Raw genomic sequence first — 55989 nt, forward strand, 5'->3', positions numbered from 1 at the left:
CGATCTATGGGAGAAAATGCCCGGCCTTGAGCATCTGTTCGTGGTGACGCGCGGCGACGGCAAGACGTTTCCCGCCGGCCCGGTCGACAAGGCCTTCCTGCGCGATCATGCCGGCGACTTCGGTCAGCATTTCTATGTCTGCGGACCGGACAAGATGGTCGCCGACATCAACGCCGCGCTGACCGAGCTCGGCGCCGCCGCCACCAATCTGGTGTTCGAGCGGTAAGGCTCAATAGTAGCGGCGGATATCCCTGAACGCCTTCGGCTCGATGCCGAGATTGGTCAGGTCGCGCGCCTTCGGACGATGGCCGGCTTCGGCCGCATAGGCGGCTGCCACGGCGCTGCCGAGGACGTTGATCGCGTCCGCAATCGTTGCAAAAGTGCCGCGCTTGCTCATGACAATTCCTTTCGTACGCAGTGCGGCACCATCTGTGCTGCATTGCATCATAAATAGGAGTTGCCCCGCCGTGCGGGTAGGGCGCCTGGCGCATGGCCGTCTTGCGCCCGGCGCGTGGCTTGCCCGCCGGCCTTTCGGACTTGAAACGCCGGCATGGATCGTCTATATCGGCATCAAATTCTTGGTCGGTATGACGAAGAGTGGGTCCACCCGGTCCCGCTCTTTTTTGTTACCGGCCGCCCGAAAGGCGACCGACTGGAACCGATGGCAGAGAGCGTGACCGACGGCGACGACCGCATCATCCGCGAGAGCGGCATCGATGCGCGCATCGCCATGATCGTCGAGCCGGTGCTGCGCGGCATGGGCTTCCGCCTCGTGCGCGTGCGCCTGTCCGGCCAGAACGGCCTGACCCTCCAGATCATGGCCGAGCGCAACGACGGCACCATGACCGTCGAGGATTGCGAAGAGGTCAGCCGCGCGGTGTCGCCGGCGCTCGATGTCGACGATCCCATCGAGAAGGCTTATCACCTCGAAGTGTCGTCGCCGGGCATCGACCGTCCGTTGGTGCGCAAGTCGGATTTCTCGACCTGGGCCGGTCATCTGGTGAAGATGGAGACCGCGACGCTGGTTGCCGAGCGCAAGCGCTTCAAGGGGCGCATCGCCGAGGCCGGCGAGGATGCGGTGGTGATCGAGCGCGAAGCCGCCTACGGCGAGGAGCCCCGCGTCGCCGTTCCCTACGACGCCATCGCCGAGGCGAGGCTGATCCTCACCGACGACCTGATCCGCGACGCGCTGTCGAAGGACAACCGCGCACGCAAGGAAGCGAAGAAGCATCGCGGCGAGACGGACGAAAGCGCCGAAGCGGCCGGCGAAACCGAAATTGAAAGCTGATTGAGCGGTCGCCCGCGAAAGGCGGCCTTGTCAGGGAGAAAGAAATGGCTGTCAGTGCCAACAGGCTCGAACTTTTGCAGATCGCCGACGCCGTCGCGCGGGAAAAGTCGATCGACAAGGGAATCGTCATCGCCGCCATGGCCGACGCGATCCAGAAGGCGGCGCGCTCGCGCTATGGCCAGGAAACCAACATCCGCGCCGACATCAACCCGAATACGGGCGAGATGAAGCTGCAGCGGCTCATGGAAGTGGTCGAGACGGTCGAGGACTACGCCACCCAGATCGCGCTGTCGTCGGCGCGTGAGCGCAATCCGGACGCCCAGATCGGCGACTTCATCGCCGAGCAGCTCCCGCCGATGGATTTCGGCCGCATCGCCGCCCAGTCGGCCAAGCAGGTCATCGTCCAGAAGGTGCGCGAGGCCGAGCGCGACCGCCAGTACGACGAATACAAGGACCGCATCGGCGAGATCGTCAACGGCACGGTCAAGCGCGTCGAATATGGCAACGTCATCGTTGATCTCGGCCGCGGCGAGGCGATTATTCGCCGCGACGAACTGATCCCGCGCGAGAACTACAAGTACGGCGACCGCGTTCGCGCCTATGTCTACGACGTGCGCCGCGAGCAGCGCGGCCCGCAGATTTTCCTGTCGCGCACCCATCCGCAGTTCATGGCCAAGCTGTTCACCATGGAAGTGCCGGAGATCTACGACGGCATCATCGAGATCAAGTCGGTGGCCCGCGATCCGGGCTCGCGCGCCAAGATCGCCGTCATCTCCCGCGATTCGTCGATCGATCCGGTCGGCGCCTGCGTCGGCATGCGCGGCTCGCGCGTGCAGGCCGTGGTCGGCGAGTTGCAGGGCGAGAAGATCGACATCATTCCGTGGTCGCCGAACGCCGCCTCCTTCATCGTCAACGCGCTGCAGCCGGCCGAGGTCGCCAAGGTGGTGCTCGACGAGGATGCCGAGCGCATCGAGGTCGTCGTGCCTGACGACCAGCTGTCGCTCGCCATCGGTCGTCGCGGCCAGAACGTGCGTCTGGCTTCCCAGCTCACCGGCTGGGACATCGACATCCTGACCGAGCAGGAAGAAAGCGAGCGCCGCCAGAAGGAGTTCACCGAGCGTTCGAACCTGTTCATGGAAGCGCTCGACGTCGATGAGATGGTCGGCCAGGTGCTGGCTTCCGAGGGCTTCACCTCCGTCGAGGAAGTCGCCTATGTCGAGCCGGATGAAATCTCCTCCATCGACGGCTTCGACGAGGATACCGCGACCGAGATCCAGACGCGCGCCCGCGAATATCTGGAGAAGATCGAGGCCGAGCAGGACGCCGCCCGCAAGAAGCTCGGCGTCAAGGACGAGCTGCGCGAGATTCCCGGCGTCACCACCGCCATGATGGTGGCGCTCGGCGAGGACGGCGTGAAGACCATCGAGGACTTCGCCGGCTACGCCGCCGACGACCTCGTCGGCTGGAAGGAACGCAAGGACGGCGAGACCAAGGTTTATCCGGGTGTGCTCGCCGACCATGGCGTCTCCAGGGCCGAGGCCGAGCAGATGGTGTTGGCGGCTCGCCTCAAGGCCGGCTGGATTTCCGAGGAGGAAGCCCAGGCCGAGGCCGCCGACGCTGAAGCCGCCGAAGCGGCCGAAGCGTGAGATGAGACGCATCGGGGCAGCCCTTGGACGAGATGAACGATCGCACCTGCATCGTCACCAGGAAACACGCCGAGCCGGATGACCTCATCCGGTTCGTCGTCGGCCCGGATTCGGCCGTCGTCCCCGATCTGAAGCGAACCTTGCCCGGCCGCGGTTGCTGGGTCAGCGCCGAGCGCCTATATGTCGACAAGGCGGCGGCCAAGGGCCATTTTGCCCGCGCCTTCAAGCGGCAGGTCGTCGTGCCCCCCGATCTCGGCGCCATGGTCGACGCTTTGCTGGCGAAGGCGGTGCTGGGGTCGCTGGGCCTTGCCCGCAAGGCAGGCATGGTGGCGCTGGGAGCGGCCAAGGTCGACGGCGCCGTCCGCTCCGGCAAGGCGATCGCCGTGCTGCATGCGGCCGAGGCTTCCGAGGACGGCGTGCGCAAGATCAGCCAGGCCCGGCGCGCCACCGTCCATCTTGGCGGGCCTGCCATCCCTGCCTACAAACTTTTCGCCGAGGCGGAATTGGGTTTGGCATTGGGGGGGGCAAATGTGATACATGCTGCCGTTCTCGCGTCGGACGCGGGTCGCGCGGTCCTGAAGCGCATGGTTGCGCTCGACCGATACCGGGGCGGTTCCCTGGATGATTTGGCAATGCTTGCGGCGGTTGCCGGCGAAGATGATGCCGCAGAGGATGTGGAATGAGCGATACGAAATCGGGTGACGACAAGACCTTGAGCGTTACCCCCAAGAAGACCTTGACCTTGAAGCGACCGGGTGTCGAACAGAGCACCGTGCGGCAGAATTTCTCGCACGGCCGCACCAAGTCGGTCGTCGTCGAGACCAAGCGCAAGTTCATAAAGCCCGGCGAGAAGCCGGAACCAGTGGCTGTCTTCACGCCGCGGCCGACGCCGGCCGCGACAGCGGCAGCGCCTGCGCCGGCAGCGCCCGAGCCGCGCACGCCTGCGCCGCCGCCCCCCGCGCCGCCGCCACAGGAGCGGATGGTCCTCAACGAGCTGTCGCGTGGCGAGATGGAAGCCCGCCGCCGCGCTCTCGAGGGTTCGCAGGCGCGTGAGGCCGAGGATCGCGCCCGTGCCGCCGAGGATGCCAAGCGCCGTGCCGAGGAAGACGAGCGCCGCAAGCGCGAGCGCGAGGAATCGGCGCGCCGCCAGGCTGAAGAGGAAGCGCGCCTGAAGGCCGAGGCGGAATCGCGCCGCCGCGCCGAGGAAGAAGCGCGTCGCCGTGCGCCGCAGACGGCCGAGGCCGTCGGTGGCGACGAGGAGGAAGCACGGCCGCGCGGCCGTGGTCCGGTCGCCCCCGTGCGCCGTCCCGTCGCGCCGGAAGTGGCAAGGCCGGCCCGCACGAAGGGCGAGGCCGACCGTCGCCAGGGCAAGCTGACGCTGAACAGCGCCCTGTCTTCCGAGGATGGCGACGCCCGCGCCCGTTCGCTAGCGGCCATGCGCCGCCGGCAGGAGAAGTTCAAGCGCGCCATGCACAATGAGCCGCGCGAAAAGGTGATGCGCGAAGTGACCATTCCCGAGACGATCACCATCCAGGAACTGGCGCAGCGCATGTCCGAGCGCGCCGTCGACGTGGTGAAGTTCTTCATGAAGCAGGGCCAGATCATGAAGCCGGGCGACGTCATCGACGCCGACACGGCCGAGCTGGTCGCTTCCGAATTCGGCCACACCGTCAAGCGCGTCGCCGAGTCCGACATCGAGGAGGGGCTGTTCAACATCCCCGACCGCGAGGAGGATCTGGTGTCGCGGCCGCCGGTGGTCACGATCATGGGCCACGTCGACCACGGCAAGACCTCGCTGCTCGACGCCATCCGCAACGCCCACGTCCAGTCGGGCGAGGCGGGCGGCATCACCCAGCACATCGGCGCCTATCAGGTCGAGAAGAACGGCCAGCAGATCACCTTCATCGACACGCCCGGCCACGCCGCCTTCACGGCGATGCGGGCGCGCGGCGCGCAGTCCACCGACATCGCCGTTCTGGTGGTGGCGGCCGATGACAGCGTGATGCCGCAGACGGTGGAGTCCATCAACCACGCCCGCGCCGCCGGCGTGCCGATCATCGTCGCCATCAACAAGGTCGACAAGCACGAGGCCAACCCCCAGAAGGTGCGCACCCAGCTTCTCCAGCACGAGATCGTGGTGGAAGAGATGGGCGGCGAGACGCTGGACGTCGAGGTCTCGGCCAAGACGGGCGCCGGCATCGACAAGCTCTTGGAAGCCATTCTGTTGCAGGCCGAAATCCTCGACCTCAAGGCCAATCCCGACCGCACCGCCGAAGGCGTCGTCATCGAGGCGCGGCTGGACAAGGGCCGCGGCCCGGTCGCCACCGTGCTGGTGCAGACCGGCACGCTGCTGCCCGGCGAGATCCTCGTCGCCGGCAACGAGTGGGGCCGCGTGCGCGCACTGGTCAACGACCGTGGCGAGCAGGTCAAGGAAGCGCCGCCGGCAATGCCCGTCGAGGTGCTCGGTCTCCAGGGTACGCCCCAGGCGGGCGACCGCTTCGCCATCGTCAACAACGAGGCCCGCGCCCGCGAGATCACCGAATACCGCCAGCGGCTCGCCCGCGACAAGGCGGTGGCCAAGCATGCCGGCCAGCGCGGCTCGCTCGAGCAGATGATGTCGCAGCTCCAGCAGGCCGGCACCAAGGAGTTCCCGCTCATCGTCAAGGGCGACGTGCAGGGCTCCATCGAGGCGATCGACGCGGCACTCGAAAAGCTCGGCAACGACGAGGTGCGCGCGCGCATCGTCCATTCGGGCGCCGGCGCCATCACCGAGAGCGACGTGACGCTGGCCGAAACGTCGGGAGCCGCCATCATCGGCTTCAACGTGCGTGCCAACGCGCAGGCCAGGCAGGCGGCCGAGCAGGCTGACATCGAGATCCGCTACTACAACATCATCTACAACCTCGTGGATGACGTGAAGGCGGCGATGTCGGGGATGCTGTCGCCGGAACGCCGCGAGACCTTCATCGGCAACGCCGAGATCCTGGAGGTGTTCAACATCACCAAGGTCGGCAAGGTCGCGGGCTGCCGCGTCACCGAAGGCAAGGTGGAGCGCGGCGCGGGCGTGCGCCTGATCCGCGAGAACGTCGTCATCCACGAAGGCACGCTGAAGACCTTGAAGCGCTTCAAGGACGAGGTGCCGGAGGTTCCCGTCGGGCAGGAATGCGGCATGGCGTTCCAGAACTACGAGAACATCCAGGTCGGCGACATCATCGAGTGCTTCCGCGTCGAGATGGTGACGCGCACGCTATGACCGGACGAGGAAGGCGGTGGCCTTCCGTTTCAGGCAACGGCGCGGTCCCATCCCGCGCCGTTTGACTTTCAGGACAGACGACAATGCCCCGTTCCAACACTTCCGGTCCCTCCCAGCGCATGTTGCGCGTCGGCGAGCAGGTGCGCCATGCGCTTTCCGACCTGCTCCAGCGCGGCGAGGTGCGCGACGACCTGATCGAGACGGCAGTGATCTCGGTCTCGGAAGTGCGCATGTCGCCGGACCTGAAGATCGCCACCGCCTTCGTCGCGCCGCTGGGTGCTGCGGACGACGCGGCGGTGGTGGAGGCGCTGAACCGGCACGCGCGCTTCATTCGCGGCCGCATGTCGCCGGCGCTCAGGCAGATGAAATACATGCCTGAATTCCGCTTCCGGCTCGACACCAGCTACGACAATTTCCAGAAGATCAACGATCTCCTGCATTCGCCCGAGGTCGCGCGCGACCTGCGGCATGACGACGAGAATGAGGAATAGATGTCCCGCCCGCGCAAGAAGAAGGGCCGGCCCGTTTCCGGCTGGGTGATCCTCGACAAGCCGGTCGGCATGGGCTCGACCGAAGCCGTCTCGAAGATCAAGTGGCTGTTTCAGGCCGAGAAGGCCGGCCATGCCGGCACGCTCGACCCGCTGGCGTCCGGCATGCTGCCGATCGCGCTCGGCGAGGCGACCAAGACGGTGCCCTACGTGCAGGACGGCGCCAAGGTCTACCGCTTCACGGTGGCCTGGGGCGAGGAGCGTTCCACCGACGACCTCGAAGGCCCGGTGACCAAAAGCTCCGACAGGCGCCCGTTGGAACAGGACGTCCGCGCCGTCATGCCGAAATACACCGGTGTCATCATGCAGACGCCGCCGCAGTTCTCGGCCATCAAGATCGCCGGCGAGCGCGCCTACGACCTCGCCCGCGAGGGCGAGACGGTGGAGATTCCCGCCCGCGAGGTCGAGATCGGCCGGCTCGACATCGTCGAGCATTCCGCCGACCGCACCGTCTTCGAGATCGAGTGCGGCAAGGGCACCTATGTGCGCTCGCTCGCGCGCGACATGGGCCGCGACCTCGGCTGCTACGGTCACATCGCCGAACTGCGCCGCACCGAGGTCGATCCGTTCACGCCGGATGATTTCGTCACCGTCAAGGAACTGGAACTGGCGCGCTTCGGCGAGGCCGGCCAGCCCGACAGCGGCGACCTGCCAATGGATTTCGCCGCGGTAGACGATTTCCTCATCGATACGGTGGCGGCGCTCGATTGCCTGCCGCAGGTCGCCGTCGGCGACGACGCGGCGACCAAGCTCAGGCTCGGCAACGCCGTCATCGTGCGCGGCCGCGACGCACCGCTGGAGGCCGAGGAGGCCTGCGCCACCGCGCGCGGACGCCTCGTCGCCATCGGAGCCATCGAGCACGGCATGTTCAAGCCGAAAAGGGTCTTCGTCGGCTGACGCCACCTTCCGGCAGGGCATTCACGCTCAAGCCGACTCGCAATAGGCTTGGCCTGATCGGGAATCGGCACATGGCGAAGGCTGACGGCAAACGTATCAGGCGCAAGGCGCGGCGCTCGCCGGTCGGCGCCTCGCCCGGCACGCTGATCGCCGATCCGTCCGCGCAAAAGACCCGGCTGACGTTGACGCTGATCGCGGCGGAAAAAACCAGGACCGTCCAGGACGCCGGCCTCAACGATTTGGTCAAGAGCCGCGGCCACTGGCCGCTGGTCTGGCTCGATTGCACCGGCCTCGCCGATATCGCGGTGGTCGAGGAGATCGGCCGCATTTTCGGCCTGCATCCGCTGGCCCTGGAAGACGTCGTCAACACCGGCCAGCGTCCGAAGGTCGATTTCTATGACGACCACGCCTTCGTCGTCCTGTCGATGATCGACGATCCGGCCACCCACCGCTACGAGCAGATCGCCGTCTTCTTCGGCGACAATTTCGTCGTCACCTTCCAGGAGCGCGAGGGCGATCCGTTCGATCCCGTGCGCAAGCGCATCGAAAGCTCCAGCCCGAACCGGCTGCGCACGCGCGGCGCCGACTATCTCGCCTACGCGCTGATCGACGCCATCGTCGACAGCTACTTCGCTCCGATCGAGGCGTCCGGCGACATGGCCGAAAGAGTAGAAGACGCCATGCTGAATTCACCGCAGAAGCAGCAGATGCTGCAACTCCAGCAGATGCGCCGCCACATCAACGCCCTCAAGGGCGTGCTGTGGCCGTTGCGCGACGCGCTGGCGGCCATCGTCCGCAGCGAGGTCTCCTGCATTCACGCCGAGACGAAGGTGTTCTTCAACGACACGCTCGACCACGCCATCCGGCTGATCGAGATGGTCGAGACGGAGCGCGACACCATGACGGGGCTGATCGAGATGCACCTGTCGCTTTCCCAGGCGCGTACCAACGACGTGATCTCGCTACTCACCATCGTCTCGGCCATCTTCATTCCGCTCACATTCCTCGTCGGCGTCTGGGGCATGAACTTCGATCCCGACACCTCGCCCTGGAACATGCCGGAACTGCGCGCCTATTACGGCTATCCGGCTGCGCTCGGCTTCATGGTTGCCGTGGCGGTCGCGATGTATATCTACTTCAAGCGCAAGAAGTGGCTATGAAAACGGGGCCGATGCGGCCCCGTTGAAGTTTCCGTCGGGTAAGGCGCTTCAGGTTTTCGCCGCCTGCACGAATTTCGGATCGAACGTCTTTTCGTAGGGCACGTCGGCGTTGGCGAGTTCCGGGTCGAGCTTCTTCAGCACGCCCATCATCGAATCGTAGCCTTCCTTGGTCACCATGCCGTCCGGCGAATACATTTCCTTGGAATTCTGGAAGGCCTGCATGTAGAGGTCCTTGTTGCCGAGCAGGTATTCCTCCGGCACCGTCGCGGCGACGTCTTCGGGCTTGGCCTCGCTGATCCACTTCAGTGCCTTCATGAAGGCGTTGACCGTGCGCTGCATGGTGACGGGATTGGCCTCGGCGAAGGCGCGCTGGACATAGACCGTCGCCGCCGGGTTCGGCCCGCCGAACAGGGCGCGCGTGCCCGCTTCCGTGCGTGTGTCGAGCAGCACGGCGATATCGCCCTCGAATTGCAGTTGCGCGATCACCGGGTCGAGATGCGACAGGCCGTCGATCTCGCCTTTCTTGATCGCCGCGACCGCGCTGGCGCCGCCGCCGATGCCGATCATGGCGACGTCGTCGGCCTTCAGGCCGTTCTTCTGCAACGCGTATTGCAGCATCAGCGCCGTCGAAGAACCCGGCGCGGTGACGCCCATCTTCCTGCCCTTGAGGTCGGCCACCGACTTGATCTCGCCGGCAAGGTCCTTGCGCACCGCAATCACGATGCCCGGGAAGCGGCCGAGGTCGCAGACGGCGGTGATGTCCTGGCCCTTGTCCTGCATGCGGATCGTGTGTTCGTAGGCGCCGGTAACGACGTCGACCGAGCCGCCGATCAGCGCCTGCAGCGATTTCGAACCGCCGGCGAAGTCGTTGATCGTGACGTTGAGGCCTTCCTCCTTGAAGAAGCCCTTCCGCTCCGCGATCGTCAGCGGGAGGTAGTAGAGAAGCGGCTTGCCGCCGACGCCGAGGGTAAGATCCGGCTTTTCCGGCGCGGCATCCTCGGCCGCCGCCGGAAGCATGCTGAAGAGCGGCGCAGCGAGGCCGATGCCCGCGGTTCCGATCAGGAAATCTCTGCGTTTCATGGTCTTTCCTCCTTGATGTTTCGAATAAGGCTAGCGGCCGCGCCACGCCAGAAGCCGCTTCTCGACCAGCCCGACCAGCCAGTCGACCAAGAGAACGAAGGCCATCAGCACGAACATGCCGGCGAACACACCGGTGACGTCGAAGACGCCTTCCGCCTGCTGGATGAGATAGCCGAGGCCCGCGGCGGAGCCGAGATATTCGCCGACCACCGCTCCGACGACGGCGAAGCCGACGGAGGTGTGCAGGCTGGAGAACATCCATGACAATGCCGAGGGCAGATAGACGTGCCGGAGCAACTGCCGCTCGTTCATGCCCAGCATGCGCGCGTTGGAAAGCACCGTCGGGCTGACTTCCTTGACACCCTGGTAGACGTTGAAGAAGACGATGAAGAAGACCAGCGTGATGCCGAGTGCTACCTTCGACCAGATGCCGAGGCCGAACCACAGCGCGAAGATCGGTGCCAGCACGACGCGCGGCAGCGCGTTGGCGGCCTTGACATAGGGGTCGAAGACGGCGGCGACCAGTGGCTTGCGCGCGAACCAGAAGCCGAACAGCACGCCGCCGGCCGCGCCGATGAGGAAGGCGAGGATCGATTCCGACAGCGTGATCCACAGGTGATACCAGATCGAGCCTTCGAACACCCACTCACCGACGCGGCGCATGACGCTCACCGGATCGCCGAAGAAGAAAGCGACGGTCTTGGGGTTGCCGAACAGCGTTGTCGTCGAGGCGAGGTGCCATAGAACGACGATGATGACGGCCACGAGGACCTGCAGGGAAATCAGGGCGGCACGGTTCATCATGAGGCGACCGATGCCTTGGTATCGGACACGGCGCCGGTCTGGCGATAGGCGGCGATCACCTCGTCGCGCAGCGCATTCCAGATGGTACGGTGGAGATCGTTGAACAGCGGATCGTGGCGGATTTCGCCGATCTCGCGCGGCCGCGCCAGCGGGATCGCATAGTCGCCGATGATGCGCGAGCGCGGCCCGGCCGACATGATGATGACACGGTCGGACAGCGCGATGGCCTCGTCGAGGTCATGGGTGACGAATAGCACCGCCTTGCGGTCTTCCGACCACAGGTTGAGCAGCAGGTCGCCCATGATGAGCCGCGTCTGCGCGTCGAGCGGGCCGAAGGGCTCGTCCATCAGGAGCAGCTTCGGATTGCGGATCAGCACCTGCGCCAGGCCGACGCGCTTGCGCTGGCCGCCGGACAGCATTTGCGGATAGCGGTCGGCGAAGGCGCTTAAGCCGACGCGCTCCAGCCAGCCTTGTGCCTCGCGCCGGGCCTCGGCACGGGCGACGCCCGCGATCTCCAGCCCGATGGCGACGTTCTCGATGACCGTCTTCCACGGCATCAGCGCATCCTGCTGGAAGAGGTAGCCGGCCGACTTGTTCATGCCGGTGAGCGGCTGGCCGAAGATCCTGACCGCTCCTTGCGCCGGCTTCAGCAGCCCGGCCGTCGCGTTGAGCAGGGTGGACTTGCCGCATCCGGTGGGACCGACGATGGCGACGAACTGATGGGAGCCGACGGCGAGGTCGGTCGGCGCGACGGCGTCGAAACGGCGGCCCTGCGCGAGATCGAATGAAATTGCCACCCCGTCCAGATGGACGGCGTCCTGCGGGGTCTGGCCAGTCTCAGCCTGCATTTGTCCTCCCGGCCGGGTTGGCCACTCCACTTTTAGGTCAGTCAAACTGACATGACCAGAGCCGGGGTTGCAAAAACGCCGGACCAGCCTTTCTCGGGACGGGACTAGCCAGACGCGGCAAAATCGCCTATATGCGCGCCAGCTTGGCCGGCAGGAAGCTGGTCCGAGCCGTTTGTACTGGCCTTTGCTGGACGACATCCCGGCTCAAGGCGTCCCGTTTCCTCCAACAGACAAGGAAAAGCACGATGTCGGTTACTGCCGAACGCAAGAAGGAATTGATGGCTCAGTTCGCCACCGTCAAGGGCGACACCGGTTCGCCGGAGGTGCAGGTCGCCATCCTTTCGGAACGCATCAAGAATCTGACCGAGCACTTCAAGGGCCACAAGAAGGACAACCATTCCCGCCGTGGCCTGCTCGCTCTCGTTTCCCAGCGCCGCAGCCTGCTTGATTACCTCAAGCGCAAGGATGAGGCGCGTTACCAGACGCTGATCGAGAAACTCGAACTGCGTCGCTGACCATTCGGCCGGCGGGCTCTCTTCAAGAGGGTCCGCCGGTCGCGCATCCGGGCCGCGCATAGAGCGTCGGTCCGAACGGCTTTTCGCTGCAGAGGGCAGCCTGAAGCCGCCCATGGACGGTCATGGGGCAGGATTGCAGGACGCTCGCGCCGACCGCCGGCGGCAATTGATCGAGCTTCCCGTTGTCTTGCCCGTGGCTGCCCTGAACGAAGCCAGGGAAGGGGGCAGTCGCGCACAAAGGTGTCGCGGCCCCTTTCGCACACGAAGGACAAGATATGTTCAATCACCACAAGGTGGAAATCGAATGGGGCGGCCGTCCGCTCATCCTCGAAACCGGCAAGATCGCGCGCCAGGCTGACGGCGCGGTGCTGGCGACCTACGGCGAAACCGTCGTTCTCGCCACCGTCGTTTCGGCCAAGGAGCCGAAGCCGGGCTTCGATTTCTTCCCGCTGACCGTCAACTACCAGGAAAAGACCTTCGCGGCCGGCAAGATCCCCGGCGGCTACTTCAAGCGCGAGGGCCGTCCGTCCGAGAACGAGACGCTGGTGTCGCGCCTGATCGACCGGCCGATCCGCCCGCTTTTCGCCGACGGCTACAAGAACGACACGCAGGTCATCGTCACCGTCGTCCAGCATGACCTGGAGAACAACCCCGACATCGTTGCCATGGTCGCGGCCTCGGCTGCGCTGACGCTCTCGGGCGTGCCCTTCATGGGCCCGATCGGCGGCGCCCGCGTCGGCTACATCAACGGCGAATACGTACTCAACCCGCATCTCGACGAGATGCCGGAATCGAAGCTCGACCTCGTCGTCGCCGGCACGTCCGACGCGGTCATGATGGTCGAGTCAGAGGCGAAGGAGCTGTCCGAGGACGTGATGCTCGGCGCCGTCACCTTCGGCCACAAGGGCTTCCAGCCGGTGATCGAGGCGATCATCAAGCTGGCCGAGGTCGCCGCCAAGGACCCGCGCGACTTCACCTCGCCGGATTATTCCGAGCTCGAGGGCGAAATGCTCAAGGTCGTCGGCGACGAGCTGCGCGACGCCTACAAGATCACCGACAAGCAGCACCGCTATGCCGCCGTCGACGCCGTCAAGGCGAAGGTGAAGACGGCCTTCGCGCCGGCCGAGGGCGAAGAGGCCAAGTACACGTCCGAGCAGATCGGCACCGTGTTCAAGGAGCTTCAGGCCAAGGTCGTGCGCTGGAACATCCTCGACACCTCCTCGCGCATCGACGGCCGCGACCTGAAGACCGTCCGCCCGATCGTCGCGGAAGTCGGCGTCCTGCCGCGCACCCACGGTTCGGCGCTGTTCACCCGCGGCGAGACGCAGGCGCTGGTCGTCGCCACGCTCGGTACCGGCGAGGACGAGCAGTACATCGACGAGCTGACCGGCACGCGCAAGGAAACCTTCCTGCTGCACTACAACTTCCCGCCCTACTCGGTGGGCGAGACCGGCCGCATGGGTTCGCCGGGTCGCCGCGAGATCGGCCACGGCAAGCTCGCCTGGCGCGCTGTCCATCCGATGCTGCCTGTCGCCGAGCAGTTCCCCTACACGCTGCGCGTCGTCTCCGAGATCACCGAGTCCAACGGCTCGTCCTCGATGGCCACCGTCTGCGGTACCTCGCTGGCACTGATGGATGCCGGCGTGCCGCTGGCAAAGCCCGTCGCCGGCATCGCCATGGGCCTCATCAAGGAAGGCGAGCGCTTCGCCGTGCTCTCCGACATCCTGGGCGACGAGGACCACCTCGGCGACATGGACTTCAAGGTGGCCGGCACCGCCGGCGGCATCACCTCGCTGCAGATGGACATCAAGATCGACGGCATCACCGAGGAGATCATGAAGGTCGCCCTCGGCCAGGCCAAGGACGGCCGCCTGCATATCCTGGGCGAAATGGCCAAGGCTCTGTCGGAGAGCCGCGGTCAGCTCGGCGAGTTCGCGCCGCGCATCGAGGTCATGCACATCCCGACCGACAAGATCCGCGACGTCATCGGCTCCGGCGGCAAGGTCATCCGCGAGATCGTGGAAAAGACCGGTGCCAAGATCAACATCGAGGACGACGGCACGGTCAAGATCGCTTCGTCGAACGCCAAGGAGATCGAGGCGGCCAAGAAGTGGATCCACACCATCGTGGCTGAGCCGGAAGTCGGCGAGATCTATGAAGGCACGGTCGTCAAGACCGCCGATTTCGGCGCCTTCGTCAATTTCTTCGGCCCGAAGGACGGTCTGGTCCACATCTCGCAGCTCTCTAACGAGCGCGTCGCCAAGACCACCGACGTCGTCAAGGAAGGCGACAAGGTCTGGGTCAAGCTGATGGGCTTCGACGAGCGCGGCAAGGTACGCCTCTCCATGAAGGTCGTCGACCAGGCGACCGGCAAGGAGATCGTCAGGGAAAAGAAGGCGGACGCCGAAGACGCGGCCTGATTTCTGCCTTCAACGGAAATGCGGACGGGCGCGGCGCAAGCCGCGCCCATTTTGCTTAACGCATGTCTCCTGAAAGTGGCCCCGGTTTCGGGTCAAAGACATGCGTAGAATCAAAAACCTAAAGCGCAGGAGCGAATCTGAAAGATCGCGACGTGCTTTAGGCCCCGCCTGACTCGTCAGCCTCGATCCGTGCTATAGGCGCCCGCGCCGGCGGGACGTGAACGGGACAAAGGAGACGACGATGGCAAACTTCGATCACAGAGCGTTGCAGGTGACGGCGCTCAAGGTCGCCGGCGATTTCATCTGTTCGGAAGACCTGTCCGCCGGCGGCGTGGCGTCGGCGCTGGTTACGGCGTCCGGCAGCGTCCACACCGGCATCTGCATAGACACGGCTTGCAGCCTCGGCTTCTGCGCCGAACATGCTGCCATCGCCGACATGCTCAAGAGCCGGCAGACCCGCATCGTCGCTATCGTGGCGATGAACGCCGACGGCGCGGTGATGCCGCCGTGCGGCCGCTGCCGCGAATTGATCCGGCAGGTGGACCCCGGCAATTGGCACACCGCCGTTGTCGTGGCACCGGACACGGTGGTCACGCTCGCCGAGTTGCTGCCGTTCGCCGCGCCCGTCAAGCCAGCCGTTGCCGGCTGATCGCGGCGGGCGATCGTGTTATCGGGGGCCATGGCGACCGATTCATTGAAAACCCTGTTCCATCCCTTTGCGGCCGGCGACCTTGATCCGCCCGACCGGAATGCGCGCGCCCTGTTCCTCGGCGCCGAGCCGGGGTTCCGCCTGCCGGAGGGCTGGGCCGCTGTGATCCATGCCGTGCAGAGTTTCCGGCCGGATTTCCGCGCGCTGGAGCGCATGGGGCTGGTGTCGGTGACGCCGCGCCCCGAAGGCGAAGGCTACGATCTCGCCCTGGTGCTGTCTGGCCGCCATCGCGGCCGGAACGAACTTAACGTTGCCGAGGCGATCGAGCGGACGAGGGCAGGCGCGTTAATCGCTGTCGCCGGCGCCAGGGACGACGGCATCGCCAGCCTGCGCAAGCGGCTGGGCAGCCTCGTCGAAATCGAAGGATCGCTGCCGAAGTATCACGGCCTCGCCTTCTGGTTCCGGCGGCCTGCTGAAGATGGCATAGCCTCGGCCTTGCGCGGCGCCAATCCGCCTGTCCATGTGGAAAACCGCTTCCTAGCCGCGCCCGGCATGTTCTCGCACGACCGCGTCGATGCCGGTTCGCGCTTGTTGGTGCAGAACCTGCCCGGCGATCTTGCCGGGACGGTCGGCGATTTCTGCGCCGGCTGGGGCTATCTGGCCGCCGAAATCGCGCGGCAGTGCCCGGCGGTAGCGGCGCTCGATCTCTACGAGGCCGATTTCGAGGCGCTTGAGGCGGCAAAGGTCAATTTGCAGGGGATTGCGCCGAAAACGGCGTTCTTCTGGCACGATCTTTTGGCCGAGCCGGTCGAGCATCGCTACGACGCGGTCGTGATGAACCCGCCGTTCCACAAGGGGCGCGCAGCCGAACCGGACATCGGCGCCGGCATGATCCGCGCCGCCGCGCGGGCGTTGAAGCCTGGCGGCAGGCTGCTCATGGTGGCGAACCGGCAATTGCCCTACGAGCCCGTGCTGGCGGAGGCCTTTTCCAGCCATACCGAAATCGCCCGCGATGCCGCCTTCAAGGTGCTTTCGGCGCGCCGCTGACGGTATAGTCGGCGGTTATTCGTGCCCGCTGTCGGTATGCTTCAGTTCGTCGAGCGTCGGCATCGATACGATGTGATAGCCCGAATCGACGTAGTGGATTTCGCCGGTCACGCCCGACGACAGGTCCGACAGGAGATAGAGCGCCGAGCCGCCGACCTCGTCGATGTTGACGGTGCGGCGCAGGGGCGAGTTGCGCTGCTGATAGGAATACATATAGCGCGCGTCGGAAATGCCGGCGCCGGCCAGTGTCCGCACCGGCCCGGCCGAAATGCCGTTCACGCGGATGCCGCGCGGACCGTAGTCGTTGGCGAGATAGCGCACGCTGGCTTCGAGCCCTGCCTTGGCGACGCCCATGACGTTGTAGTTCGGCATGACCCGCACCGAGCCGGCATAGGTCAGCGTCACCATGGCGCCGCCGTCCGTCATCAGCCCCGCCGCGTGGCGGGCGATCTCGGTGAAGGAATAACAGGAGATCACCATGGTGCGGACGAAGTTCTCGCGGCTGGTATCGGCGTAGAGACCCTTCAGCTCGTTCTTGTCGGAGAAGCCGATGGCGTGGACGACAAAGTCCAGCCCGCCCCATTCCTGTTTCAGCGTGTCGAAGGTGGCGGCGACCGAAGCGCTGTCCTCGACGTCGCACGGCACGACCAGTTTCGCGCCTGCCTGATCGGCCAGCGGCTTGACGCGGCGGCCGAAGGCCTCGCCCTGGTAGGTGAAGGCGAGTTCCGCGCCGTGCTCGGAGAGTTTCCTGGCGATGCCCCAGGCAATCGAATGGTCGTTGGCGACGCCCATGACGAGGCCGCGTTTGCCTTTCATCAGACCTTCCATGGCAGGATTTTCCTCAGCCGTTGTAGCGCTGGAAGACCAGGGTGGCGTTGGTGCCGCCGAAGCCGAAGGAGTTCGACAGCGCCGTGTCGATCTTGGCATTGTCGATGCGCTTGCGCACGATCGGCATGCCCTCGAATTCCGGATCGAGATTCTCGATGTGGGCGCTCTCGCCGATGAATCCGCCCTGCATCATCAAAAGCGAATAGATCGATTCCTGCACGCCCGCCGCGCCCAGCGAGTGGCCGGTGAGCGACTTGGTCGAGGTAATGTTCGGCATCTTGTCGCCAAACACCTCGCGGATGGCGCCCATCTCCTTGGAATCGCCGACCGGTGTCGAGGTGCCGTGGGTATTGATGTAGTCGACCGGTCCTTTCACCGTGGAAAGCGCCTGCCGCATGCAGCGGATCGCGCCTTCGCCGGATGGCGCCACCATGTCGTAGCCGTCCGAGGTCGCGCCGTAGCCGACGATCTCGGCATAGATCTTGGCGCCGCGCGCCTTGGCGCGCTCGAGCTCCTCCAGCACCAGCACGCCGGCGCCGCCGGCGATGACGAAGCCGTCGCGGTTCACGTCGTAGGCGCGCGAGGCCACGGATGCCCGGTCGTTGAACTTGGACGACATCGCGCCCATGGCGTCGAACAGGTTCGACATGGTCCAGTCGAGGTCTTCGTGGCCGCCGGCGAACATCACGTCCTGCTTGCCCCACTGGATCATCTCGGCGGCGTTGCCGATGCAGTGCGCCGAGGTCGAGCAGGCCGAGGAGATCGAATAGTTGACGCCGTGGATCTTGAACCAGGTGGCGAGCGTGGCCGACGCCGTGGACGACATGGCCTTCGGCACGGCGAAGGGGCCGATTCGCTTCGGGCTGCCGTTCTTCAGCGTGGTTTCGGCAGCTTCCACGATCGTGCGCGTCGAAGGACCGCCCGAGCCCATGATGATGCCGGTGCGGGGATTGTCCGAGATGTCGCTTTCCTCAAGGCCGCTGTCGGCGATGGCCTGCTTCATTGCGACGTGGTTCCACATGCCGCCCTGCGACAGGAAGCGGGCGGCACGCCGGTCGACGAGGTCGGTCGTGTCCAGGTTCGGAGCGCCCCAGACCTGGCAGCGGAAGCCGTGCTCGGCGAAGGATTCGGAAAAGCTGATGCCCGATTTGGCGTCGTGCAGCGAGGCGCTCACTTCGTCAGCGTTGTTGCCGATGGACGACACGATGCCCAGGCCTGTGACTACGACTCGTCTCATGCGCAAGCTCCTCGCGAGAAAGCTGTTCTGGTTCAGGCTGCCGATTGCTTCGACAGGCCGACCTTCAGGTCGGTCGCGGAATAGATAGGCTCGCCATCCGCTTTCAGCCAGCCGTCGGCGATACCGAGCACCAGCCGGCCGCGCATGACGCGCTTGAAGTCGATGCCGTATTCCACCTTTTTGACCGACGGCGTCACCATGCCCTTGAACTTCACCTCGCCGGTGGACAGCGCCATGCCCTTGCCGGGCTCGCCCAGCCAGCCGAGGAAGAAGCCGGTGAGCTGCCACATGGCGTCCAGGCCGAGGCAGCCGGGCATGATCGGGTTGTCGATGAAATGGCAGGGGAAGAACCATTTGTCGCGATTGATGGCAAAATCCGCACGGATGAAACCCTTGTCGAAGGCGCCGCCGGTCTCGCTGATCTCGGTGATGCGGTCGAACATCAGCATCGGCGGATAAGGCAGCTGCGCGTTGCCGGGGCCGAACAATTCGCCCTTGGCGCAGGCCAGGAGATCCTCATAGTCGTAGCTCGACTTTCGATCCGCCATTGAATTCGTCCCCGTTCCTGCGGGCCGTGCCGCCCTGTTTCGACGTCTGTCGCGACGTTCGTAGCATAACCCGTTTGCGCCGGAAAACCGGCCGTCCGATCGGTCCAGAGGCTCTAACCCGCCCCACCGCGCGGGTCAATGCGCGCTATTGATCGTGCGGAGCCGACAGAATATATGTCGGGGAACGCACGGGTTCGAGGAAAGCGCCGTTTTTCCTTTCGCGACCGTGCGGAGACGGATTGCTGCTGGGTGATGGACGACAACGGGCAGGCGAAAACGATCACGGTTGATCGGCGGGTGCGTGAGGCCGGGCTGAGGCCGACGCGCCAGCGCGTCGCCCTGGCCGAATTGCTGTTCGCCAAGGGCGATCGCCATCTGTCGGCCGAGGAACTGCACGAGGAGGCGCAGGTCGCCGGCGTGCCGGTGTCGCTGGCCACCGTCTACAATGCGCTGCACCAGTTCACGCAGGCCGGCCTGCTGCGCATTCTCGCGGTCGAAGGCGCCCGCACCTACTTCGACACCAACACGTCCGATCACCATCATTTCTTCGTCGAAGGCGAAAACCGGGTTTTCGACATCGAGCATGGCCCGGTCACGGTCGGCAATCTGCCGGAACCGCCGGACGGCATGGAAATCGCCAATGTCGACGTAGTGGTGAGGCTGCGCGCCAAGCGCAACTCGTAAGGCCCGGCGACCTTCGCCGGCTTGCGCCGTCAGTCCTTGATCTTCTCGCCGGGATAGGCGCCCCACAGCAGCGACTGGTTGATCCAGCCGGTGTGTCCGCCCAGCGTCATCTCGCACCAGTCCCCGGTGCAGGACTTGATCGTGCCGATCACGCCGGGATCGACCAGCGCGACGACCCCGGCGCCCTTGTCGGGATCGCCCAGCAGCTTGATCTCGGCGTCCTTGCCGCGCTGCCACGGCGCCACCATCGCCGTGCGCTTGCCCGACAGCAGCGACTGGTTGATCCAGCCTTCGGAGCCTTCGGCGTCGCGCACCTTGCGCCATGTGTCGTACTCCTGCACGATTTCCATCGGCAGGCCGGCCTTCAGGTACATCCAGTTGACGGAATAGTTCACGCCCGGCCCGATGCGCGAGTTGACCCGGCCGGACTTCAAGCTGACGAATCGCGGCAGCGGCAGGCCGCTCGGTCCGAGCGTCACGCTCTGGGCAGCGCCCTGCGCGGCGGACGGCATGGGATGGAAGGCTGCGCCCAGCAAGGCTGCGCTGACGATCAGGCGGAGCGACGCGAAACCAGACACTTTCATTCCCCAGATGTTGCCGTTCACTTGACCGCGCGGTTGCCCGCAGGCCCGCGCGACACCCTTTTTCTTTGTCATCGGCGGCAGCGCTTGATACATGAAGCAAAGGGCGCTGCCACCGGTTTGCAGTTTCGCCCGTCTTGGTTAAAGAGCTCTCAACGAATCCGGGATCGAGGGAAGGAATGGCGGCCAAGAAGAAGCCTCTCGTCGTCATCACGCGCAAGCTGCCGGATCCGGTCGAGACGCGCATGCGCGAGCTGTTCGACGCCCGGCTGAACGTCGAGGACCGGCCGATGAGCCATGATGAGCTGGTCGCCGCCGTCAAGGAAGCCGACGTGCTGGTGCCGACCATCACCGACACGATCGACGCCGCACTTATCGGTGAGGCCGGGGAGAACCTGAAGCTGATCGCCAATTTCGGCAACGGCGTCGACAAGATCGACATCGCCGCCGCGGCAAAGCGCGGCATCGCCGTCACCAACACGCCCAACGTGCTGACCGAAGACACCGCCGACATGACCATGGCGCTGATGCTCGCCGTGCCGCGCCGGCTGGCCGAAGGCGCCAACGTGCTTCCCGGCGACAAGAAATGGCCAGGCTGGTCGCCGACCTGGATGCTCGGCCGCCGCATCGGCGGCAAGCGCCTCGGCATCGTCGGCATGGGCCGCATCGGCACCGCCGTCGCGCGCCGGGCCAAGGCGTTCGGCCTGTCGATCCACTATCACAACCGCCACCGCATCATGCAGGCGGTGGAGGACGAACTGGAGGCGACCTACTGGGAAAGTCTCGACCAGATGCTGGCCCGCATGGACATCATCTCGGTCAACTGCCCCTCGACGCCCGCCACGTTCCATCTCCTGTCGGCGCGGCGGCTGGCGCTGATGCAGCCCACTTCCTACATCGTCAACACTGCGCGCGGCGACATCATCGACGAGGACGCGCTGGTCAAGCTCATCCAGGACGGCAAGATCGCCGGCGCCGGGCTGGACGTTTACGAGAACGAGCCGGCCCTCAACACAAAGCTGTTGAAGCTCGCCGCCCGCGGCAAGGTCGTGCTTTTGCCGCATATGAGCTCGGCCACGCTGGAAGGCCGCATCGACATGGGCGAGAAGGTCATCATCAACATCCGCGCCTTCTTCGATGGCCACCGTCCGCCGGACCGCGTGCTGCCGCTCAGGACCTGACGTCCGCGTTCGGGGTCAGTGCGGCGACAGCGTGCGCGCCATGAAAACGTCGGTATGCCTGATGAATTCCGGCGTCTGGCGGAAACGCGGACACGGCGTGAAGCCGAAAGCCTCGTACATGGCGATTGCGTTTGTCATGTAGAACGTCGTGTGGAGGAGAACGGTTCGCCGCCGTCCCTTGTCGAGTTCCGCCATCGCGGCGGCCATCAGCGACCTGCCGATGCCCTTGCCGCGGAATTGCGTGTCGACGAAGAATTTTTCGATCTCCGAGGCTTGTTCGTTGAACGCTTCGAACGCGACGCATCCGGCCGGCACGCCCTCGACCCGCGCGAGAAACATCATGGCGTCCGGATGGTCATATTTCGCGGCGAGGTCGCTGCCGCTCCGGTCGGGATGAAAGATCGCCGTTACGGCCGCAGCCGAGACGCCGTGCGGCGCAACCGCCTCGGCATCCCACTGCCCGAGCCTGCGGCAAAGGTCGGCGGCGGCATCGAAATCCCGGGCGCTACGGGCAGGCATAACCGAGATCATCTCATCCCCGCGATCGCCAGTTATCTGCAGCAAAGCTAACATGAGCCGGCACGCGGGAACAGCTATGCGGTCTCAGTCAGAGACGGTGAGAGTTCCTTGCACATCGACGGTCACTCGCTTGCCGCGAAAGCGCTCGAAGCGACCCCGGTCCAGTTTCACCGCCGGTGGCGTCTTCCAGCCCATCTCGCGCGCCACGATCAGGCCGAGCAGGAGGATGGCGTCGGGTTCGTGAAGAACGAGCGCGGCCGGTGCATGGCCGTTGTGAACGAGTTCCAGCAGCACCGCCGAGGCCGAGGACGAGCCGATGGTGCCCGGCAGGAACAGCACCTTGCCCGCTATGGATTCGCCATGCTGCGGATGGCGCACGTCGGCGATCCGCCCGGTCTTCGCATCGACGCCGCCCCAGAAGCTGATGGGCGCGGTGAGGATGAGGGATTCGCCGGTGGCAGGGGCGCCGGATACCAAGATTTCGGACGGCGTCTCCGCTTCGTCGGCAACATCATTCTTGATCGCCGCTGAAGTGCCCCCACCCCTAACCCCTCCCCGCAAGGGGGAGGGGAAGCTGCCGCGCTCAAGTCCCCCTCCCCCTTGCGGGGAGGGGTTAGGGGTGGAGGTAGCGACGTCGCCCAATTCACCCGCCGCCAGATCCGAAAACACCGGCCGTCCGGTCACCGCGCTTTCCACGCAATCGGCGAGCGAGCCGTAGAGCACGCCGTAGCCGGTGTTGCCCGGAGCATAGTGTGCGAACTTGCCGGAATTGGTCATCAAAACGGCCCCGGCAAGGTCGGGCAGGATCGGCGTCACCACCACGCAGGTATCGGCGACGATGGTGACGCCCGCCGCCTCCAGCGTCTTGCGCCGCCCGTCGTTTTCCAGGTGCGCCAGCGCGTGGCGCCCAGTGCAGGCGTAAAGCGGCACTTTCAACCGCCGCCCGGCGATCAGCCTCTCCAGTGCCGTGAACTCGGCGAGCGACAGGTGCGGGCTGCCGATGGCCACTGCATCGATGCGGTCGGCCGCCGTCGCCGTCGACAGGCCGGCGCGCGCAGCCGCGACCATGTCCGGCGTGACCCGGATGACCGCTGGCGGCGGCAGGCCGCCGAGCGCTGTCGCCACATCCGGCGCTTCCGGCGTCACGCCGGCGATGTGGAACAGCCCGACCGCGCCGGAGGAAGCGGCGGCCGCGCCGAAGGCTTTCAGCGCGTCCTCGCCCGGATGGCCCTCGACGCCGGCGACGACGCCGATCGCCGTGCCGACCTCCCGGCCGAAAAGGCTGCCCAGAACCGGCCAGGCGATTTCCGAGCCGAGGAAGGCGCGGGGCAGGGTGGAAACGTCGAACACCACCTCTGCCAGCCGGTTCTCCGGCCGGTGTAGGCCGTAGTCCGGCGCGCGGCCGGCGATGGCGCAGGCAATGTCGAGGAAATCGCCGTAGCGGTTGGTGCGCGCGCCGAGCACGGAATTGCAGAAGACGACGGCGTTCGATTCGCCCCAGGCGACGTCCGTGCCGAAGGCCGGCCGATGCCCGGCCTGATAGGGCGCGCAGGTCCAGCTCGGCTCGCAGCCGAGTGTGCGGTAGGCGTCCATCATGCGCCGCGCCATGGCGCGCTCATGGCCTTCGAGCCGCACTTTCGAGCAGCCCATGAGGTCGAGCCCGCCGACATTGAGGGTTGACCGCACGGCGGCCCTGGCGCCGCCCTCGACCAGCCTTTCGGCGAACAGCGTGCCGGAATCGCCGTGGTAGAGCGCGCCGTCGATATGGGCCGAAGCGATGGGAATCAGGCGCGGCGCACCGAGCAGGCGGGCGGCCTCCGTGACGATGCGCATGGCGATTGCGGTGCCGTCGCGGCCGCCGGCGACTGTCTGTTCCTCGGCGGTCAGGGTGAGAGCCACGTCAGCGCCTCTTGTAGCGGATCGTCTCGAAGCGCGCCGCCAGCGCGTCGTAGAGCAGCAACCGGCCGACCAGCGGCTCGCCGATGCCGGTTATGAGCTTGATCGCCTCCATCGCCTGCAACGTGCCGATGACGCCGGTCAGCGCGCCGAGGATGCCGGCCTCGGCACAGGAGGGCACGACGCCTGCGGGCGGCGGCTCGGGGAACAGGTCGCGATAGGAGGGGTTCTGCCTGCCGTCGGCACCCGTTTTGAACGGTTTCAGCACCGTCACCGAACCGTCGAAGCGGCCGACGGCGGCATGGACCAGCGGCTTTTTCTCCCGTTCGCAGGCGTCCGCCACCGCATAGCGCGTGTCGAAGTTGTCGGAGCCGTCGACGGTGAGATCGTAACCGGCGACGAGGGCAGGGGCGTTGTCCGTCGTCAGCCGCAGCGTGTGAAGTTCGACGGTGACATGCGGGTTAATGCGTTGGATCGCTTCGCGCGCGCTTTCGCCTTTCGGGCGGCCGATCGACTTGGTGCCGTGGATGACCTGCCGCTGCAGGTTGGACAGCGAGACGGTGTCGTCGTCGACGATGCCGAGCGTACCGACGCCGGCGGCCGCCAGATATTCCAGCACCGGCGCGCCCAGCCCGCCGGCACCGATGACCAGCACCCGCGCCCGCTTCAGCTTCTGCTGCCCGGGCCCGCCCACCTCCGGCAGCACGATATGGCGCGCATAACGTTCGAGTTCTTCGTCGGACAGGGGCAGGACGGTCGTCATGGTCGAACCATAGAGCGCGAAAGAGGCGCTGTCAGGCGAGGATTCGCGAAATCGCATAGGACTGCGCCGTACCCCCACCCCTAACCCCTCCCCTCAAGGGGGAGGGGGACTTTGCGGCACTGCTACAGCGCGCCAAGCTCACCGATTTCGGCTGAAACGGCGGCGTTGGCGTCTCCCTCCCCGTTGCGCGGAGGGGCAGGGGTGGGGTGTCGCGCCAGTCAGAATAGAGAAATTCCATATGCGATAGCCCTGCCTCAAGGGGGCTCAGGGCGCATCAGCTTCCCCTCCCCTCCCCCTTGAGGGGAGGGGTTAGGGGCGGGGGGCGGCGCCGCCCTATAGTGAGACGACACGGCCTGCTCAAAACCCTTCCGTCGCCGTCACCGTGCCATGGTCAACGGTCAAAAACTGCGCCCGGCCTTTCAGGCTGGAAAAAAGTGCTGCATCCGTGCCGGTCATGAAGGTCTGGCCGCCGAGTTCCTCGAGGATCGAGAACAGCGCCGCGCGCCGGCCGGCGTCGAGATGCGCGGCGATCTCGTCGAGCAGCAGGATCGGCGCCATGCCGGCCATCTCGCCGGTCAGCCTTGCATGCGACAGCACGATGCCGACCAGCAGCGCCTTCTGTTCGCCGGTGGAGCAGTATTCCGCCGCCATGGCCTTCGGCCGGTGCCGCACGGTCAGGTCGGCGCGGTGCGGTCCTTCCAGCGTGCGGCCGGCGGCGCGGTCGCGCTCGCGCCCCTCGGCCAGCGCGCGGCGGAACCGCTCCTCGGCCTCGACGGCCGGCATCGTCGCCACCGCCGCCTCCAGTTCGCCCGCCAATCCGATGTCGGCCTGCGGAAACGGCCCGTCGCCGGGCAGGCGTTCGATCATGGCGGCCAGCAGCCGCACCATTTCGGCGCGGGCGGCGGCGATCGCCGTGCCCGTCTCGGCCATCTGCGTCTCGATGGCCTCGAACCAGGCGCCGTCGCGCGAGCCTTCGGCCAGCAGCCGGTTGCGGCCACGCATCGCCTTTTCGTAGTCCAGCGCGCGCTGGCCGTGCCCGGCGTCGATCGCCAGCACCAGCCGGTCGAGGAAACGTCGGCGGTCGCCGGCCGGTCCGGTGAACAGCGAATCCATCGAGGGCGTCAGCCACACCACGCGCAGCCATTCCAGCATGGCTTCCGCCGAGCGCGCTGTCGCCCCGTTGATGCGCACCTTGCGCCCGCCTTCGCCGGGTGTGTCGTTGCCGGATGTGCCGGTGCCGATCTCGGCCTCGCCACCCGGGCCGTCCAGCCGGGCGTGCAGGGCAAAACCGCCGTCGCCGCCCTCGCGCGCCACCTCGCTATAGGCGGCGCGGCGCAGGCCGCGCCCCGGCGCAAGCAGCGAGACGGCTTCCAGCAGATTGGTCTTGCCGGCGCCGTTGTCGCCCGTCAGCACCACCGCGCCCGGACGAAGATCGACCGCCAGCGCCGCATAGTTGCGGAAGTTGGTGAGCGTCAGGCGCGTAATGTGCGGGGAGGGCACAGGGACTGCGGCTTTACACCCGCATCGGCATCAGCACGTAGAGCGTGTTCTCGTCGCTGGTGTCGTGGATGAGCGTCGGCGAGCCGGCGTCGGCCAGCATGAAGCGCGCCTCGCTGCCGGTGAGCTGAGCGGCGACGTCGAGCAGGTAGCGGGCGTTGAAGCCGATCTCCAGCGGATCGGAAGAATAGTCGGCCGCCAGTTCCTCGGTCGCGCTGCCCGAATCGGGGTTGTTGACTGTCAGCGTCAGCTGTCCGTCGGCGATCGCCAGCTTCACGGCCCGGCCACGCTCCGAGGAGATGGTCGACACGCGGTCGACGGCGGCGGCGAAGGTCTGCCGGTCGATGACGAGCTTCTTGTCGTTTCCGGTCGGGATGACGCGCTGGTAGTCGGGGAAGGTGCCGTCGATCAGCTTCGAGGTCAGCACCACCGAGCCGATGGTGAAGCGGATCTTGGTGTCGGAAAGCTCGACCGTGACGGCGACATCCGGATCGTCGACCAGCTTTTGCAACTCGCTGACCGTCTTGCGCGGGATGATGATGCCCGGCATTCCCTCCGAGCCCGCCGGCGCGTCGAATTCGGCGCGCGCCAGCCGGTGGCCGTCGGTCGCCACCGAGCGCAGCTTGAGCTTGCCGCCGACGTCCATCGCGTGCAGGTAGATGCCGTTGAGGTAATAGCGCGTCTCCTCCGTGGAGATGGCGAACTGCGTCCTGTCGATCAGCGTCTTCAACGCGGTCGCGTCGAGCCGGAAGATATGTGGGAAGGAGCCGGCCGAAAGCTCGGGGAAATCGGACTGCGGCAGGCATTGCAGGCGGAAGGACGAGCGGCCGGAAATAACCGACATGGCGTTGCCGTCCTCGTCGGTCTTCAGCATCACCTCCGCACCCTCAGAGAGCTTGCGCACGATGTCGTAGAGCAGATGCGCCGGCACGGTGGTGGCGCCGGCCTGTTCCACCTTGGCCGGCGTCGCCTCGTTGATCTCGAGGTCCAGGTCCGTCGCCTTCATTTCCAGCGAGCCACCCTCGGCCGACAGAAGCACGTTGGACAGGATGGGGATCGTGTTGCGGCGCTCGACCACGCGGTGGACGTGGTTGAGGGACTTGAGCAGGTTCGACCGTTCCAGGATCACGCGCATGACGAAAAGACTCGCTCCGACTGGCAAAGCGGGTCTCCGGTATGCCGACCCGCAACTTGCTCCAAACTCGTTTGGAATCTGGTCAAACTGACAGGAAAACCCCTTGAAAAGCAAGCCCGGCAGGCTCGTGCGATGAGGCGCCGCAGGCTTTGTCGGGGATAAACTTCATCTGGTCCCGCAAGTGTCGCCCGTCATCGGCAAATCGTCTGGAAAACCGCATGGCCGGTCCGCGAAGGCGGCCGGCCATGCCGTGGTTTCACGAACGTTTTCAGGCCTGGTCGTTGATCAGCCGCCGCAGCAGCTCCAGTTCCTGCGCCAGCGTGTTGTCGGAACCGGACAGGTCCTCGATCTTGCGCACGGCGTGCAGCACGGTGGTGTGGTCGCGGCCGCCGAAGCGCCGGCCGATCTCGGGCAGCGAGCGCGGCGTCATCACCTTGGAGAGATACATCGCCACCTGCCGCGGCTTGACGATGGTTCGCGTGCGCCGGTTGGACAGCAGTTCCGTCTTCGAAACGTTGTAGTGGCGCGCCACGATGCGCTGGATGTCCTCGATGCGGACCCGCTTCGGTTCGCCCGAGCGGTAGATATGGCCGAGGATGTCGTCGATGCGCTCGATGGTGATCGGCTCGAACGACTGGCGGAACAGCAACTGGTTGAAGGCCCCTTCCAGTTCGCGGCCAGAGCCGGTGACGGTGCGCGCCACATGGGCGATGATGTCGTCGGCAATGGCGAGCGAAGGATCCTCGGCCTGAGCGGCCGCGAGCCGCTGCTTGAGCATCGAAAGCCGCATCGCATAGTCGGGCGCGGCCATTTCCAGCGCCACGCCGCCGTTGAGGCGCGAGCGCACGCGCGGCTCCAGCGATTCCAGTTCCGCCGGCGGCCGGTCGGCCGCCACCACCACTTGCCTGGCGCTGTCGAGCAGCATGTTGATGAGATGGCAGAACTCGTGCTGGATCGACTTGCCCTGCAGGAACTGCATGTCGTCGATGATGAGCAGGTCGATGTCGCGCAGCCGCTCCTTCAGCGTCAGCGCGTCGTTGTCGCGGATGGCGGTGGCGAAGCGCCACATGAAATATTCGGCCGTTAGGTAGACGACACGCGATTTCGGGTTGTGCTTCAGCGCTTCCGCCGCGATCGCCTGCAACAGGTGCGTCTTGCCGAGGCCGACGGTGGCATGCAGGAACAGCGGGTTGAAGCGCACCGCGCTGGAGGCGGATTCGGCCACCGCCCGCGCCGCCGCGAACGCCACCCGGTTGGACGGCCCCTCGACGAAGGAAGCGAAGGTGTAGCGCGGGTCGAGCGGCGAGCCGAGCACGCTCTGGCGCTGCTCGCCGTCCATGCCGCCGCCTGCGCTCGCGGCACTGCGCGGTGCGGGAATGCGCTCCGGCTTGCCCGGCGCCAGCGTGCCGGAGGAAAGCGCCGTCTGGGTCTGGCGTACGGTCTTGCGTGCCGGCGCCGCTTCGGCCTCCGTGTGGCGCACAGGCCGCACGGCGCTGCGCACGATGATTTCGACCTTGAGGACGTCGTCGTCCTGCTGCTTCCACAATTCGGTGATGAGATCGAGATAGTGGCCGTTGATCCACGAGCGCAGGAATGCCGTCGGCACGGAAAGGCGCACGATGCCCTTGGAGGCTTCGGCCAGCTTCATACGGCCGAACCAGCTCGAATAGACCTCGCTGCCGAGCCGGGCCTTCAGCTGGGCCTTGATGCTCTCGAAGCGCTGGTCTGCCGCGCTGTTTCCCACGGTGTCGCTCCCGCCGGGATTACCCGCAAACGGGATGTCGCCGCTCATCTCCCTTTCGGTGCCGCTCTGCATTCTTATGGTTCCTGTCTTCGTACCTTCGTTGCGCCGGGGGTGCGCCTCCTGCACCTTGATCCCGACGATGCTCCTTGCCGGCCGCACCGGTCGCCGCTGACCGTCGCCGCCGTTTGCCCGCTGCCGTTGCCGACATGGGGCCGCGGGACCGATCAGGCAAAGCAATGCCGCCCGGCTAAAGCCGGTGGGCCTGCGACTGCCATGCACAATGACTCAGTCCCCTACGCATCGAGAGGGCAAACCTCGCCCGTTCGCGGAGACGATCCGCGTTGTGGACGCTGCCGATTTCAGCTAGGTCGAGGGCCTGGGGCCCGTCCCTTTCGATGGGCAGACACTAACGAAATCGCTGTGGAAAGGGCAAGGCCGCCTCTAACGGATTTTTAACGAATCTGGTTAGCGTGGGCGCCTTCCGGCGCGGTGTCGCACCGGGTCGAAACCGCAAAGCCGTTGTGATTCAAACCCTTTTCCAAGCCGTGTGAAAAAGGGTAGCTGGCGCGAAATATTTTTTATTATTTCCCTTGACACAGGCTTGTTCGCCGCCGCCCTGGGCATAGTGTGGACGGCTTGTGGATGACCTTCCGTAAGTGTCTGGAATAAAACGGAAATGTCTGCCCGGAGCAATCGCCGCCGGAGGCTTTTGCGCGCTCTCTAATGGACCGGGCAGGCCCTCCCGCCGGCAAACGAAAACGAGGTCTGCCGGCCTGCCGCAGCGGCAATCGGCACGGCCGTTTTCCAAGCCCTTGCCGACAAACGAAAAAACCCGGCGCGATGCGCCGGGTCGATTGGAACGGGCCTGCCTTTGAGGGCGATCAGGCGGTCAGGGTCTTGACCCGACGCGTCAGCCTGGAGACCTTGCGCGAGGCGGTGTTGACATGCAGCACGCCCTTGCCGGCGGCGCGCATCAACTCGGGCTGGGCGATCTGCAGGGCGGCCTCGGCGGCGGCCTTGTCGCCGGCGGCCAGGGCTTCCTCGACCTTGCGCACATAGTTGCGGACGCGCGAACGGCGGTTCTTGTTGATCGCCGTGCGGCGGGCGATCTTGCGCGTTGCCTTCTTGGCCGAGGAGGTGTTGGCCATGGTGCCTCTCTTCTGATCTCAACGGGTCGGCGCCACGGCAAGCCGCAAGGCGCAAAAAACAAACGGGCAGCCACGCGGCCGCCTCAGTTGGTGCGGCTTATAGTTCAGCTTTCCGGGCGCGTCAACGGAGAAGCTACAGCAATTTGCTCTATGTCGCTCACCGGTTCCTGAACGCCGGCTTGCGCTTCTCGGCGAAGGCGGCCATGCCTTCCTTCTGGTCGTCCAGCGCGAACATGGAATGGAAGACCCGCCGCTCGAATCGCAGCCCCTCGGCCAGTGTCAGGTCATAGGAGCGGTTGACGGCTTCCTTGGCCATGATGACGGCGGGCAGCGAGAAGTCGGCGATCTTCTGGGCGGCCTTCACCGCTTCCTCGACCAGGTCGGCCGCCGGCACGACCCGCGACACCAGTCCCGAACGCTCGGCCTCAGTGGCGTCCATCATGCGGCCGGTCAGCACCATATCCATCGCCTTCGACTTGCCGACGAATCGGGTCAGCCGCTGCGAGCCGCCCATGCCGGGCATGACGCCGAGCGTGATTTCCGGCTGGCCGAACTTGGCGCTGTCGGCGGCAATGATGAAGTCGCACATCATGGCGAGCTCGCAGCCGCCGCCCAGCGCATAGCCGGCCACCGCCGCGATGACGGGCTTGCGCGTGCGGGTGAATTCCTCCCAGCCGACGAAGAAATCCTCCAGATAGGCCTCGACATAGGTCTTGGCCTGCATCTCCTTGATGTCGGCGCCGGCGGCGAAGGCTTTTTCCGAGCCGGTGACGACCATGGCGCCGATGCCGTCGTCGGCGTCGAAGGCCTGCGCCGCCGCCACGATATCGGCCAGCACCTGCGAGTTCAGCGCGTTGAGCGCCTTGGGACGGTTCAGTGTAATCAGCCCCACCTTGCCGCGCGTTTCGGCGATGATCGTTTCATAGGCCATGGTCTTCTCCCGTTCGGCTGGTGCTGGGCCGCGATGCTACTTCTGACAGGTGGGACAGTAAAAGGTCGAGCGGCCGCTTTGCACGATGCGCCGCACCGTGCCGCTGCAACCGGGTGTCGGGCAAGGTATGCCCTCGCGGTCGTAGACGGCGAAGCTATGCTGGAAATAGCCGAGCGAGCCGTCCGCCTGCCGATGGTCGCGCAAGGAGGAACCGCCGGCGGCGATGGCGTCGGCGATGACGGCGCGAATCGACCCGGCCAGACAGTCGGCCATGGCGCGCGCCTTCGGGCCTGCCTTGCCGAGCGTGCCGGCGAGCCGCAGCGGCGACAGGCCGGCGCGCCACAGCGCTTCCGACACATAGATGTTGCCGAGCCCGGCGATCAGGCTCTGGTCGAGAAGCGCTGCCTTCAAGGGTGCCTTCCTGCCCTGGAGCAGGCCCGCCAGCAGCGGCCCGTCGAGCGCGTTGCCGGTCGGCTCGATGCCGAGCCCGGCAAGCATGGCGTGCTCGTCCGGCGCCCCTTCGGCGAACAGCATGAAGCCGAAGCGGCGAGGGTCGTTGTAGACGACGCGCGCCGGTTCTCCCTTTTCCGTCGAGAGGTGGAAGACGACATGGTCATGAGCGGCGTTCTTCGAGCGCTCGTAGTGGAAATCGCCGGGGATCTCGCCCGCTCCGTCCTTTTCGATGCGGAAGGAGCCGGACATGCCGAGATGGCAGATCAGCACCGGACCGCCGTCGACATGCATCGTCAGGTATTTGGCGCGGCGCCCCAGCGCCGTTATGCGCCGGCCCTCCAGCCGTGCACCGAAGGGCGAGGGCAGGGGAAAGCGCAGGTCCGGCCGGCGTGCCTCGACCCTTTCGATGCGCGCGCCTTCCATCACCGGCTGCAGGCCGCGCCGGACGGTCTCTACCTCGGGCAGTTCAGGCATGGCCGCGTAACGCCTTGAGGAAGGAGGTGCCGTTGCCGCCGGGGGCGATGCCGAGATGCTCGGCCACGGTAGCCCCGATGTCGGAGAAGGTCGGCCTCAGCCCGACGGCGCCGCCCTTCAGTCCCGGCGCCAGCCCGGCGATGGGGATGCGCTCGCGCGTATGGTCGGTGCCGTGCCAGGTCGGGTCGTTGCCGTGGTCGGCGGTCAGCAGGAAAAGATCGCCGGTCTTCAGTTTGGCCAGCGCCTCCGGCACGCGCCGGTCGAAGGCCTCGAGGGCTGCCGCATAACCCGGCACGTCGCGACGGTGGCCGAACTCGGTGTCGAAATCGACGAAGTTGGCGAAGACGAAGTCGCCGTCCTTCGCGTCGTCCAGGGCGCCGAGCGCGGCATCGAACATGGCCATGTTGCCGGCGCCCTTGCGCACCTCCGAAATGCCGCGATGAGCGAAGATGTCGCCGATCTTGCCGATGGCAATGACCTTGCCGCCATGGTCGATCACACGGTCGAGCAGCGTCGGCTCGGGCGGCGGCACGGAAAAATCCTTGCGGTTCGGCGTGCGCTTGAAGGTGTCGCGGCTCTCGCCGAGGAACGGGCGGGCGATGACGCGGCCGACATGCAGCGGGTCGCACAGGCGCCGCACCACCTTGCAGAAGTCGTAGAGCCGTTGCAGGCCGAAATGCTCCTCGTGCGCGGCGATCTGCAACACCGAATCGACCGACGTGTAGCAGATCGGCTTGCCGGTCTGGATATGCTCCTCGCCGAAATCCTCGATGACGGTGGTGCCGGGCGCATGCCGGTTGGCGAGGATGCCGGGCACCCGGCCCTCGCGGATCATCGCCTCGGTCAGCGCGGCCGGAAAGGCCGGAACCGTGTCGGGAAAATAGCCCCAGTCGAAGCGTGCCGGCAGGCCGGCGATCTCCCAATGGCCGGAGGGCGTGTCCTTGCCGGCGGAGATTTCCTGCGCCGCGCCGTGGAAGGAGGAGGGGGCAAGCGTGATCCCTCGGCCGAAGTCGAAGCCGGTTGCGATGCGCGCGGCTTCGCCGAGGCCGAGCGCGACCATGTTGGGCAAAAGCAGCGGCCCTTGGCGCAGGCCGTCCCGGTCGCCCTTGCCCGCCGCGCATGCTTCGGCGATGTGGCCGAGCGTATCGGCGCCGGCGTCGCCGTATTTGCCGGCGTCGGCGGCTCCGCCGATGCCGAAGGAATCGAGAACGAAAACGAAAGCGCGCGCCATCGGCTGCCCATGCTGGTTGCAACCCAGACATAGGAGCCGGCGCCCGCCTTGGCAATTCGGAAACCAAACGGCAACCGCTTGCCGCGATAATTCCGTTTAGGACATGGGACCGGTGGGGCAGATCGTGAAGAAGGGACGCAGGACGCATGCGCGTGTCGCGGCGGCGGGGCTCGCCGCGATGGTGACGCTCGCCTGCCGTCCGGCCCTGGCGGATTGGCGCCAGGATATCGGCACCTTCCGCATCGGCATTGTGGCCGAACCCGGCGCCGGCAATGCCGTTCCCGGCCTTGCCCTGCTGACGGACGCCTATTCGAAGGCGCTCGGCATGAAGGTCGAGGTTCTGGTGGCGCGCGACTATGCCACGCTGATCGAGGCGCAGATCGACCGGCGCGTCGACTATGCGGTCTATTCGGCCACCGCCTATGCGCTGGTTTCGCTCCGCTGCGGCTGCGTCGAGCCGCTGGTGGCGCCGACCGATGCCGACGGGGCCGCCGGCATCCGCTCGGTCCTTGTCACGCGCGACGCCAGGATATCGAAGCCGTCCGACATGGCCTCGCGCCGCATTGCGCTCGGGCCTCCCGACAGCGTCGCCGGCACCTTGATGCCGCTGGCCGATCTTGCCGCCGCCGGCGTGACGGACCTGGAAGGCCAGCCGCTGCTCTGGCGCGCCGCCTCGGCTTCGGCCGCCGAGGCTATGCTGGCGGCCGGCACCGTCGATGCCATGTTCGGCTGGGAACGGGCGTCGGCAACGCGCGGCGGGGACCGGTCGTCGGGCGGCGGCACCGTGGCACGCCTGAAATCGGCGGGCATCCCAGCCTCGGCGCTGCAGGTGGTGTGGACGTCTAGCCTGCTGCGCTACGGGCCGCATGCCGTGCGCAGCGACCTGGACGCCGACGCCAAGCGGCGCCTCGTCGATTTCCTGACCGGCCTGAAGGACCGGGACCCGAAGGTCTACCGCCTCATGGAGCGCGGCCATCCCGGCGGCTTCGTCGCCGTCAATCCGAAGGACTACCAGCCGGCGGTGACGCTGGTGCGCGCCGTTGCCGGCAAGTCCCGGCCTTAGCTACCAGGGCAGTTGGAGCAGGGGACGGTCAACGTCACGCGCGGCCTGACATAATAGGTGTTGCTCATCGTAATGTCGCCGAAACTCGATATCAGGCCGGTCGCGGCCACGTTTTGTCCCGACCAGGCGATGATGGGCTTGTAATCGAGCGTGCTGGTCACCTGTAGCAGGAAGGAATCCGGGACGTTGAGCTTGGCGGGCACGTTTATGGTGTTGTCGGTCGCCTCGCCGGTCTTATACCGCCATTCCACCGTCGGCCCTTCGGACGTTATCGTGATGGCGGTGATGGTGATTGTCGGCGTGGAGCGGTGGTAGGGCTGCATCGTCGAGGCGGCGACGGCCACGATATCCCCAAGCGTTTCTGTATTGACCTGGGACTGCTGCGAGACGAGGTCCGCTACCGTGAAGCCCAGGCGGGCGACCTTCCTGCTGGTTTCGAGCCCTTGCGATGCCTCCATGGTGATGAAGTAAAGTATCAGCAGGACGGGCGCGATGAAGGCGAATTCGACCGCCGCCACGCCGCTCCTGTCGGCGCAAAGCCGCCTGATCCCTGCCGCCAGTTTCCTCATTGCCCCATGCGCCCCCGCGCTCGCCATGATCGTCGCTTCCGGCCCCCGCGCCAGCCCGCTAGTCGTTGAAGGGTTCGTTCTGCCAGATCGCCGAAGCGAAATGCAGCGTGTCGGTATCGTTCAAGTTGGACAACTGGAGAGCCATGTAGTCCGTCATTACCGGCCATTCGTAGAAGACCCGCAGCATGTTCTTGGTCATCGACGTGCCGGGAAGGAACTTGAATTCATCATCGACTTTCTGGCCGTCAGCCAGCTTGGTCAACTGGACCCCGTCCCTGCCGTTTTTCTTGGCGATCTCGAAGCCAAGTTCGGCGGCATCGTGAAATGTGGTGAAAGTGCGCAGGTCCACGTGGATGCGGCCGAGACAGTTGTTTGCGGCCAGCAGGCTGAGCTGGTTGCAGATCTGCTGCTTCACCCAGTCTTCGGTGGCGTCGGCCTTCTTGACCTGGCCGGTGCGCAACTGGCGCGCCACGGTGTCGGTGGCGTTGACCATGACTTCCTGGGATGCGAAGGAAACGCAGCTTTCGAGGATGACGAAGACCAGTGCGAAAAAGGCCGTGCCCAGCAGGCCGAATTCGATGGCTGTCACGCCGCGGCGATCCTGCGCAAAGCGGACGAGCAGGCCCTTGCCTCGCGTCTTGCGGTCGTTCGGTCGGCCAGATGTGTCGTCCATGTCGTGCGGCCCGTAAACTCTGTCGCAGGGCACCGTAGACGAAACCTGTTGAGGTCCGGTTTGACGGAAACCTAAATTCGCACGGTTTGCATTAACGCGCCGCTAACCCGGCCGTCGAGCCGGTCAGGCTTGAGCGCCGGTCAGTTGCCGGCGTTCATTTCCATTTCCGAGGTGCGCTCGGCCTCGCTCTTGAACGAGCTCTCGCAATAGGGCGTGCACGACATCGTCTGCACCTGCGAGCGCCGGTAGATGCGCACCGTCGAGGCGTTCTGGCGCGTCACGGTCACCTGTTCGTCGATGATCGGGCTGCCGTCCTTGTCGAGCACCACCAGGTTGGTGACGCCGAAGCCCTTGCCGGTAAGCACGATGGTGGAGGCGTCCTGCACGGCGGCATCGGCGATCAGCGGGTTGCCGACGACGATGGTGTCGGCCGCGCGCGCCAGCTTGACGATCCGCGCCTGGTTCATCGTCACCTCGATCCCGGCGTCCGCCCGCGCCGGCGCCGCGAAGGCCGTTGCCGAAAGCAGCGCGGCGGCGATCAGGAACGATCTCGACAGGGCCATTTCAATCTCCGGGCTGCGCGGATTGCGCGAATGTGTTCAACGGATCATGAACGGGATTGGTGAACCAACGGTTAAACGGCGGCGCCCCCGGCATCGCGGAGAGACGGGAATCGCGCAAATCCGCCGTTCCCGGCTCATCGATCCTTAACGGAAATCGCCTAAGGTGCCTGTAGTGGCGCATTCGCCGCCCGGAACCATGGTGGACCCCGATGCTTGAAGCCCTGATCTTCGTCGTCTTTCCCTTCTGCATGCTGTTCGCGGCGATCTCCGACATGCTGTCGATGACGATCGCCAACCGGGTCTCGCTCATCCTCGCCGGAGCCTTCATGGTCGTGGCGCCGCTGACGGGCATGGAGTGGACGCAGTATGGCCTGCATCTGGCCGCCGGTGCCTTGGTGCTGGCCTGCACGATCGGCCTGTTCGCCCTCGGCGCCATGGGCGGCGGCGATGCCAAGCTGATGGCGGCGACCTCCGTGTGGATGGGTTTCGGTACCTGCCTCGTCGATTATCTTCTTATCGCTTCCGTCATCGGCGGTCTGCTGACCATGGCGCTGCTCGTCTATCGCGGCTCGGTGCTGGCGACGATGACGCGCAACAACCTGTTCCTGCGCCACTTCGCCGACGAGAAGATGGGCATTCCCTACGGCATCGCGCTGGGCCTCGGCGGGCTTCTGGCCTTTCCGGCATCGCCGCTGGTGCAGTGGGCGCTGGAGCGCACGGCCTCGTGAGCGCTCGCCGGCACAACTTTCTCGCAAAGGCGGCTCCGGCCGCCTTTTTCATGCCTGCCGGTCGATGCGGCGGGCGATGCTTCGCATTTGCATAAACGTTAAATTAATCACGATCGTAAGCATTGCATTAACCCTAATTTGACGATTGCCGCTGCAAAGTCCCGCCTGGCTAGAGGTTTGCTAAGGGCGAGGGTTGGGCATATGCCGGCATCCCGATTGATTATCTTGAGCGTCGCGGTGGCCGCAGCCGGGGGGGCCGGCTATGTCGCCAAGAACATGGCGGTCAAGCCGCCTGCCGAAGTCGTCGTCAACACGCCGCAGCAGCCGGCCATCGCGTTGCAGGATGTGCTGGTGCTGTCCGGCGACGTGCCGATGGGCGGGACGCTGGCCAACAACATCTCGTGGGAAAAGTGGCCGTCCGACGGCGTCAACGCCAATTTCATCACCCGCGCCAACGAGCCCGACGCGGTGGAAAAGCTGAAGGGCTCGGTCGCCCGCATGGCCATGTACACCGGCGAGCCGCTGCGCCGGTCCAAGCTGATCGGCGAGGGGCAGAGCTTCATGTCCTCGATCCTGCCGTCGGGCACCCGCGCCGTCGCTACCTCGATCGCCGCCGATACTTCCGCCGGCGGCTTCATCCTGCCGAACGACTTCGTCGACGTCATCATGACCCGGCGGGTCGACAAGGACGTTCCGGGGTCGAACGGCTTCTTCACCGAGACCATCCTGAAGAACATCCGCGTGCTGGCCATCGACCAGACGATCCAGGAAGACGAGGAAGGCAAGAAGACCCGTGTCGGCCAGACGGCGACGCTGGAGCTGACGCCGCAGCAGGCCGAGATCATCACCGTCGCCCAGCAGATGGCGGATCGGCTGACGCTGGCGCTCAGGCCCATCGCCGACGCCGACGAGAAGGTCACCGGCGAGGCCGATTATCTCGTTTCCGGCAACGGCCGGCGCGGAACGGTGCGCCTGATCAAGTCGGGAGAGGTTTCCGAAATGGGAGCTAGGAAATGAGGACACATGCTGGAGTGCGCATCGCGCTCGCCGCCGTGCTCGGGCTCGGCCTGTTCGCCGCCGGCTCCTTCATGCCGGTCGAGGCGCATGCCGGCAAGGCGCGCGTCGGAACCAGTTCGGCAAACCAGCACATCAAGCTCGGTCTGAACAAGTCGGTGGTCCTCGACCTGCCCAGCGATGCCTATGACATCCTGGTCGCCAACCCGGCGGTCGCCGACGCGGTCACCCGCACCTCGCGGCGCATCTATCTGTTCGGCAAGGCGGTCGGCGAGACGAACATCTTCGTCTTCGGCGCCAACGGCGAGCAGATCGTCAGCCTCGACCTCGACGTCGAGCGCGATGTCGCCGGCCTGGAGGAATATCTCAAGCGCTTCATTCCCGGCTCCGACATCAAGGTCGAGCTGCTCAACGACAACGTGGTGCTGACCGGTACCGTCGACACGCCGCTGGATTCCAAGCGCGCCGCCGACCTCGCCACCGCCTTCGTCACCGGTGGCGAGGCGACGACGGGCCAGTATTCACAGACCGCGGCGGGCGGCAACGCCGCCGGCGGCGTCGATATCAACAACCCCGACTCCCAGCGCCAGAAAAGCGCCATCATCAACCTCTTGCAGATCATCGGCGACGATCAGGTGACGCTCAAGGTGACGGTCGCCGAAGTCAGCCGCAACGTCATGAAGCAGCTCGGCGTCAACATGGTCGCCAATGGCTCGAGCAACGGCATCAGCTGGGGCGCCGTCAGCGCCCAGCAGTTCGGCCTCGGCATGCCGATGCAGGGCGCGGTCAATCCGGCGTTGTCGCTGGGGACTTCCACGCTCAACGCCTATCTCAATGCCATGGAACAGGGCGGCGTCATGAAGACGCTGGCCGAACCGACGCTCACCGCCGTCTCGGGCGAGAAGGCCACCTTCAAGGTGGGCGGTGAATTCAACATGACCTCCGGTTACACGGAAAACAAATCCAACGATAACCGCGACGGCAATCCGACCTATTCGCACGAGAAGATCGAATACGGCATTGGTCTCGAATTCCAGCCTGTCGTCCTTTCGCCCGGCCGCATCAGCCTGAAGGTCCGGACGAGCGTGTCCGAGCCGACCAACGAGGGGTCGGTGGTCGCCGGCGGCGGCAGCGTGATCTCGCTGCGCAAACGCCTTGCCGACACCACCATCGAGCTGCCCTCCGGCGGTTCGATGATGATCGCCGGCCTCGTTCGCGACGACGTGCGCCAGGCGCTTACGGGCATGCCCGGCCTCTCCAAGATCCCGGTACTCGGCACGCTGTTCCGCTCGCGCGATTTCGTCCGCAACGAGACCGAGCTTGTCATCATCGTGACGCCCTATCTGTCGCGGCCGGTGGCGCGCAACGAGCTTGCCAAGCCGGACGACAATTTCAACGCCGCCAGCGATGGCGCCGGCATGTTCCTTGGCCGCGTCAACCGCGTCTACGGCACCATGCAGACGGACAGGCCAGCCGGCCGGTATCACGGCGTCGTCGGCTTCATCTACAAATAAGCGGGGAACGGACATGTCTGGTTCAAACTTTGGAGCAGGGGTCATGGCGACAGCGCCGCATTCCGTTCGCCGGTTCCGTTTAGGCACCTCCCTTCCGCTCGTGGCAGTTGCCGCCGCGGCACTGCTGGCGGGCTGCGCCAACCGCGATTCCATCACCGTCGGTTCGGTGCCGGACGATTACCGCACCAACCATCCGATCGTCATTTCCCAGCAGGATCTCAAGATCGACCTGCCGGTCGGCGCCGGCGACCGTGGTATGACCAGGGCGCAGCGCCAGACGCTGCTCGGCTTCCTCGACGGCTACGACAGGAGTGCGGCACCCCTGCTCACCATCGCGGTGCCGTCCGGTTCGGCCAACGAGATCGCCGCCCGCGCGGCCGCCCGCGATTTCGCCCGGCTGGCGGCGGCCAGCGGCATCAGCCGCAAGCGCATCTCGACCCTGTCCTACCAGGCGGGCGGCTCCGACGTCTCGGCGCCGATCCGCGTCTCCTATACCGCCGTCAAGGCGCATACCGACCGTTGCGGCCGCTGGCCGGACGACCTCTTGAACAATGCCGAAAACAAGCACTACGCCAATTTCGGCTGCTCCTACCAGAACAACCTCGCCGCGCAGATCGCCAATCCGGCGGACCTGATCGGGCCGCGCAAGCAGACCACAATCGACGCGGAGAATCGCGGCAAGGTGATCGACGTCTATCGGGCGCGAGGCATCTCCGAAGAGTTCCTCGGCAATTCCGAAGTGACCTACTAGGCCGCGGGGGCAGGACGATGAGCAATCTCGCCTACGACACCGATATCGAAGGCAGCGACGACGCCCGCGACGTCGCCGCCATGCAGACCCTGCGGCCGATCCCGCGCATCTCCATCCAGGCTTTCTGCGAGACGGAAGGGGTGGCCGGGCCGATCGAGCGCGCCGGCAGCGACCGCCGCATGGCCAAGGCGCACCTCAAGGTGCATATGGGCGGCATCCCGACCGCGATCGAGTTCTACCAGTCGGCGCCGACGCCCAACCTGATCCTGCTGGAATCGCGCGCCGAGCCGAAGGAACTGATGGCGCAGCTCGGCCAGCTCGCCGAGCATTGCGACCCCAGCTCCAAGGTGGTGGTGGTCGGCCACTACAACGACGTCGGCCTTTATCGCGAGCTGATCCGCTCCGGCATTTCCGAATACGTCATCGCGCCGATCTCGATGGCCGACATCGTCAGCGTCATCTCCTCGATCTTCGTCGATCCCGAGGCCGAGCCGATCGGCCGCGCCATCGCCTTCGTCGGCGCCAAGGGCGGCGTCGGATCTTCCACCATCGCCCACAACGTCGCCTGGGCGATGTCGTCGCTGTTCAAGTCCGAGGTGATGGTGGCCGACCTCGACCTCGCCTTCGGCACCGCCAACATCAATTTCGACCAGGACCCGGCGCAAGGCATCGCCGAGGCGGTCTTTTCGCCCGAGCGCATCGACGAGGTCTATCTGGATCGCCTTCTGGCGCAATGCGCCGAGCACCTGTCGCTGCTGGCAGCGCCCTCGACGCTCGACCGCGTCTGCGATTTCGACGCCGACGCCTTCGCCCACATCATCGATACCGCCCAGCGCAGCGCGCCGCTCCTGGTGCTCGACGTGCCGCATGTCTGGAGCGGCTGGTCGAAGAACACGCTGGCAAGGGCCGACGACGTGGTCATCACCGCGACGCCCGAGCTGGCCAACCTGCGCAACACCAAGAATCTGGTGGACATGCTGAAGAAGCTCAGGCCGAACGATCCGCCGCCGAAGCTGGTCCTCAACCAGGCCGGCGTGCCCAAGCGCCCCGAGATCAGCCCGCAGGATTTCGCCGAGCCGCTCGGCATCACGCCGATGGCGGTCATTCCCTTCGAGCCGCTGCTGTTCGGCAACGCCGCCAACAACGGCCGCATGCTGGGCGAAATGGACGCCAAGAGCCCGATCGTGGCCATCGTCAACGAGGTCGCCCATGTGCTGACCGGCCGCAGCGAACTCAAGACCAGGAAGAAGGCCGCCCTCGGCGGCATCCTCGAAAAGCTGAAGCGCGGCAAGAAGTGATGGCAGTTCGGCGGAATCGGTAGCGATCATGTTTGGCAAAAGAGGCAACGACGACGGCAACCGGGGCGTTCCCGAGTTCCGCCCGACCGCGCCGGCGGCGCCGCCGGCGGAGGCTGTCCCGCGCTCCACCGTGGCGGAGGCGCCCGCACGTCCCGCCGCAACTCCTCCCAGCGCCCCCTTGGCTCCGCCGGCGCCGCCGCCGGTCACGCGCCGCAACGTCGAGGCTCCGCCGCTCGCCGCCGAGCCGCGGCGCGGCCCGCGCGAACGCTCCGAGGCCTATTACGACACCAAGAGCCAGGTCTTTTCGGCGCTGATCGACACCATCGACCTGTCGCAGCTCGCCAAGCTCGATCCCGAGAGCGCGCGCGAGGAAATCCGCGACATCGTCAACGACATCATCGCGATCAAGAACTTCGCCATGTCGATCGCCGAGCAGGAAGAACTGCTCGACGACATCTGCAACGATGTTCTGGGCTACGGCCCGCTGGAACCGCTGCTGGCGCGCGACGACATCGCCGACATCATGGTGAACGGCTCCAAGAACGTCTACATCGAAGTCAACGGCAAGGTCGAGACGACCGGCATCCGCTTCCGCGACAACCAGCAGCTCCTCAACATCTGCCAGCGCATCGTCAGCCAGGTCGGCCGCCGCGTCGACGAATCTTCGCCGATCTGCGACGCGCGCCTGCCCGACGGCTCGCGCGTCAACGTCATCGCGCCGCCGCTGGCCATCGACGGCACCGCGCTCACCATCCGCAAGTTCAAGAAGGACAAGCTCACCCTCGACCAGCTCGTCCGCTTCGGCGCCATCTCGCCCGAAGGCGCGGAGGTGCTCAAGATCATCGGCCGCGTGCGCTGCAACGTCATCATCTCGGGCGGCACGGGCTCCGGCAAGACGACGCTGCTCAACTGCCTGACAAACTATATCGACCGCGACGAGCGCATCATAACCTGCGAGGATTCGGCCGAACTGCAACTGCAGCAGCCCCACGTCGTGCGCCTGGAAACCCGCCCCAAGAACCTCGAGGGCGAGGGCGAGGTGACCATGCGCGACCTGGTCAAGAACTGCCTGCGCATGCGACCCGAACGCATCATCGTCGGCGAGGTGCGCGGCCCCGAGGTGTTCGACCTGCTTCAGGCGATGAACACGGGCCACGACGGCTCGATGGGCACCATCCACTCCAACAGCCCGCGCGAATGTCTCAACCGCATGGAATCGATGATCGCCATGGGCGGCTATTCGTTGCCGCAGAAAACCGTGCGCGAGATCATCGTCGGTTCGGTCGACGTCATCATCCAGGCCGCGCGCCTGCGCGACGGCTCGCGCCGCATCACCCACGTCACGGAAGTGGTCGGCATGGAAGGCGATGTCGTCATCACCCAGGATATCGTCGTCTACAACATCAAGGGCGAGGACCAGAACGGCCGCCTGCTGGGCGAGCATGTCTCCACCGGCATCGGCCGGCCGCATTTCTGGGAACGCGCGCGCTATTTCGGCGAGGAACTGCGCCTGGCGACCGCGCTCGAGGCGATGGAGAAACGGGCCGACTGACGCCGCCGTGGGAAAGGCAGGGGCTTTGCATCATGTTTGGAATTGATCCCACGACCCTGGCTTTCGTGGCGCTGGCCGGCTTTGCCGCCGGTGCGGTCGCCTATGCCTTCCTGTTCAACGACATCAGCCGGGAAAAGCAGGTCGGCCGCCGCCTGCAGACCGTCAAGGCGGCCGACAGCGACCGTGCCGCGGCCAAGGCCTCGCGCGACCGCATTGCCGAAGTGGCCAAGCGCCGCAAGTCCGTGCAGGATTCGCTGAAGGACCTGGAAGAAAAGCAGAAGCGCAAGGACGTCAACGTCAAGAAGCCGCCGCTCAAGGTGCAGTTGCGGCAGGCCGGCATGACCGTGACGATCGAGCGTTTCTATCTTTATTCGGGCATTTTCGGCCTGGTGATGGCCTTGCTCTTCTTCCTGGTCGGGGCGCCGCTGTTCGTCGCGCTGGCGATCCTGCTGGTCGGCGGGCTCGGCTTGCCGCGCTGGCTCGTCTCGTTCCGCCGCAAACGCCGCGTCAAGAAGTTCCTCGACGAGTTTCCCAACGCGCTGGACGTCATCGTGCGCGCCGTGAAATCCGGCCTGCCGCTCAACGACGGGGTGCGCCTGATCGCCAACGAGGCGCAGGAGCCCGTCAAGACCGAGTTCCGCCGCATCGTCGACGCCCAGCAACTCGGCCTGTCGATCCCCGATGCGGCCATGCGCATGCCCGAGACGATGCCGTGTCCCGAGGCGGGCTTCTTCGGCATCGTCATCCAGATCCAGAGCCAGGCCGGCGGCAACCTTTCCGAGGCGCTGGGCAATCTCTCGCGCGTGCTGCGCGACCGCAAGAAGATGAAGGCCAGGGTGCAGGCCCTTTCGATGGAAGCCAAGGCTTCCGCCGCCATCATCGGTGCGCTGCCTTTCGTCGTCGCGGTCATGACCTTCATCACCAGCCCCAAATACATCATGCCGCTGTTCACCACCGATACCGGCCATCTCATCCTCGGCCTCTCCGGCATCTGGATGGGGATCGGCATCTTCGTGATGCGCAAGATGATCAATTTCGACGTGTAGGTGCAGCGATGGGCGTCGTCAAAACCCTTACCGATCCTTCCTTCCTCATCGCGCTGCTGGTCGGCATCGCCGTCTTCGCCACCGTCTTCACGCTGGTTCCGGCCTTCGGCGGCAACCCGCTCAAATCCCGCATGAAGTCGGTCGCGCTGGAGCGCGAGGAACTGCGCGCCAAGCAGCGGGCCCGTCTGGCGGCCGAGGCCGACCGCCGCCGCAAGGGCCTGCGCGAGGAACAGTCGCTGGGCATGCGCACCATCGTCGAGCGGCTGGACCTGAAGCGCGCCCTGGCCGACGAAGGGACCATGCAGAAGCTGAAGATGGCCGGCTTCCGCGGTCAGAATCCGCTGACGAAGTTCCTGTTCTTCCGCCTGGTCCTGCCGTTCGTCGGCCTTGCCTTGGCGGTTGTCTATGTTTTCGTGCTGGACGGCCTGCCCGAGCAGTCGACCTTCGTGAAGATCTTCATCTGCGTTCTGGCCGCCTATGCGGGTTTCTACGCGCCGGTATTTTATGTCTCCAATCTGGTGACCAAGCGCAAGCAGTCGATCCAGCGCGCCTGGCCCGATGCGCTCGACCTGATGCTGATCTGCGTGGAATCGGGCATGTCGACGGAGGCGGCCCTGCGCAAGGTGGCCGACGAGATCGGCTCCCAGTCGGTGGCGCTGGCCGAGGAGTTCGTGCTGACCAACGCCGAACTGTCCTACCTGCAGGAGCGCCGCCAGGCCTACGAGAACCTCGCCGCGCGCACCGGGCTGGAAACGGTCAAGTCCGTCAGCCAGGCTCTTATCCAGGCGGAGCGCTACGGTACGCCGGTCGCCCACGCGCTGCGCGTGCTGGCTTCCGAGAGCCGCGACATGCGTATGAACGAGGCGGAGAAGAAGGCCGCCGCCCTGCCGCCGAAGCTCACCGTGCCGATGATCCTGTTCTTCCTGCCGGTGCTGTTCGCCGTCATCCTCGGCCCGGCCGGCATCCAGATCAGCGAGCAGGGCGGCCTCTTCGGCCCCGCGCACGCGTCGACGCAGGACAGCTCGAAATAGGGCAGGGGTGGCCGTGCCCTTCCGGGCAAGGCGCAGACGGCGACCAAACAAAAACCCGGCTGTTCGGCCGGGTTTTTCATTCGTCGATCGTGCCGGGTGGCCGCCGGCGGGCCGGCGGATCGGTCAGTTGGTGTTGGTTTCGGCGCCGCCGCCCTTGTCTTCTTTCTTGAGCTGGTTCCAGGCGTTCTGCTGCGACAGCATCTTGCGCAGGTAGGCGACGTTGGCGGCGGCCTGGTCGGGCGGCAGTTCCTGCGAGGCGATCTTCTCGGCCTCGTCGAAGCGGCCCTGCAGGCCGACCACCAGCGCCAGGTTCTGGCGTACGCGGCTGTCGGCGCTGGGCTGCTGGGCGGCCGAGCGCAGATAGGTTTCGGCCATGCGCAGGTCGCCGCCGAGCAGATAGGACATGCCGAGATTGGACAGCACCGACGGTTCGTTCGGCTTCAGTTCGAGCGCCTTGCGGTAGCGTTCGCGCGCCTGGTCCTTCTGGCCGAGCTGGTCGAGGATTGCGCCTTCGGCCGAAACCAGCTTCCAGTCCGGGTATTCGGGCGTCTGCGCCCGGCGCACGGCGTCCAGCGCCGGCTGGAGCTGGCCGTTGGCGGCGAGCGCCTTGCCGTAAGCCGCCAGCACGTCGCGATCCTTGGGATAGGCGATGGCGAGCTTGCGCATGACGGCCAGCGACTGGTCGGCGTCGCCGTTCATCTGCAATACGGTGGCGTATTTGATCGCCAGTCCCTTGTCGTTGGGATTGCTCGCATAGGACCGGCCGAGCGCTACCGAGGCGCTTTGCAGTTCGCCGGCCGACATCGTCTCCACCGCCTTGCCGCGCGAGGGGCCGATCGAACCCGTACTCATGCGGTCGGTGCCGCAGCCCGCCAGTCCGGCCGCCATGACCAGCGCCAGCGCCGTCGCTGCGAAGCGGGCCTTACCCCTCGTGCCGGCATGTCTCGACATGGAATCAGGCCTCCGTTGCACAAAGGCTCCCGTCGAAAGGTGCCTTCCCCAGCCGAGAAATATTCTGTTAACCCTAACGCTTGGTTAAGAAGCGCGAGTCGGCGTCCGTCCGGCTCGGCACTGGAGTGCCCATGCCCGTCGAGATCGTCTCCCGCAAATCGAAAAAGTCCTTGCCGGTCCATCTGGTGCGGCCGGGAGAGCTGGAAGCGGCCGGCCTGCCGCCGTCCGCGACCGCCTGGGCGAAGGCCGCGGGCTTTTCCGGCGACGCGGGCCGCGCATTGCTGGTGCCGGGCGAAAACGGCGCACTGGCCGGCGCCCTGTTCGGGCACGGCGACGGTATGCTGGCGCTGGGTGCGCTGGCGCGTGCCCTGCCGGAAGGCGACTGGCATTTCGCCGCACAGCCGGCCGATCCGGACCTTGCCGCGCTGGCCTTGCAACTCGGCGGCTACGTCTTCACCCGCTACGGCAAGAAGCCGGGCAGGGCGCTGCGCTTCGCCTTGCCGGAAGGCGCCGACGCTGCCCGGGTGGAACGGCTCGCCGCCGGCACCATGCTGGCGCGCGACCTCGTCAACACGCCGACCAGCGACATGGGGCCGGAGGCGCTGGAAAAGGCCGTGCGCGGCCTCGCCCGCATCCACAAGGCGACGGTTGCCGTCATCAAGGGCGACGACCTGTTAAAGAAGAACTTCCCGATGATCCACGCCGTCGGCCGTGCCTCGGCCGAGGCGCCGCGCCTGATCGACCTCGCCTGGGGGCCGAAAGGCGCGCCGAAGGTGACGCTGGTCGGCAAGGGCGTGTGCTTCGACACCGGCGGCCTCGACATCAAGCCGGCGTCCGGCATGCTCTTGATGAAGAAGGACATGGGCGGCGCGGCCAACGTGCTGGGGCTCGCCTCGATGATCATGGCCGCCGGTCTCAAGGTGCGGCTGCGCGTGCTGGTCCCGGCGGTGGAAAACTCCATCTCGGCCAACGCCTTCCGCCCCGGCGACGTGCTGACGAGCCGCAAGGGAGTGACCGTGGAAATCGGCAACACCGACGCCGAGGGCCGTCTGGTGCTCGCCGACGCGCTGGCGCTGGCCGACGAGGAAACGCCCGACCTTCTGATCGACATGGCGACGCTCACCGGCGCCGCGCGCGTCGCGCTCGGACCGGATCTCGTGCCCTTCTACACCCACGATGATGCGCTTGCCGGCGATCTGGCGGCCGCGTCGCACGCGGTCGAGGACCCACTCTGGCGCATGCCGCTGTGGAGGCCCTACGAGGCGAAGCTGTCCTCCAAGGTGGCCGACATGAACAACGTCACGGCCGACGCCTTCGCCGGCTCGGTGACGGCGGCGCTCTTCCTCGGCCGCTTCGTGGCGAAGGCCAGAAGCTGGGCGCATTTCGACATCTTCGCATGGAACCCCGCCGACCGGCCACATGGCCTTGCCGGCGGCGAGGCGCAGGCGATCCGCGCGCTGGAGAAGGTGATTTCGAGCCGGTTCGGCTGATCTCCATCTGAAACGCATCCGAAACGATTTGCCGCCACAATGACGGCATGGCGATCACCATGCGACCGTCCCAGGCGATGCGGCTCTGGCAGCAGGTTCTGCTGGCCGAGGTGCGCGACGACGCGCCCGACCTGACGCAGCGCCAGATGGCGATCCTGCTCACCATCTACCTCGACCCGCCGCCGCACACGATTCGCGCGCTGGCGGCGCGGCTCGGCGTCACCAAGCCGGTCATCACCCGCGCGCTCGATACGATGGGAACGCTGAAGCTGGTGTCGCGCCACCGCGACGAGCTTGACCGCCGCAATGTGCTGGTCAAACGCACGGTGGAAGGTGCGCTCTATGTCGAGCGGCTCGGCGATGCTATCGTTGCCAAGGCACTCGACCTGCCGATCTGATGGTTGGCCCTGTTACTGGCCCTGATACTGGATTGAATCTTGACCGTTCGCGACCGCCGCCTGCACGCCTTCCGCTCCGATCTCGCCGACAAGCGCCTTGAGGGCGAGGTGGAAGCCGCACGCTTCGTCACCGGGCGACCGGCGCGCATTGCGGTGCCCGTCGCCGACGTGCGCCGCGAGCCGCGCCCCGATAGCGGCATCGACACCCAGTTCCTGTTCGGCGACGACGTGACGGTGTTCGACGAGGCCGGCGGTTTCGCCTGGGTGCAGGGCGCGCGCGACGGCTATGTCGGCTATATCGCGGCCTCGGCGCTCGCCGGCCGAGATCATGCGCCGACGCATCTGGTCTCGGTGCCGCGCACCTTCCTTTATCCCGGGCCGGACCTGCGTTTCCCTCGCGGGGAGGCCCTCTCCATGGGTTCGGCGCTGACAGTGACCGGCACGGCCGAGACGCGCGGCACGACCTATGCGCTGCTGCCGTCCGGCGAGGCGGTGATCGCCGGCCATCTCACGCGCATCGGCGAGAATGCGGCCGACTATGTCACGGTGGCCGAGCAGTTCGAGAACACGCCCTACCTGTGGGGCGGCGTCTCCGGTTTCGGCATCGACTGCTCGGGTCTCGTCCAGCTTGCCATGCGCATGACAGGGCGCGACGTGCTGCGCGATTCCGACATGCAGGCGAACGGGCTGGGCGAACTGCTCGATCCCGGCGCGGACTATTCCGGCCTGAAGCGAGGCGACCTCGTCTTCTGGAAGGGCCACGTCGCCGTCATGCTCGACGCCGACATCATGATCCACGCCAACGGCCACACCATGCAGGTCTCGCGCGAGGGCCTGCGCGAAGCGGTTCAGCGCATCGGCTACCTCTACGGCGGCCCGACCGGGTTCCGGCGACCGTAAGAGCTGGCACCTGTCTGCCGGCGGGCAGGCTAAAGCGGTGCGAACGCTGTGCGCTTGTAGTTCCGGAAGCTGAGCGGAGCGCAGTGGCGAAGTTCTCCTCTCCCCGCAGATGGTACGGCTGCTGCATATGGCGCAGACCCCCCACCCCTAACCCCTCCCCGCAAGGGGGAGGGGGACTTTGCGGCACCGCTATAGCGCGCCAATCTTGCCGATTTCGGCTGAAACGGCGGCGTCAGCGTCCCCCCCTTGCGGGGAGGGGTTAGGGGTGGGGGTACTGCACCACATGCGACAACTCCTCCGTCGCGGAGAAAGGAGCGCCTTCGCCGCGTCTCTTTCCGCAAAAAACTTCCCGAAATCTATCCCCGTCCTTTCCGCCCGCTCTATACTGCCCGTCATCTCCTGTGCGGGAACGCGGGTCGCGAACCGGGCGCTTGTGGCAGGAGACGGTGCCGGGCTGGTCGTCTACGGTAGGCGGCTGGGCGATGAACCCCCAAGTCCGGGCCTCGACCGAGCCAGCGGGCCGCCCGAAAGGCGGCAGCGACCCTCGGGGAGGCAAGACACCGGCGGGCGCGGGAAGCCGCGCCACTATTTAACTTAGCAGGCACGGCCCCCGCGCCCGCTTCCCGACCTTGTTCGCAAGGTCCGTTCTTTGACAATGGCCAGACTGCGAGAGCAGGGCGTGGCGACGATGAAGTGCGCCGATATTCAGCTCCCGCCGCGCCGCAGGTGCTCGTCTAGCCTCGGCATGATCTCGACGAAGTTGCAGGGCATGTGGCGGTAGTCGAGCTGCGCCTTCAGGATGCCGTCCCAGGCGTCGCGGCAGGCGCCGGGCGAGCCGGGCAGCACGAAGACGAAGGTGGCGTTGACGACGCCGCCGGTGGCGCGCGACTGGATCGTCGAGGTGCCGATCTTGTCGAAGGAGATGCGGTGGAAGACTTCCGAGAAGCCGTCCATGCGCTTCTCGAAGATCGGTTCCAGCGCTTCCGGCGTCACGTCGCGGCCGGTGAAACCGGTGCCGCCGGTGGTGATGACGACATCCACGCCCTCGTCCTTCGACCAGGCCAGAACCTTGGCGCGGATCTTTTCGCGATCGTCGGTGACGATGGCGCGGTCGGCAAGCAGGTGCCCGGCTTCAGCGATGCGGTCTACAATCGTCTGCCCGGACTTGTCGTCGGCCAGCGTGCGCGTGTCGGAAACGGTGAGCACGGCAATGCGGACGGGGATGAAGGGTCGGTCGGACACGGTTCACGCCTCTTCGCTTCGACCCGGCGAGGGCATGCCGCGCGTCGCCGCCACGAACCAGCCGGGGTGCTTGGCCCTGATGGCCAGGGCTGCGCGCTTGGCGACGTTGCCCGTCTCGAACAGGCCGAAGCAGGTGGCGCCCGAGCCCGACATGCGCGAGAAGCCGGAGCCGGCCTTGTTCAACGCAGCAAGCGCTTGGCCGATGGCCGGCTGGATTTCGCGCGCGGCGGGTTCGAGGTCGTTGCGCGTGGTTTCCAGCCAGTTCCGCAGCGAATGGAAATCGATCGTGCCGGGCAGGGGAGGCAGGCTTTCGCCGTCGCGCCGGGTCAGCCGGGCAAACACCTCGGGCGTCGCCACGGCCGCGCCCGGATTGACCAGCACCAGCGCGAGCGTCGGGAAATCCGCCACCGGCTCGACGATCTCGCCGATGCCTTTGGCGACCAGCGGCCGAGCGGCCAGGCACATCGGCACGTCCGCGCCGAGGCCGGCGCCGATCTCGGCAAGCGCGCGGTCGTCCAGCTTGCTGCCCCACAGCCGGTTCAGCGAGCGCAGCGCGGCGGCCGCGTCGCTCGATCCGCCGCCGATGCCGGAGGCCACGGGCAGGTTCTTTTCAAGCCGGACGGCGGCGGGGGAAAGCACTTGCCGCGCCGGTTCCGGCAGTGCCTGCCGCAGCGCTTCGCGGGCGCGGAGGACGAGATTGCCGGCGCCGGCGTCAAGCTGATCGGCGAACGGGCCGTCGATGGCAAAGCCGTCCTCCGCCGCCGGCTCGACATGCAGCCGGTCGCCGAAGCGGGTGAAGACGACGAGGCTTTCGAGCAGGTGAAAACCGTCGGCGCGCCGGCCGGTCACATGCAGCGCGAGATTAAGCTTGGCCGGCGCCAGCTCGGTGACGGCCAGATCTGCGAGGGTCGGATCGGTGGGAGGAGGCGCGATGTCCACGGTGTGCGGTCGGGCGAGGGGTCAGTCCTTGGCCAGCCGGTATTCGCCCGTCTTGGGGTCCTGCACCAGCGTGCCCATGGTGCCGTTGGCTTGCTGCTTCTCGGCGCGGCGGACCTTGGCGGTCACCCGTTGGGCCTCGCGCACGAACGACCGGTAGCCGACATAGGCGGCGATGCCGACGATGGTGAACAGGATGAGTTGCGGCATGTCGATGCTCCTGCCTCAGGGGCGGTTACGCGGCCAGCAATGTGATTTCCGTTCATGCTAGACCTTTCATGCGGCTTTTCAAAGGCCGTAACGGCTCCACAGGGCGCGATCCTCGGCCGCATCCGCCAGGCCGCCGGCGGCTGCCGCCGCGATGTCGGCCGGTTGTGCCTTCGAGCCGAACAGGCCGAAGCGGGCGAACAGGCCGCGCGGCTGGCTGATCAGCTTGAGCCGCGTCTTGGCCCCGTAGCGCTTTCTCAGTACCCCGCGCATGTCGCCCAGCGCGTCGACCAGCCCGAGGTCGAGGCCGCGCTTGCCGGTCCAGAACAGGCCGGTGAACAGGTCGGGATCGTCCTTCAGCTTCGACCCGCGCCGTTCCTTGACCATGTCGATGAAGGTTTCGTGCACCTCCAGTTGCAGCGCCTTCAGCCGCTCGACGTCTTCCGGCTTTTCCGGCCTGAACGGATCGAGCACGGACTTGTTCTGCCCGGCGGTGTGGACGCGCCGCTCGACGCCGATCTTCTTCAAGAGTTCGGGAAAACCGAAGGAGGCGGACACCACGCCGATCGAGCCGACGATGGAGGAAGGGTCGGCGATGATCTCGTCGCCGGCCAGCGCGATCATGTAGCCGCCGGAGGCCGCCACGTCCTCGACGAAGACCAGCACGCGTTTGTTCTTCTCCACTGCCAAGTCACAGATGCGCTTGTAGATCAGCCGCGACTGCACCGGCGAGCCGCCCGGCGAATTGATGGCAATCGCCACCGCCGGCGCCTCGAAGGCGAAGGCCTTTTCGATCAGCCCGGCCGTGGTGGCGAGCGACAGGCCCGGCCGAAACTGGCTGCCGCCGGCCATGATCGCACCCTGCAGGCGGATGACGGGGATGGTGACGGCGTCGGAACGCCAGGATTTCGGCAGCAGGCGGTTGATGAGACGGCGCAAGGTGTTCTCCGGCAATGGCTGAAAGCATGTAGGCATTCGCCGCGCGGCGGCAATATCAAAGAGGCGTCAATCGCCGAAAAGCGAGGCCATCCCGTTGTTGATGGCGTCGGCGCGGGCCGAAAAGCGGTCGGAACCGGACTCGTGCAGCACCAGCGGCGGTTTGAGCGACAGTTTTGCGCGCGAGCCGCGCCAGGCGCGCAAGACAATGCGGATGGCGGCGGCGTCGGCGCGCGGATGGATGGCGAGGATCTCGGCACCGCCGAAGCGGCCCGAGACGGCGGCGACCAGCTCCGCCAGCTGTTCGGGCCGGGCGATGACGGCCAAGCCGCCGCGCGGTTTTACGACAGCGGCGGCGCTGCGTACCCAGCGCTCGAACAGGGCGTCTTCCATGACATGCGCGGCCCGCTTCAGCGCGTCCGGTGTCGCGCGGTCGGCGCCGGCGTTGAAGGGCGGGTTCATGACGGCGAAATCGAAGCCGTTGTCGGCGAGGCCGGCCGCTACCCGCGCCCGTCCGGTCAATGTCACGTCGGCTTCGAGAACCGAAGCGCGGCCCTGCAAGGCGGCGTTGCCGGGATGCGCCAGCGTCGCTTCGGCGAAGGCGGCCATCTCGGGCGAGCGCTCGACCAGCACCGCCTCGGCCGCCGCGCAGCGCGACAGTACCGCGAGGCCGGCGGCTCCGGCTCCGGCACCGAAATCGGCCAGCCGTCCGGCAAAGGCGGAAGGCACGCTTGCGGCCAGCATCATGGCGTCCATGCCGGCGCGGTGGCCGCTTGCGGCAGGCTGGACAAGGAAGAAGCGTCCGCGATGGAAGGCGTCGACTGTCTGCGCCGTCCCGGCGGGGAGTGCGTTCATGGCCGAGGACTCACGGAACGCGCATCTCGTGGGCGATGCCGGCGTCGGTGAGGATGCGGCGCGCCTCGTCCGCCCGGTCCTTTTCGACCAGGATGCGGCGTGGCAGGACGCCGATCGAACCGTCAAGCACGCTCATGTTCTGGTCGGCCACCAGGAAGCCGATGCCGGCGTCGCGCATCAGCGCTTCGACGAAGGAGATGATGACGACGTCGTTGGTGCGGACAAGTTCGATCATGGCGCGAAATTCGCAGCTTGGGACGGCGATGTAAATGACGGTCGCATCGGCCTCACTTCCCGGCGAAATGCGCCTTCAGCCTCGCTATGTCTTGCGGCGTCCATTGCAGTCCCATCACCGCGACCCAGGCGTCGATATAGTGCTCGGGCGCATAGACGTGGCCGTGCCCCATCGGCGTGGTGGTGGCGAAGGCGAGATCGACCAGCGATTGCAGGAAGGAGACGATCGGATACCAGCGCAACTGGTCCGACACGTCTGGGCCGCGCGGCCGGGTCATCCATTCGGGCGCCCGGTAGAAGGAATAGGGATCGAAGAAGGTGACCGAATCGCTGGCATATTGCAGGTAGACGACGCGCAGCGGCCCCCATTGCGCGCCCGGAATGTCGAGCGCGTTCTTCTGGCTGGTGAAGCGCACATAGGAGCCGTCGCGGAAGCGCGGCAGCCAGAACGGCGTGCCGGCGTTGCGGCGCTCGGTGATCGAGCGCCAGATGCGGCTGGCGAAGGGCGGGCCGGCCCACAGCGCGCCGTGATAGGGATCGCCCAGCACCTCGAACAGCTCGTTCGACAGTTCGGAATTCATCGCCCCGAGGCTGAGGCCGTAGAGATAGAGCTTCGGCCGATGATCCTTCGGCAGCGTGGTCCAATAGCCGTAGACTTCGTGGAAAAGCGCGCGGGAGGCGTCGCTGCCGTAACCGGGCTCGACCAGCAGCGACAGCCAGCTTGCCAGGTAGGAATACTGGATGGCGACGCTGGCGACGTCGCCGCCTTCCAGGTAGTCGAGCGTGTCGGCGGCGGCCGGATCGACCCAGCCGGTGCCGGTCGGCGTGACGATGACCAGCGTGGATTTCTCGAAAGCGCCGACGCGCTTCAATTCCTCCAGCGCCAGCCTTGCGCGCTCGGCGGGCGTGTCGGCGGACCCCAGCCCGACATAGACGCGGATCGGCTCTTGGGCGTCGCGGCCGAGGAAGCCGCCGATATCCTGCGCCGACGGCCCGCTGGAGATGAAATCGCGGCCGGCGCGGCCGAGCCCCTCCCATGTGAGCACCGAAGCCGCACTGCCGGTCTTTTGCGGATCGGCCGGCGGGCTCGACCCGTCCTCGATCAGTTCGTCCATGGCGCGATAGGACGAATCGGCGACGTGCAGCGCGTAGCGCAGCAGGACGCCGTTCGCGACGCCGACGAAGAGGATCGCCGCAACCGCGCTGCCGGCGACAGCGGCGATGCGGCGCGGCACGAACGGGCGAAGCCTTCGCGACGTCATGCGCCCGGTCAGCCGGAACAGGCGCGCCAGGCCGAGCAGCACGACGAAGACGACGAGCGCGATGAGGCCGACCTGGAACGGGCGCACGCTGTCCACCGGCTCCATGCCCATCAGGCTGCGAATGGAATTCTGCCAGGCGGAAGCCTGCCACAGGAAGGCCAGCGCGATGGCGGCGCAGGCGGCGGCCGCAACCTGCTTGGCGATGCGCGCGCCGCGCGCTCGCGGCAGCGGCAGTTCCAGCCAGATCCACAACCATTGGCCGAACACGCCGATGCCGTAGCCGGCGCTGAAGGCGATGCCGGAAAGGACGCCCTGGACCGTGAAGTCGCGCGGGATCAGCGACGGCGTCAGCGAAGCGGCGAAGAACAGCGTGCCGGCAAGCAGCCCAGTCAGCGACAGGGTCCGCCAGAACCGCTCGATCCAGTCTCTCGTCATCAGCACCTTTCCTGATCGCTCCGGGGTCGGACGGGCGTTGCGATCCTCGCCACAGTAGCCATGCCGGCGCATCGGGCAAGGGCGCCGTCGCAGCCTGTGATCCGCGCCAATTCGCCCCTTGCCGGGCATGCGGGCGCCGCCTAGACTCCTTGCGGTTCGAAAGAACGCGGGCGAACAGCGGGACGCGGAGTTTTTAGTGGGTGTCGTAGTCAACCTCGAGGACGGAAAGCGGGAAGCCGCCTCCATCAAGCACCTGATCGACCTGACGGCGGCCGACATGGCGCGCGTCAACGAACTGATCCTGTCGAAGGCCGGTTCGGACGTCGAGATGATCCCGCAGGTCGCCAACCACCTGATTTCCTCGGGCGGCAAGCGCCTGCGCCCGATGGTGACGCTCGCCGCCGCGCAGATGTTCGGCTATTCCGGCGACGGCCATGTCAAGCTCGCCATGGCGGTCGAGTTCATGCACACCGCCACGCTCCTGCACGACGACGTCGTGGACGAAAGCGGTATGCGCCGTGGCAAGAAGACGGCCCGCATGATCTGGGGCAACCAGGCCAGCGTGCTGGTCGGCGACTATCTGCTCGGTCAGGCCTTCCGCGTCATGGTCGACGTCGGCTCGCTCGACGCGCTGGACATCCTGTCGAGCGCCGCTTCGGTGATCGCCGAGGGCGAGGTCATGCAGTTGGCCGCCGCCAAGAACCTGGAAACCACCGAGGACGAGCATTTCGCCGTCATCAAGGCCAAGACCGCGGCGCTTTTCTCGGCAGCGGCGGAGGTCGGGCCGGTGATCGCGGGCGCCACGCGCACGGACCGTGCTGCCCTGCGCTCCTACGGCATGAATCTCGGCCTCGCCTTCCAGCTCATCGACGACGCGCTGGACTACGGCGGCTCCTCGAAGGATCTCGGCAAGAACGTTGGCGACGATTTCCGCGAAGGGAAGGTGACGCTGCCGGTGATTCTGGCCTACCGGCGCGGCACGGCGAGTGAGCGTGCCTTCTGGAAGAAGGCGATCGAGCAGAATTCGGCCGACGATACGGGCCTGGAGCAGGCCATCGGGCTGATGAAGCGGCACGCGGCGATAGCCGACACCATCGGGCGCGCGCGCCATTTCGGCGAGATCGCCCGCGACGCGCTGGCGCCGCTGGAGGCGACGCCGCAGAAATCGGCGCTGATCGACGTCATCGATTTCTGCATCAGCCGGGTTTCGTGAGCGATGCGGCGGCATCGTGGTTTGCGCTTTGTTAATCGGGCGTCCGGATTGTAAAAATCGGGCGTGATCGAGGCGTGACCGCAAAATGGCCATGCTTCGCCCCGAAAAACGCTCGCTGGAATA

The 55989-nt window shown here is 66.2% G+C and carries 56 protein-coding genes and 1 pseudogene (1 of these 57 cut by a window edge); 27 read left to right on the forward strand and 30 right to left on the reverse strand.

The annotated features are described in order from the left end of the window. Positions 1 to 226, forward strand: the end of a protein-coding gene (locus FGU64_RS21850) for an FAD-binding oxidoreductase (RefSeq protein ID WP_139955014.1). The gene continues 440 nt to the left of window position 1, outside the view; 226 of the gene's 666 nt are visible here — the last part of the coding sequence; the start codon falls outside the window, past its left edge; its stop codon occupies positions 224 to 226. 3 nt (positions 227 to 229) lie between these two features. On the opposite strand, the gene FGU64_RS23375 is transcribed toward FGU64_RS21850, so the two are convergent. Beyond that, entirely contained in the window at positions 230 to 397 is a 168-nt protein-coding gene (locus FGU64_RS23375; protein WP_180375589.1) for a hypothetical protein, read from the reverse strand. Positions 398 to 661: 264 nt separating this feature from the next. On the opposite strand from FGU64_RS23375, the gene rimP reads away from it, so the two are divergent. From rimP to corA, 7 genes are all read left to right on the forward strand, one after another. Then, positions 662 to 1288, forward strand: coding sequence for a ribosome maturation factor RimP (gene rimP, locus FGU64_RS21855; RefSeq protein WP_139955015.1), 627 nt, complete (start codon positions 662 to 664; stop codon positions 1286 to 1288). Positions 1289 to 1332: 44 nt separating this feature from the next. Continuing rightward, positions 1333 to 2934 (forward strand): transcription termination factor NusA, encoded by a 1602-nt coding sequence (nusA, locus tag FGU64_RS21860; protein ID WP_136359351.1) that lies wholly within the window; start codon positions 1333 to 1335, stop codon positions 2932 to 2934. A gap of 32 nt (positions 2935 to 2966) precedes the next feature. After that, positions 2967 to 3617 (forward strand): RNA-binding protein, encoded by a 651-nt coding sequence (locus FGU64_RS21865; RefSeq protein WP_139955508.1) that lies wholly within the window; start codon positions 2967 to 2969, stop codon positions 3615 to 3617. Continuing rightward, positions 3614 to 6187, forward strand: a complete 2574-nt coding sequence (gene infB, locus FGU64_RS21870) for a translation initiation factor IF-2 (protein ID WP_139955016.1) — start codon at positions 3614 to 3616, stop codon at positions 6185 to 6187. Before FGU64_RS21865 ends, infB begins: the two co-directional genes overlap by 4 nt. A gap of 83 nt (positions 6188 to 6270) precedes the next feature. Continuing rightward, on the forward strand, positions 6271 to 6678 hold the full coding sequence (rbfA, locus tag FGU64_RS21875; protein ID WP_139955017.1) for a 30S ribosome-binding factor RbfA: 408 nt from the start codon (positions 6271 to 6273) through the stop codon (positions 6676 to 6678). After that, the gene (truB, locus tag FGU64_RS21880; protein WP_139955018.1) at positions 6679 to 7632 is read left to right on the forward strand and encodes a tRNA pseudouridine(55) synthase TruB; all 954 of its coding nucleotides are present in this window, start codon (positions 6679 to 6681) and stop codon (positions 7630 to 7632) included. It abuts the gene before it with no gap. Between the two features lie 71 nt (positions 7633 to 7703). Further along, a complete protein-coding gene (gene corA, locus FGU64_RS21885; RefSeq protein WP_139955019.1) occupies positions 7704 to 8792 on the forward strand; it encodes a magnesium/cobalt transporter CorA in 1089 nt (362 codons plus the stop codon). A gap of 48 nt (positions 8793 to 8840) precedes the next feature. Here corA and FGU64_RS21890 read toward each other — a convergent pair whose 3' ends face one another. The 3 genes from FGU64_RS21890 to FGU64_RS21900 are packed head-to-tail and all read right to left on the reverse strand — an operon-like array spanning position 8841 to position 11524. After that, entirely contained in the window at positions 8841 to 9872 is a 1032-nt protein-coding gene (locus tag FGU64_RS21890) for an ABC transporter substrate-binding protein (protein WP_139955020.1), read from the reverse strand. Positions 9873 to 9902: 30 nt separating this feature from the next. Next, positions 9903 to 10673, reverse strand: a complete 771-nt coding sequence (locus FGU64_RS21895; protein WP_139955509.1) for an ABC transporter permease — start codon at positions 10671 to 10673, stop codon at positions 9903 to 9905. Further along, positions 10673 to 11524 carry an ABC transporter ATP-binding protein gene (locus tag FGU64_RS21900; RefSeq protein ID WP_139955021.1) on the reverse strand — a complete coding sequence of 284 codons (852 nt, stop codon included), beginning with the start codon at positions 11522 to 11524 and terminating at the stop codon, positions 10673 to 10675. Before FGU64_RS21900 ends, FGU64_RS21895 begins: the two co-directional genes overlap by 1 nt. A gap of 131 nt (positions 11525 to 11655) precedes the next feature. On the opposite strand from FGU64_RS21900, the gene rpsO reads away from it, so the two are divergent. From rpsO to FGU64_RS21920, 4 genes are all read left to right on the forward strand, one after another. Next, positions 11656 to 12039 carry a 30S ribosomal protein S15 gene (rpsO, locus tag FGU64_RS21905; protein ID WP_281405284.1) on the forward strand — a complete coding sequence of 128 codons (384 nt, stop codon included), beginning with the start codon at positions 11656 to 11658 and terminating at the stop codon, positions 12037 to 12039. 275 nt (positions 12040 to 12314) lie between these two features. Beyond that, complete coding sequence (gene pnp, locus FGU64_RS21910; protein ID WP_139955022.1) at positions 12315 to 14459, forward strand: polyribonucleotide nucleotidyltransferase; 2145 nt, start codon at positions 12315 to 12317, stop codon at positions 14457 to 14459. 241 nt (positions 14460 to 14700) lie between these two features. After that, a complete protein-coding gene (locus tag FGU64_RS21915; RefSeq protein WP_139955023.1) occupies positions 14701 to 15108 on the forward strand; it encodes a cytidine deaminase in 408 nt (135 codons plus the stop codon). 30 nt (positions 15109 to 15138) lie between these two features. After that, positions 15139 to 16155 (forward strand): class I SAM-dependent methyltransferase, encoded by a 1017-nt coding sequence (locus FGU64_RS21920; RefSeq protein WP_139955024.1) that lies wholly within the window; start codon positions 15139 to 15141, stop codon positions 16153 to 16155. Between the two features lie 15 nt (positions 16156 to 16170). Here the strand turns inward: FGU64_RS21920 and fabI are convergent, their stop codons facing one another. The 3 genes from fabI to fabA are packed head-to-tail and all read right to left on the reverse strand — an operon-like array spanning position 16171 to position 18768. Continuing rightward, a complete protein-coding gene (gene fabI / locus FGU64_RS21925; protein ID WP_139955025.1) occupies positions 16171 to 16983 on the reverse strand; it encodes an enoyl-ACP reductase FabI in 813 nt (270 codons plus the stop codon). A 13-nt stretch (positions 16984 to 16996) separates the two neighbouring features. Beyond that, the gene (gene fabB / locus FGU64_RS21930) at positions 16997 to 18220 is read right to left on the reverse strand and encodes a beta-ketoacyl-ACP synthase I (RefSeq protein WP_136359329.1); all 1224 of its coding nucleotides are present in this window, start codon (positions 18218 to 18220) and stop codon (positions 16997 to 16999) included. A 32-nt stretch (positions 18221 to 18252) separates the two neighbouring features. Beyond that, entirely contained in the window at positions 18253 to 18768 is a 516-nt protein-coding gene (gene fabA, locus FGU64_RS21935; RefSeq protein WP_139955026.1) for a 3-hydroxyacyl-[acyl-carrier-protein] dehydratase FabA, read from the reverse strand. A 252-nt stretch (positions 18769 to 19020) separates the two neighbouring features. On the opposite strand from fabA, the gene irrA reads away from it, so the two are divergent. After that, positions 19021 to 19452: an iron response transcriptional regulator IrrA gene (irrA, locus tag FGU64_RS21940; RefSeq protein WP_139955510.1), complete on the forward strand. Its 432-nt coding sequence runs from the start codon at positions 19021 to 19023 to the stop codon at positions 19450 to 19452. Positions 19453 to 19481: 29 nt separating this feature from the next. On the opposite strand, the gene FGU64_RS21945 is transcribed toward irrA, so the two are convergent. Then, complete coding sequence (locus tag FGU64_RS21945; RefSeq protein WP_139955027.1) at positions 19482 to 20030, reverse strand: SH3 domain-containing protein; 549 nt, start codon at positions 20028 to 20030, stop codon at positions 19482 to 19484. A 182-nt stretch (positions 20031 to 20212) separates the two neighbouring features. On the opposite strand from FGU64_RS21945, the gene FGU64_RS21950 reads away from it, so the two are divergent. Beyond that, positions 20213 to 21214, forward strand: coding sequence for a D-glycerate dehydrogenase (locus FGU64_RS21950; RefSeq protein WP_139955028.1), 1002 nt, complete (start codon positions 20213 to 20215; stop codon positions 21212 to 21214). Between the two features lie 15 nt (positions 21215 to 21229). Here FGU64_RS21950 and FGU64_RS21955 read toward each other — a convergent pair whose 3' ends face one another. From FGU64_RS21955 to FGU64_RS22000, 11 genes and pseudogenes are all read right to left on the reverse strand, one after another. Continuing rightward, positions 21230 to 21787 carry a GNAT family N-acetyltransferase gene (locus FGU64_RS21955; RefSeq protein ID WP_246671191.1) on the reverse strand — a complete coding sequence of 186 codons (558 nt, stop codon included), beginning with the start codon at positions 21785 to 21787 and terminating at the stop codon, positions 21230 to 21232. A gap of 30 nt (positions 21788 to 21817) precedes the next feature. Then, positions 21818 to 22213 carry a DUF126 domain-containing protein gene (locus tag FGU64_RS23790; RefSeq protein ID WP_281405302.1) on the reverse strand — a complete coding sequence of 132 codons (396 nt, stop codon included), beginning with the start codon at positions 22211 to 22213 and terminating at the stop codon, positions 21818 to 21820. A 222-nt stretch (positions 22214 to 22435) separates the two neighbouring features. Beyond that, a pseudogene (locus FGU64_RS21960) lies at positions 22436 to 23632 on the reverse strand (aconitase X catalytic domain-containing protein); the annotation flags it as partial. 1 nt (position 23633) lies between these two features. Then, the gene (locus FGU64_RS21965; RefSeq protein WP_139955512.1) at positions 23634 to 24392 is read right to left on the reverse strand and encodes a molybdopterin-synthase adenylyltransferase MoeB; all 759 of its coding nucleotides are present in this window, start codon (positions 24390 to 24392) and stop codon (positions 23634 to 23636) included. Between the two features lie 357 nt (positions 24393 to 24749). After that, positions 24750 to 25892: a DNA replication/repair protein RecF gene (gene recF, locus FGU64_RS21970; RefSeq protein WP_139955030.1), complete on the reverse strand. Its 1143-nt coding sequence runs from the start codon at positions 25890 to 25892 to the stop codon at positions 24750 to 24752. A 13-nt stretch (positions 25893 to 25905) separates the two neighbouring features. Beyond that, entirely contained in the window at positions 25906 to 27024 is a 1119-nt protein-coding gene (gene dnaN, locus FGU64_RS21975; RefSeq protein ID WP_136359317.1) for a DNA polymerase III subunit beta, read from the reverse strand. Between the two features lie 268 nt (positions 27025 to 27292). Continuing rightward, complete coding sequence (dnaA, locus tag FGU64_RS21980; protein ID WP_230978821.1) at positions 27293 to 28816, reverse strand: chromosomal replication initiator protein DnaA; 1524 nt, start codon at positions 28814 to 28816, stop codon at positions 27293 to 27295. A gap of 833 nt (positions 28817 to 29649) precedes the next feature. Then, positions 29650 to 29916: a 30S ribosomal protein S20 gene (gene rpsT, locus FGU64_RS21985; RefSeq protein ID WP_136359313.1), complete on the reverse strand. Its 267-nt coding sequence runs from the start codon at positions 29914 to 29916 to the stop codon at positions 29650 to 29652. A 157-nt stretch (positions 29917 to 30073) separates the two neighbouring features. Continuing rightward, positions 30074 to 30847, reverse strand: a complete 774-nt coding sequence (locus FGU64_RS21990) for an enoyl-CoA hydratase (RefSeq protein WP_139955031.1) — start codon at positions 30845 to 30847, stop codon at positions 30074 to 30076. A gap of 36 nt (positions 30848 to 30883) precedes the next feature. Beyond that, entirely contained in the window at positions 30884 to 31774 is an 891-nt protein-coding gene (gene mutM, locus FGU64_RS21995; protein ID WP_139955032.1) for a bifunctional DNA-formamidopyrimidine glycosylase/DNA-(apurinic or apyrimidinic site) lyase, read from the reverse strand. After that, complete coding sequence (locus tag FGU64_RS22000) at positions 31767 to 33005, reverse strand: phosphopentomutase (protein WP_139955033.1); 1239 nt, start codon at positions 33003 to 33005, stop codon at positions 31767 to 31769. Before FGU64_RS22000 ends, mutM begins: the two co-directional genes overlap by 8 nt. Positions 33006 to 33117: 112 nt before the next feature. On the opposite strand from FGU64_RS22000, the gene FGU64_RS22005 reads away from it, so the two are divergent. Next, positions 33118 to 34068 carry a PhnD/SsuA/transferrin family substrate-binding protein gene (locus FGU64_RS22005; protein ID WP_348639777.1) on the forward strand — a complete coding sequence of 317 codons (951 nt, stop codon included), beginning with the start codon at positions 33118 to 33120 and terminating at the stop codon, positions 34066 to 34068. Here FGU64_RS22005 and FGU64_RS22010 read toward each other — a convergent pair. From FGU64_RS22010 to FGU64_RS22020, 3 genes are all read right to left on the reverse strand, one after another. Continuing rightward, positions 34065 to 34664, reverse strand: coding sequence for a TadE/TadG family type IV pilus assembly protein (locus FGU64_RS22010; protein ID WP_139955034.1), 600 nt, complete (start codon positions 34662 to 34664; stop codon positions 34065 to 34067). The genes FGU64_RS22005 and FGU64_RS22010 overlap by 4 nt on opposite strands. Positions 34665 to 34695: 31 nt before the next feature. After that, a complete protein-coding gene (locus FGU64_RS22015) occupies positions 34696 to 35310 on the reverse strand; it encodes a TadE/TadG family type IV pilus assembly protein (protein WP_139955035.1) in 615 nt (204 codons plus the stop codon). A gap of 140 nt (positions 35311 to 35450) precedes the next feature. Beyond that, the gene (locus FGU64_RS22020) at positions 35451 to 35873 is read right to left on the reverse strand and encodes a pilus assembly protein N-terminal domain-containing protein (RefSeq protein WP_139955036.1); all 423 of its coding nucleotides are present in this window, start codon (positions 35871 to 35873) and stop codon (positions 35451 to 35453) included. 209 nt (positions 35874 to 36082) lie between these two features. On the opposite strand from FGU64_RS22020, the gene FGU64_RS22025 reads away from it, so the two are divergent. The 8 genes from FGU64_RS22025 (at position 36083) to FGU64_RS22060 (ending at position 44807) form a co-directional block, all read left to right on the forward strand. Then, positions 36083 to 36601: a prepilin peptidase gene (locus FGU64_RS22025; RefSeq protein ID WP_139955037.1), complete on the forward strand. Its 519-nt coding sequence runs from the start codon at positions 36083 to 36085 to the stop codon at positions 36599 to 36601. Positions 36602 to 36802: 201 nt separating this feature from the next. Beyond that, positions 36803 to 37618: a Flp pilus assembly protein CpaB gene (gene cpaB, locus FGU64_RS22030; protein WP_139955038.1), complete on the forward strand. Its 816-nt coding sequence runs from the start codon at positions 36803 to 36805 to the stop codon at positions 37616 to 37618. Next, on the forward strand, positions 37615 to 39129 hold the full coding sequence (locus FGU64_RS22035; protein ID WP_168734562.1) for a type II and III secretion system protein family protein: 1515 nt from the start codon (positions 37615 to 37617) through the stop codon (positions 39127 to 39129). Before cpaB ends, FGU64_RS22035 begins: the two co-directional genes overlap by 4 nt. Positions 39130 to 39172: 43 nt before the next feature. Continuing rightward, positions 39173 to 39880, forward strand: a complete 708-nt coding sequence (locus FGU64_RS22040; protein ID WP_246671192.1) for a CpaD family pilus assembly protein — start codon at positions 39173 to 39175, stop codon at positions 39878 to 39880. A gap of 17 nt (positions 39881 to 39897) precedes the next feature. After that, positions 39898 to 41178: a CpaE family protein gene (locus tag FGU64_RS22045; RefSeq protein WP_136359293.1), complete on the forward strand. Its 1281-nt coding sequence runs from the start codon at positions 39898 to 39900 to the stop codon at positions 41176 to 41178. A gap of 28 nt (positions 41179 to 41206) precedes the next feature. Next, a complete protein-coding gene (locus FGU64_RS22050) occupies positions 41207 to 42730 on the forward strand; it encodes a CpaF family protein (RefSeq protein ID WP_139955040.1) in 1524 nt (507 codons plus the stop codon). 32 nt (positions 42731 to 42762) lie between these two features. Beyond that, positions 42763 to 43776, forward strand: a complete 1014-nt coding sequence (locus FGU64_RS22055) for a type II secretion system F family protein (protein WP_139955041.1) — start codon at positions 42763 to 42765, stop codon at positions 43774 to 43776. A gap of 8 nt (positions 43777 to 43784) precedes the next feature. Continuing rightward, positions 43785 to 44807, forward strand: a complete 1023-nt coding sequence (locus tag FGU64_RS22060; protein WP_136359287.1) for a type II secretion system F family protein — start codon at positions 43785 to 43787, stop codon at positions 44805 to 44807. A gap of 123 nt (positions 44808 to 44930) precedes the next feature. Here the strand turns inward: FGU64_RS22060 and FGU64_RS22065 are convergent, their stop codons facing one another. Continuing rightward, positions 44931 to 45758, reverse strand: coding sequence for a tetratricopeptide repeat protein (locus FGU64_RS22065; RefSeq protein ID WP_136359285.1), 828 nt, complete (start codon positions 45756 to 45758; stop codon positions 44931 to 44933). Positions 45759 to 45889: 131 nt separating this feature from the next. On the opposite strand from FGU64_RS22065, the gene FGU64_RS22070 reads away from it, so the two are divergent. Genes FGU64_RS22070 through FGU64_RS22080 form a run of 3 tightly spaced genes read left to right on the forward strand, consistent with a single transcriptional unit; the run spans position 45890 to position 48546 of the window. Next, positions 45890 to 47248 carry a leucyl aminopeptidase family protein gene (locus FGU64_RS22070; protein WP_139955042.1) on the forward strand — a complete coding sequence of 453 codons (1359 nt, stop codon included), beginning with the start codon at positions 45890 to 45892 and terminating at the stop codon, positions 47246 to 47248. Between the two features lie 47 nt (positions 47249 to 47295). Continuing rightward, entirely contained in the window at positions 47296 to 47646 is a 351-nt protein-coding gene (locus FGU64_RS22075; protein ID WP_136359281.1) for a MarR family winged helix-turn-helix transcriptional regulator, read from the forward strand. 39 nt (positions 47647 to 47685) lie between these two features. Next, on the forward strand, positions 47686 to 48546 hold the full coding sequence (locus FGU64_RS22080) for an NlpC/P60 family protein (RefSeq protein WP_139955043.1): 861 nt from the start codon (positions 47686 to 47688) through the stop codon (positions 48544 to 48546). A gap of 705 nt (positions 48547 to 49251) precedes the next feature. Here the strand turns inward: FGU64_RS22080 and moaB are convergent. The 7 genes from moaB to FGU64_RS22115 all read right to left on the reverse strand — a co-directional run bounded on the left by moaB (position 49252) and on the right by FGU64_RS22115 (position 54653). Next, positions 49252 to 49788, reverse strand: a complete 537-nt coding sequence (moaB, locus tag FGU64_RS22085; RefSeq protein WP_136359277.1) for a molybdenum cofactor biosynthesis protein B — start codon at positions 49786 to 49788, stop codon at positions 49252 to 49254. 3 nt (positions 49789 to 49791) lie between these two features. Next, the gene (locus tag FGU64_RS22090; RefSeq protein WP_246671390.1) at positions 49792 to 50721 is read right to left on the reverse strand and encodes a 4-(cytidine 5'-diphospho)-2-C-methyl-D-erythritol kinase; all 930 of its coding nucleotides are present in this window, start codon (positions 50719 to 50721) and stop codon (positions 49792 to 49794) included. A gap of 27 nt (positions 50722 to 50748) precedes the next feature. Then, positions 50749 to 50934, reverse strand: a complete 186-nt coding sequence (locus tag FGU64_RS22095; protein ID WP_139955044.1) for a hypothetical protein — start codon at positions 50932 to 50934, stop codon at positions 50749 to 50751. Positions 50935 to 51012: 78 nt separating this feature from the next. Further along, positions 51013 to 51870, reverse strand: a complete 858-nt coding sequence (locus FGU64_RS22100) for a S49 family peptidase (RefSeq protein WP_139955045.1) — start codon at positions 51868 to 51870, stop codon at positions 51013 to 51015. 66 nt (positions 51871 to 51936) lie between these two features. After that, positions 51937 to 52722 carry a methyltransferase gene (locus tag FGU64_RS22105; protein ID WP_139955046.1) on the reverse strand — a complete coding sequence of 262 codons (786 nt, stop codon included), beginning with the start codon at positions 52720 to 52722 and terminating at the stop codon, positions 51937 to 51939. A gap of 10 nt (positions 52723 to 52732) precedes the next feature. Next, on the reverse strand, positions 52733 to 52957 hold the full coding sequence (locus FGU64_RS22110; RefSeq protein WP_136359270.1) for a DUF2007 domain-containing protein: 225 nt from the start codon (positions 52955 to 52957) through the stop codon (positions 52733 to 52735). Between the two features lie 52 nt (positions 52958 to 53009). Further along, positions 53010 to 54653, reverse strand: a complete 1644-nt coding sequence (locus FGU64_RS22115; protein ID WP_139955047.1) for an alpha/beta-hydrolase family protein — start codon at positions 54651 to 54653, stop codon at positions 53010 to 53012. Positions 54654 to 54849: 196 nt separating this feature from the next. On the opposite strand from FGU64_RS22115, the gene FGU64_RS22120 reads away from it, so the two are divergent. Then, entirely contained in the window at positions 54850 to 55866 is a 1017-nt protein-coding gene (locus tag FGU64_RS22120) for a polyprenyl synthetase family protein (RefSeq protein WP_139955048.1), read from the forward strand. Positions 55867 to 55989 lie beyond the last annotated feature (123 nt).

The organism is Mesorhizobium sp. 8, from assembly GCF_006351905.1.
GTDB lineage: Bacteria > Pseudomonadota > Alphaproteobacteria > Rhizobiales > Rhizobiaceae > Mesorhizobium > Mesorhizobium composti.

Coding starts and splice junctions, on each gene's coding strand:
- FGU64_RS23375 (WP_180375589.1), bottom strand. CDS start 397: ATGAGCAAGCGCGGCACTTTTGCAACGATTGCGGACGCGATCAACGTC.
- rimP (WP_139955015.1), top strand. CDS start 662: ATGGCAGAGAGCGTGACCGACGGCGACGACCGCATCATCCGCGAGAGC.
- nusA (WP_136359351.1), top strand. CDS start 1,333: ATGGCTGTCAGTGCCAACAGGCTCGAACTTTTGCAGATCGCCGACGCC.
- FGU64_RS21865 (WP_139955508.1), top strand. CDS start 2,967: ATGAACGATCGCACCTGCATCGTCACCAGGAAACACGCCGAGCCGGAT.
- infB (WP_139955016.1), top strand. CDS start 3,614: ATGAGCGATACGAAATCGGGTGACGACAAGACCTTGAGCGTTACCCCC.
- rbfA (WP_139955017.1), top strand. CDS start 6,271: ATGCCCCGTTCCAACACTTCCGGTCCCTCCCAGCGCATGTTGCGCGTC.
- truB (WP_139955018.1), top strand. CDS start 6,679: ATGTCCCGCCCGCGCAAGAAGAAGGGCCGGCCCGTTTCCGGCTGGGTG.
- corA (WP_139955019.1), top strand. CDS start 7,704: ATGGCGAAGGCTGACGGCAAACGTATCAGGCGCAAGGCGCGGCGCTCG.
- FGU64_RS21890 (WP_139955020.1), bottom strand. CDS start 9,872: ATGAAACGCAGAGATTTCCTGATCGGAACCGCGGGCATCGGCCTCGCT.
- FGU64_RS21895 (WP_139955509.1), bottom strand. CDS start 10,673: ATGAACCGTGCCGCCCTGATTTCCCTGCAGGTCCTCGTGGCCGTCATC.
- FGU64_RS21900 (WP_139955021.1), bottom strand. CDS start 11,524: ATGCAGGCTGAGACTGGCCAGACCCCGCAGGACGCCGTCCATCTGGAC.
- rpsO (WP_281405284.1), top strand. CDS start 11,656: ATGCGCGCCAGCTTGGCCGGCAGGAAGCTGGTCCGAGCCGTTTGTACT.
- pnp (WP_139955022.1), top strand. CDS start 12,315: ATGTTCAATCACCACAAGGTGGAAATCGAATGGGGCGGCCGTCCGCTC.
- FGU64_RS21915 (WP_139955023.1), top strand. CDS start 14,701: ATGGCAAACTTCGATCACAGAGCGTTGCAGGTGACGGCGCTCAAGGTC.
- FGU64_RS21920 (WP_139955024.1), top strand. CDS start 15,139: ATGGCGACCGATTCATTGAAAACCCTGTTCCATCCCTTTGCGGCCGGC.
- fabI (WP_139955025.1), bottom strand. CDS start 16,983: ATGGAAGGTCTGATGAAAGGCAAACGCGGCCTCGTCATGGGCGTCGCC.
- fabB (WP_136359329.1), bottom strand. CDS start 18,220: ATGAGACGAGTCGTAGTCACAGGCCTGGGCATCGTGTCGTCCATCGGC.
- fabA (WP_139955026.1), bottom strand. CDS start 18,768: ATGGCGGATCGAAAGTCGAGCTACGACTATGAGGATCTCCTGGCCTGC.
- irrA (WP_139955510.1), top strand. CDS start 19,021: ATGGACGACAACGGGCAGGCGAAAACGATCACGGTTGATCGGCGGGTG.
- FGU64_RS21950 (WP_139955028.1), top strand. CDS start 20,213: ATGGCGGCCAAGAAGAAGCCTCTCGTCGTCATCACGCGCAAGCTGCCG.
- FGU64_RS21955 (WP_246671191.1), bottom strand. CDS start 21,787: ATGTTAGCTTTGCTGCAGATAACTGGCGATCGCGGGGATGAGATGATC.
- FGU64_RS21965 (WP_139955512.1), bottom strand. CDS start 24,392: ATGACGACCGTCCTGCCCCTGTCCGACGAAGAACTCGAACGTTATGCG.
- dnaN (WP_136359317.1), bottom strand. CDS start 27,024: ATGCGCGTGATCCTGGAACGGTCGAACCTGCTCAAGTCCCTCAACCAC.
- dnaA (WP_230978821.1), bottom strand. CDS start 28,816: ATGAGCGGCGACATCCCGTTTGCGGGTAATCCCGGCGGGAGCGACACC.
- rpsT (WP_136359313.1), bottom strand. CDS start 29,916: ATGGCCAACACCTCCTCGGCCAAGAAGGCAACGCGCAAGATCGCCCGC.
- FGU64_RS21990 (WP_139955031.1), bottom strand. CDS start 30,847: ATGGCCTATGAAACGATCATCGCCGAAACGCGCGGCAAGGTGGGGCTG.
- mutM (WP_139955032.1), bottom strand. CDS start 31,774: ATGCCTGAACTGCCCGAGGTAGAGACCGTCCGGCGCGGCCTGCAGCCG.
- FGU64_RS22000 (WP_139955033.1), bottom strand. CDS start 33,005: ATGGCGCGCGCTTTCGTTTTCGTTCTCGATTCCTTCGGCATCGGCGGA.
- FGU64_RS22010 (WP_139955034.1), bottom strand. CDS start 34,664: ATGGCGAGCGCGGGGGCGCATGGGGCAATGAGGAAACTGGCGGCAGGG.
- FGU64_RS22015 (WP_139955035.1), bottom strand. CDS start 35,310: ATGGACGACACATCTGGCCGACCGAACGACCGCAAGACGCGAGGCAAG.
- FGU64_RS22020 (WP_139955036.1), bottom strand. CDS start 35,873: ATGGCCCTGTCGAGATCGTTCCTGATCGCCGCCGCGCTGCTTTCGGCA.
- FGU64_RS22025 (WP_139955037.1), top strand. CDS start 36,083: ATGCTTGAAGCCCTGATCTTCGTCGTCTTTCCCTTCTGCATGCTGTTC.
- cpaB (WP_139955038.1), top strand. CDS start 36,803: ATGCCGGCATCCCGATTGATTATCTTGAGCGTCGCGGTGGCCGCAGCC.
- FGU64_RS22035 (WP_168734562.1), top strand. CDS start 37,615: ATGAGGACACATGCTGGAGTGCGCATCGCGCTCGCCGCCGTGCTCGGG.
- FGU64_RS22040 (WP_246671192.1), top strand. CDS start 39,173: ATGGCGACAGCGCCGCATTCCGTTCGCCGGTTCCGTTTAGGCACCTCC.
- FGU64_RS22045 (WP_136359293.1), top strand. CDS start 39,898: ATGAGCAATCTCGCCTACGACACCGATATCGAAGGCAGCGACGACGCC.
- FGU64_RS22050 (WP_139955040.1), top strand. CDS start 41,207: ATGTTTGGCAAAAGAGGCAACGACGACGGCAACCGGGGCGTTCCCGAG.
- FGU64_RS22055 (WP_139955041.1), top strand. CDS start 42,763: ATGTTTGGAATTGATCCCACGACCCTGGCTTTCGTGGCGCTGGCCGGC.
- FGU64_RS22060 (WP_136359287.1), top strand. CDS start 43,785: ATGGGCGTCGTCAAAACCCTTACCGATCCTTCCTTCCTCATCGCGCTG.
- FGU64_RS22065 (WP_136359285.1), bottom strand. CDS start 45,758: ATGTCGAGACATGCCGGCACGAGGGGTAAGGCCCGCTTCGCAGCGACG.
- FGU64_RS22070 (WP_139955042.1), top strand. CDS start 45,890: ATGCCCGTCGAGATCGTCTCCCGCAAATCGAAAAAGTCCTTGCCGGTC.
- FGU64_RS22075 (WP_136359281.1), top strand. CDS start 47,296: ATGGCGATCACCATGCGACCGTCCCAGGCGATGCGGCTCTGGCAGCAG.
- FGU64_RS22095 (WP_139955044.1), bottom strand. CDS start 50,934: ATGCCGCAACTCATCCTGTTCACCATCGTCGGCATCGCCGCCTATGTC.
- FGU64_RS22105 (WP_139955046.1), bottom strand. CDS start 52,722: ATGAACGCACTCCCCGCCGGGACGGCGCAGACAGTCGACGCCTTCCAT.
- FGU64_RS22110 (WP_136359270.1), bottom strand. CDS start 52,957: ATGATCGAACTTGTCCGCACCAACGACGTCGTCATCATCTCCTTCGTC.
- FGU64_RS22115 (WP_139955047.1), bottom strand. CDS start 54,653: ATGACGAGAGACTGGATCGAGCGGTTCTGGCGGACCCTGTCGCTGACT.